The 57,671-nt window shown below is 37.6% G+C and carries 56 protein-coding genes, 1 tRNA gene, 1 other RNA gene and 1 pseudogene (2 of these 59 cut by a window edge); 44 read left to right on the forward strand and 15 right to left on the reverse strand.

The features are described 5' to 3' along the window. From NY607_RS17995 to NY607_RS18025, 7 genes are all read left to right on the forward strand, one after another. A protein-coding gene (locus NY607_RS17995; protein ID WP_131521134.1) for a tetratricopeptide repeat protein crosses the window boundary here: on the forward strand, positions 1-822 show its 3' portion. Its footprint begins 702 nt before the window's first position; the window shows 822 of its 1,524 coding nt (coding positions 703-1,524); its start codon lies beyond the left edge, outside the window; its stop codon occupies positions 820-822. 162 nt (positions 823-984) lie between these two features. Next, on the forward strand, positions 985-1,929 hold the full coding sequence (gene trxB, locus NY607_RS18000; protein WP_054549567.1) for a thioredoxin-disulfide reductase: 945 nt from the start codon (positions 985-987) through the stop codon (positions 1,927-1,929). Between the two features lie 347 nt (positions 1,930-2,276). Next, positions 2,277-2,744: an NUDIX hydrolase gene (locus NY607_RS18005; protein ID WP_259420085.1), complete on the forward strand. Its 468-nt coding sequence runs from the start codon at positions 2,277-2,279 to the stop codon at positions 2,742-2,744. 9 nt (positions 2,745-2,753) lie between these two features. Continuing rightward, complete coding sequence (gene rapZ / locus NY607_RS18010; protein WP_259420086.1) at positions 2,754-3,647, forward strand: RNase adapter RapZ; 894 nt, start codon at positions 2,754-2,756, stop codon at positions 3,645-3,647. A gap of 4 nt (positions 3,648-3,651) precedes the next feature. Next, complete coding sequence (locus NY607_RS18015) at positions 3,652-4,647, forward strand: gluconeogenesis factor YvcK family protein (RefSeq protein WP_054549565.1); 996 nt, start codon at positions 3,652-3,654, stop codon at positions 4,645-4,647. Positions 4,648-4,713: 66 nt separating this feature from the next. After that, the gene (whiA, locus tag NY607_RS18020; RefSeq protein WP_004228019.1) at positions 4,714-5,661 is read left to right on the forward strand and encodes a DNA-binding protein WhiA; all 948 of its coding nucleotides are present in this window, start codon (positions 4,714-4,716) and stop codon (positions 5,659-5,661) included. A 112-nt stretch (positions 5,662-5,773) separates the two neighbouring features. Then, entirely contained in the window at positions 5,774-6,031 is a 258-nt protein-coding gene (locus NY607_RS18025) for an HPr family phosphocarrier protein (protein WP_004228023.1), read from the forward strand. Between the two features lie 54 nt (positions 6,032-6,085). Here NY607_RS18025 and clpP read toward each other — a convergent pair whose 3' ends face one another. Continuing rightward, positions 6,086-6,676, reverse strand: a complete 591-nt coding sequence (gene clpP, locus NY607_RS18030) for an ATP-dependent Clp endopeptidase proteolytic subunit ClpP (protein WP_004228025.1) — start codon at positions 6,674-6,676, stop codon at positions 6,086-6,088. Between the two features lie 309 nt (positions 6,677-6,985). Between clpP and NY607_RS18035 the strand changes: the two genes are divergently transcribed. The 4 genes from NY607_RS18035 (at position 6,986) to NY607_RS18050 (ending at position 9,873) form a co-directional block, all read left to right on the forward strand. Further along, a tRNA-Arg gene (locus tag NY607_RS18035) sits at positions 6,986-7,060 on the forward strand. Positions 7,061-7,559: 499 nt separating this feature from the next. Then, the gene (locus NY607_RS18040; protein ID WP_259420087.1) at positions 7,560-8,357 is read left to right on the forward strand and encodes a basic amino acid ABC transporter substrate-binding protein; all 798 of its coding nucleotides are present in this window, start codon (positions 7,560-7,562) and stop codon (positions 8,355-8,357) included. Positions 8,358-8,443: 86 nt separating this feature from the next. After that, positions 8,444-9,154, forward strand: coding sequence for an amino acid ABC transporter permease (locus tag NY607_RS18045; protein WP_004228035.1), 711 nt, complete (start codon positions 8,444-8,446; stop codon positions 9,152-9,154). Further along, a complete protein-coding gene (locus NY607_RS18050) occupies positions 9,151-9,873 on the forward strand; it encodes an amino acid ABC transporter ATP-binding protein (RefSeq protein WP_131521137.1) in 723 nt (240 codons plus the stop codon). Before NY607_RS18045 ends, NY607_RS18050 begins: the two co-directional genes overlap by 4 nt. 87 nt (positions 9,874-9,960) lie before the next feature. Here the strand turns inward: NY607_RS18050 and NY607_RS18055 are convergent, their stop codons facing one another. After that, on the reverse strand, positions 9,961-10,575 hold the full coding sequence (locus tag NY607_RS18055; protein ID WP_259420088.1) for a spore coat protein: 615 nt from the start codon (positions 10,573-10,575) through the stop codon (positions 9,961-9,963). A 133-nt stretch (positions 10,576-10,708) separates the two neighbouring features. Here NY607_RS18055 and NY607_RS18060 point away from each other — a divergent pair, with 133 nt between their 5' ends. The 3 genes from NY607_RS18060 to NY607_RS18070 all read left to right on the forward strand — a co-directional run bounded on the left by NY607_RS18060 (position 10,709) and on the right by NY607_RS18070 (position 14,461). Beyond that, complete coding sequence (locus tag NY607_RS18060) at positions 10,709-11,290, forward strand: LemA family protein (protein WP_131521138.1); 582 nt, start codon at positions 10,709-10,711, stop codon at positions 11,288-11,290. After that, positions 11,290-12,039 (forward strand): TPM domain-containing protein, encoded by a 750-nt coding sequence (locus NY607_RS18065; RefSeq protein ID WP_259420089.1) that lies wholly within the window; start codon positions 11,290-11,292, stop codon positions 12,037-12,039. Before NY607_RS18060 ends, NY607_RS18065 begins: the two co-directional genes overlap by 1 nt. Before the next feature lie 148 nt (positions 12,040-12,187). Next, positions 12,188-14,461, forward strand: coding sequence for a S9 family peptidase (locus tag NY607_RS18070; protein ID WP_237898660.1), 2,274 nt, complete (start codon positions 12,188-12,190; stop codon positions 14,459-14,461). A gap of 54 nt (positions 14,462-14,515) precedes the next feature. Here NY607_RS18070 and NY607_RS18075 read toward each other — a convergent pair. Then, positions 14,516-15,885, reverse strand: a pseudogene (locus tag NY607_RS18075) (aminotransferase-like domain-containing protein). Between the two features lie 122 nt (positions 15,886-16,007). Here NY607_RS18075 and NY607_RS18080 point away from each other — a divergent pair. The 11 genes from NY607_RS18080 to NY607_RS18130 all read left to right on the forward strand — a co-directional run bounded on the left by NY607_RS18080 (position 16,008) and on the right by NY607_RS18130 (position 26,618). Then, on the forward strand, positions 16,008-16,925 hold the full coding sequence (locus NY607_RS18080; protein WP_259420090.1) for a DMT family transporter: 918 nt from the start codon (positions 16,008-16,010) through the stop codon (positions 16,923-16,925). Between the two features lie 52 nt (positions 16,926-16,977). Next, positions 16,978-17,211: a glutaredoxin family protein gene (locus NY607_RS18085; protein ID WP_054549560.1), complete on the forward strand. Its 234-nt coding sequence runs from the start codon at positions 16,978-16,980 to the stop codon at positions 17,209-17,211. 261 nt (positions 17,212-17,472) lie between these two features. Continuing rightward, positions 17,473-17,595, forward strand: coding sequence for a hypothetical protein (locus NY607_RS18090; protein ID WP_004228055.1), 123 nt, complete (start codon positions 17,473-17,475; stop codon positions 17,593-17,595). A 175-nt stretch (positions 17,596-17,770) separates the two neighbouring features. Next, a complete protein-coding gene (locus tag NY607_RS18095) occupies positions 17,771-18,823 on the forward strand; it encodes a sugar-binding transcriptional regulator (RefSeq protein ID WP_054549559.1) in 1,053 nt (350 codons plus the stop codon). A gap of 126 nt (positions 18,824-18,949) precedes the next feature. Beyond that, positions 18,950-19,966 carry a type I glyceraldehyde-3-phosphate dehydrogenase gene (gap, locus tag NY607_RS18100; protein WP_004228061.1) on the forward strand — a complete coding sequence of 339 codons (1,017 nt, stop codon included), beginning with the start codon at positions 18,950-18,952 and terminating at the stop codon, positions 19,964-19,966. Positions 19,967-20,503: 537 nt separating this feature from the next. Next, positions 20,504-21,688 (forward strand): phosphoglycerate kinase, encoded by a 1,185-nt coding sequence (locus NY607_RS18105; RefSeq protein WP_131521144.1) that lies wholly within the window; start codon positions 20,504-20,506, stop codon positions 21,686-21,688. 19 nt (positions 21,689-21,707) lie between these two features. After that, on the forward strand, positions 21,708-22,469 hold the full coding sequence (gene tpiA, locus NY607_RS18110) for a triose-phosphate isomerase (protein WP_048390882.1): 762 nt from the start codon (positions 21,708-21,710) through the stop codon (positions 22,467-22,469). Then, complete coding sequence (gene gpmI / locus NY607_RS18115) at positions 22,462-24,003, forward strand: 2,3-bisphosphoglycerate-independent phosphoglycerate mutase (RefSeq protein ID WP_131521145.1); 1,542 nt, start codon at positions 22,462-22,464, stop codon at positions 24,001-24,003. The genes tpiA and gpmI overlap by 8 nt, the downstream gene beginning before the upstream one ends. A 2-nt stretch (positions 24,004-24,005) precedes the next feature. Beyond that, positions 24,006-25,298: a phosphopyruvate hydratase gene (gene eno / locus NY607_RS18120; protein ID WP_004228070.1), complete on the forward strand. Its 1,293-nt coding sequence runs from the start codon at positions 24,006-24,008 to the stop codon at positions 25,296-25,298. Positions 25,299-25,486: 188 nt separating this feature from the next. Next, positions 25,487-25,750 (forward strand): site-specific integrase, encoded by a 264-nt coding sequence (locus NY607_RS18125; protein ID WP_227744946.1) that lies wholly within the window; start codon positions 25,487-25,489, stop codon positions 25,748-25,750. A gap of 340 nt (positions 25,751-26,090) precedes the next feature. Further along, positions 26,091-26,618 (forward strand): DUF6241 domain-containing protein, encoded by a 528-nt coding sequence (locus NY607_RS18130; protein ID WP_259420091.1) that lies wholly within the window; start codon positions 26,091-26,093, stop codon positions 26,616-26,618. Positions 26,619-26,918: 300 nt separating this feature from the next. Here the strand turns inward: NY607_RS18130 and dltD are convergent, their stop codons facing one another. The 7 genes from dltD to NY607_RS18165 form a co-directional block, all read right to left on the reverse strand. Continuing rightward, a complete protein-coding gene (gene dltD / locus NY607_RS18135) occupies positions 26,919-28,094 on the reverse strand; it encodes a D-alanyl-lipoteichoic acid biosynthesis protein DltD (RefSeq protein WP_259420092.1) in 1,176 nt (391 codons plus the stop codon). Further along, positions 28,091-28,324, reverse strand: a complete 234-nt coding sequence (gene dltC, locus NY607_RS18140) for a D-alanine--poly(phosphoribitol) ligase subunit 2 (RefSeq protein WP_016994756.1) — start codon at positions 28,322-28,324, stop codon at positions 28,091-28,093. The genes dltD and dltC overlap by 4 nt, the downstream gene beginning before the upstream one ends. A 42-nt stretch (positions 28,325-28,366) precedes the next feature. After that, entirely contained in the window at positions 28,367-29,530 is a 1,164-nt protein-coding gene (gene dltB, locus NY607_RS18145) for a D-alanyl-lipoteichoic acid biosynthesis protein DltB (RefSeq protein WP_131521148.1), read from the reverse strand. Further along, entirely contained in the window at positions 29,527-31,002 is a 1,476-nt protein-coding gene (gene dltA / locus NY607_RS18150) for a D-alanine--poly(phosphoribitol) ligase subunit DltA (RefSeq protein WP_259420093.1), read from the reverse strand. The genes dltB and dltA overlap by 4 nt, the downstream gene beginning before the upstream one ends. Before the next feature lie 17 nt (positions 31,003-31,019). Beyond that, entirely contained in the window at positions 31,020-31,157 is a 138-nt protein-coding gene (locus NY607_RS18155; protein ID WP_004228095.1) for a teichoic acid D-Ala incorporation-associated protein DltX, read from the reverse strand. A gap of 280 nt (positions 31,158-31,437) precedes the next feature. Next, positions 31,438-33,084: an alkaline phosphatase gene (locus NY607_RS18160; protein WP_131521150.1), complete on the reverse strand. Its 1,647-nt coding sequence runs from the start codon at positions 33,082-33,084 to the stop codon at positions 31,438-31,440. 148 nt (positions 33,085-33,232) lie between these two features. Next, a complete protein-coding gene (locus tag NY607_RS18165) occupies positions 33,233-34,480 on the reverse strand; it encodes a transglutaminase domain-containing protein (protein ID WP_259420094.1) in 1,248 nt (415 codons plus the stop codon). Between the two features lie 206 nt (positions 34,481-34,686). Here NY607_RS18165 and secG point away from each other — a divergent pair, with 206 nt between their 5' ends. From secG to ssrA, 17 genes are all read left to right on the forward strand, one after another. Beyond that, positions 34,687-34,914 carry a preprotein translocase subunit SecG gene (gene secG, locus NY607_RS18170; protein ID WP_004228101.1) on the forward strand — a complete coding sequence of 76 codons (228 nt, stop codon included), beginning with the start codon at positions 34,687-34,689 and terminating at the stop codon, positions 34,912-34,914. Positions 34,915-35,102: 188 nt separating this feature from the next. Continuing rightward, a complete protein-coding gene (locus tag NY607_RS18175) occupies positions 35,103-35,849 on the forward strand; it encodes an alpha/beta hydrolase (protein ID WP_004228103.1) in 747 nt (248 codons plus the stop codon). Between the two features lie 38 nt (positions 35,850-35,887). Then, positions 35,888-38,359, forward strand: coding sequence for a ribonuclease R (rnr, locus tag NY607_RS18180; protein WP_048390899.1), 2,472 nt, complete (start codon positions 35,888-35,890; stop codon positions 38,357-38,359). Between the two features lie 71 nt (positions 38,360-38,430). Beyond that, entirely contained in the window at positions 38,431-38,895 is a 465-nt protein-coding gene (smpB, locus tag NY607_RS18185) for an SsrA-binding protein SmpB (RefSeq protein WP_259420095.1), read from the forward strand. A 236-nt stretch (positions 38,896-39,131) separates the two neighbouring features. Next, positions 39,132-40,547 carry an FAD-binding oxidoreductase gene (locus NY607_RS18190; protein WP_237898644.1) on the forward strand — a complete coding sequence of 472 codons (1,416 nt, stop codon included), beginning with the start codon at positions 39,132-39,134 and terminating at the stop codon, positions 40,545-40,547. After that, positions 40,534-41,874: a (Fe-S)-binding protein gene (locus tag NY607_RS18195; protein WP_259420096.1), complete on the forward strand. Its 1,341-nt coding sequence runs from the start codon at positions 40,534-40,536 to the stop codon at positions 41,872-41,874. Before NY607_RS18190 ends, NY607_RS18195 begins: the two co-directional genes overlap by 14 nt. 45 nt (positions 41,875-41,919) lie before the next feature. Continuing rightward, positions 41,920-43,020 carry a CdaR family transcriptional regulator gene (locus tag NY607_RS18200; RefSeq protein WP_193767376.1) on the forward strand — a complete coding sequence of 367 codons (1,101 nt, stop codon included), beginning with the start codon at positions 41,920-41,922 and terminating at the stop codon, positions 43,018-43,020. Between the two features lie 164 nt (positions 43,021-43,184). After that, positions 43,185-44,210 carry a DctP family TRAP transporter solute-binding subunit gene (locus NY607_RS18205; RefSeq protein WP_131521154.1) on the forward strand — a complete coding sequence of 342 codons (1,026 nt, stop codon included), beginning with the start codon at positions 43,185-43,187 and terminating at the stop codon, positions 44,208-44,210. Between the two features lie 11 nt (positions 44,211-44,221). After that, positions 44,222-44,719, forward strand: a complete 498-nt coding sequence (locus NY607_RS18210; protein ID WP_131521155.1) for a TRAP transporter small permease — start codon at positions 44,222-44,224, stop codon at positions 44,717-44,719. Next, positions 44,716-46,041 (forward strand): TRAP transporter large permease, encoded by a 1,326-nt coding sequence (locus NY607_RS18215; RefSeq protein ID WP_259420097.1) that lies wholly within the window; start codon positions 44,716-44,718, stop codon positions 46,039-46,041. The genes NY607_RS18210 and NY607_RS18215 overlap by 4 nt, the downstream gene beginning before the upstream one ends. Positions 46,042-46,055: 14 nt before the next feature. Beyond that, positions 46,056-46,805, forward strand: a complete 750-nt coding sequence (locus NY607_RS18220) for an SDR family NAD(P)-dependent oxidoreductase (protein WP_009373217.1) — start codon at positions 46,056-46,058, stop codon at positions 46,803-46,805. After that, a complete protein-coding gene (locus NY607_RS18225) occupies positions 46,798-47,274 on the forward strand; it encodes a PCC domain-containing protein (RefSeq protein WP_054549532.1) in 477 nt (158 codons plus the stop codon). Before NY607_RS18220 ends, NY607_RS18225 begins: the two co-directional genes overlap by 8 nt. 11 nt (positions 47,275-47,285) lie before the next feature. After that, positions 47,286-48,767, forward strand: a complete 1,482-nt coding sequence (locus tag NY607_RS18230) for a class I adenylate-forming enzyme family protein (RefSeq protein WP_259420098.1) — start codon at positions 47,286-47,288, stop codon at positions 48,765-48,767. Continuing rightward, positions 48,764-49,897: a thiolase C-terminal domain-containing protein gene (locus NY607_RS18235; RefSeq protein ID WP_112116596.1), complete on the forward strand. Its 1,134-nt coding sequence runs from the start codon at positions 48,764-48,766 to the stop codon at positions 49,895-49,897. The genes NY607_RS18230 and NY607_RS18235 overlap by 4 nt, the downstream gene beginning before the upstream one ends. A gap of 3 nt (positions 49,898-49,900) precedes the next feature. Continuing rightward, complete coding sequence (locus NY607_RS18240; RefSeq protein ID WP_237898635.1) at positions 49,901-50,209, forward strand: Zn-ribbon domain-containing OB-fold protein; 309 nt, start codon at positions 49,901-49,903, stop codon at positions 50,207-50,209. A 208-nt stretch (positions 50,210-50,417) separates the two neighbouring features. Beyond that, on the forward strand, positions 50,418-51,341 hold the full coding sequence (locus tag NY607_RS18245; protein ID WP_131521159.1) for a DMT family transporter: 924 nt from the start codon (positions 50,418-50,420) through the stop codon (positions 51,339-51,341). A 194-nt stretch (positions 51,342-51,535) separates the two neighbouring features. Then, positions 51,536-51,891: a transfer-messenger RNA gene (gene ssrA / locus NY607_RS18250) on the forward strand. 131 nt (positions 51,892-52,022) lie between these two features. Here the strand turns inward: ssrA and NY607_RS18255 are convergent. Continuing rightward, positions 52,023-53,159, reverse strand: a complete 1,137-nt coding sequence (locus NY607_RS18255; protein WP_259420099.1) for a site-specific integrase — start codon at positions 53,157-53,159, stop codon at positions 52,023-52,025. Positions 53,160-53,397: 238 nt separating this feature from the next. Here NY607_RS18255 and NY607_RS18260 point away from each other — a divergent pair, with 238 nt between their 5' ends. Next, positions 53,398-53,766, forward strand: coding sequence for a cyclic-phosphate processing receiver domain-containing protein (locus tag NY607_RS18260; protein ID WP_259420100.1), 369 nt, complete (start codon positions 53,398-53,400; stop codon positions 53,764-53,766). A 171-nt stretch (positions 53,767-53,937) separates the two neighbouring features. On the opposite strand, the gene NY607_RS18265 is transcribed toward NY607_RS18260, so the two are convergent. Both NY607_RS18265 and NY607_RS18270 read right to left on the reverse strand, forming a co-directional pair. Beyond that, positions 53,938-54,606, reverse strand: coding sequence for a site-specific integrase (locus NY607_RS18265; RefSeq protein ID WP_259420101.1), 669 nt, complete (start codon positions 54,604-54,606; stop codon positions 53,938-53,940). 76 nt (positions 54,607-54,682) lie between these two features. Then, complete coding sequence (locus NY607_RS18270; RefSeq protein WP_259420102.1) at positions 54,683-54,832, reverse strand: hypothetical protein; 150 nt, start codon at positions 54,830-54,832, stop codon at positions 54,683-54,685. Positions 54,833-55,208: 376 nt separating this feature from the next. On the opposite strand from NY607_RS18270, the gene NY607_RS18275 reads away from it, so the two are divergent. After that, entirely contained in the window at positions 55,209-55,355 is a 147-nt protein-coding gene (locus NY607_RS18275) for a hypothetical protein (protein ID WP_259420103.1), read from the forward strand. A 237-nt stretch (positions 55,356-55,592) separates the two neighbouring features. Here the strand turns inward: NY607_RS18275 and NY607_RS18280 are convergent, their stop codons facing one another. Together NY607_RS18280 and NY607_RS18285 are read right to left on the reverse strand one after the other, a co-directional pair. Further along, positions 55,593-56,228: a hypothetical protein gene (locus tag NY607_RS18280; protein ID WP_259420104.1), complete on the reverse strand. Its 636-nt coding sequence runs from the start codon at positions 56,226-56,228 to the stop codon at positions 55,593-55,595. A 239-nt stretch (positions 56,229-56,467) separates the two neighbouring features. After that, on the reverse strand, positions 56,468-57,671 hold the 3' portion of the coding sequence (locus tag NY607_RS18285) for a hypothetical protein (protein ID WP_259420105.1). The gene runs 902 nt beyond the window's last position; only the last 1,204 of its 2,106 coding nucleotides appear in the window; the start codon falls outside the window, past its right edge; its stop codon occupies positions 56,468-56,470.

Genomic DNA, 57,671 nt, shown 5'->3' on the forward strand with positions numbered 1-57,671 from the left:
GATGATTTACAAGAACTGTTAAATATTCTTGTTAAAATTCAACCCTATACTTGGGAGCATCGTTATAAACTTGGTGCTACCTTAGCCTTAATCGGCCAATATGAATTAGCCTATAAATGGTTGCGCAGTATGCAAAAGAGAGGCTATGTAGGAGATGCAGGATTTTACTTTTGGCTGTCACATGCTGCCTATTTCTCCGGACATGAGGAGATTTCGAAAAGTGCGTGGGATCAGCTACTAGAGCTAGACCCAGACAAAGAAGGCTTCGAGCCTTGGCGCCAACAAGAAAATGAATTTGGACTCGATGCATTGGAGCATGATCGTGATTTTATTGTTGAAAAATTAGAGAGTACTTATACAAGTGAGCGCATTTTTGGTTTATTTTTACTGAAAGGTACAGCGCATAAGCAAGAAATTATCGCCCATCCAAAATGGATAAATATTGAACAATTCGGCTCTTTTGAAAAATTGTTTTTGGCTTATGCACTTGGACATGAATTTGATAAGAAAAATAAAGTAGAAGCAAGCTTTTTACGATCAGTACAGGTCTCAGAAATTTTATTAGAACAGTATGGAAAGCTATCAACATTAATTGTACCGATGTTTCAAATGTGGTTTGTGCTATGTGAACAAGCTTTAATAGAAAATTATCGTTTTACAAATCCAACAGCAATTGCAGGAGCAAACGATTATTTATTCAGATCTTCACAAATGCTTAAAGTGACAAAAAAGGAAATTGCGCAGCAATATGGAGTATCTGTATCTACTTTATCGAAGTATATTGACGAAATCTTAACGTTTTTGCCAAACAGTCATAATTAATGTGTGAGCAACATAGTTGAATAACTTTATACTTTCACATACGATGAACATACTAACGCTATCACCAATTTTTCCTTAGCGTCATTGATCTTCTTCTATAGATGGCGTTACATGTATTGGTTGAATGAAGATAAAAAGTATTCTGTTTAGGGGGAAGTATTTATGTCGGAAGAAAAAATTTATGATGTAGTAATTATTGGTGCAGGTCCTGCTGGGATGACTGCCGCTGTTTATACATCTCGTGCAAATTTGTCAACTCTAATGATTGAACGTGGCATTCCTGGTGGACAAATGGCAAACACAGAAGAAGTAGAAAACTACCCAGGTTTTGAGACAATTTTAGGACCAGAGCTTTCTACAAAAATGTTTGAGCACGCTAAAAAATTTGGTGCTGAATATGCCTATGGTGATGTCACAGAAATCATCGATGGAGAAGAATATAAAACAATTAAATCAGGTGCAAAAGAATATAAAACACGTGCCATTATTATTACCACTGGTGCTGAGTATAAAAAAATGGGTGTGCCTGGTGAAAAAGAACTTGGTGGCCGTGGTGTCAGCTACTGTGCAGTATGTGATGGTGCATTCTTTAAACAAAAAAATCTAGTTGTCGTAGGTGGCGGAGATTCAGCTGTTGAAGAGGGTGTTTATTTAACTCGCTTTGCTGACAAAGTGACAATTGTCCACCGTCGCGATAAATTACGTGCACAAAAAATTCTACAAGATCGTGCCTTTGCCAACGAAAAAATTGATTTCATTTGGAATGCAACTGTAAAAGAAATCAATGAAGCGAATGGTAAAGTTGGCAGTGTAACACTACAATCAACTGTTGATGGTACAGAATCTGAATTTGCTACAGATGGTGTATTCGTCTATATAGGTATGCTACCTTTAACTAAACCATTTGAGTCATTAGGTATTTTAAATGAGGCTGGCTATATTTTGACAAATGAAACAATGGAAACAAAAATTCCAGGTATCTTTGCAGCTGGAGATGTTCGTGAAAAATCACTTCGTCAAATTGTAACAGCAACTGGTGACGGTAGTATTGCCGCGCAAGCTGTTCAACATTATGTAGAAGAGCTATTAGAGAAAATTAATGCCTAATATGGCTATTTTAAGGAAAAAAATACAATTTTAATGTGGTTTTAATATTGCTGTAACTTGAATGACATATAAAAGGTGTATGATTAAAAATGTAATTAGCAATCCCCCTTTTATTTTGTTTAGTAGGTTGTTTCCGCCTCCATAGGTGGGAGCAACCTACTTTTTTTATGCGTAAAAAATCAAATAATAATATCACGAAAATGTAAATTTCGCCCAAGATGAAATGGTTATCTTTGAATAGAACTAAATTGTTAATTGTCTACGTACAAGAGTTGTAAATGAGGACAAAACTTACAAGGTCTTGTTATAATGAAGAGTAGAATGCAAAAGTGATTAGAGGTGTGCCTATGCAAAGAATTGCAAATTTAATAGCCGTAAAAGACGGTAAAGTATTATTACTTCAGAAACCAAGACGAGGCTGGTATGTAGCTCCTGGAGGGAAAATGGAGAGTGGCGAGTCAATCTTTGAGGCTGCTATTCGAGAGTTTCAAGAAGAGACAAACCTCATACCTTTACATGTTCATTTAAAGGGTGTTTATACGATGATCATTAAAGAAAACAATGACGTAGTGGATGAATGGATGCTCTATACATTTGTTGCAAAGGATGTAGATGGAGTACCGTTCGAAGAAACAAGAGAAGGCAAACTTGCATGGCACCCAGTAGAGGATTTAGCACATTTGCCAATGGCTGAAGGAGATCGAACTAATTTACAATTTGCTGTTTCGCAATCAGGCATTCAGTATGGCACGTTTGACTATACAACAGATTTTGAATTACTTCATCAGAAAATACAAATTTCAAAAGAACAATAAAGGAGTTGCATGACAGTGGTGGTTGAAGGCCAACAAAGTACACATGAATTGGTTATTATTACAGGAATGTCTGGGGCTGGGAAAACAGTAGCTATTCAAAGCTTTGAGGATTTAGGGTATTACTGTATTGATAATTTACCACCTGCGTTACTTACAACTTTTTTAACCTTATTAAGAGATTCTGGTAAAGACAGTACCCGAATTGCAGCAGTAATGGATATGCGCGGAGGTGACTTTTTTGATGCTCTAATTGGCGCATTAGACCATATACTAAAAGAAGGCGATATTGTTGCTCGTATTTTATTTTTAGATGCAGATGATGCCACATTAGTCAGACGTTATAAAGAAACAAGACGTGCACATCCATTAGCAGTGAATGGTTTACCTCTAGATGGAATTAAACAGGAACGAGTACTTTTATCTGAAGTAAAGGGTCGTGCCAATTTTGTTTATAACACATCTAACATGAAACCAAAGCAATTACGTGAAAAAATCGTCAAAGAATTTGCAAGTGAGGCAGACACTATTTTTACCGTTAACATTATGTCCTTTGGCTTTAAACATGGTATGCCGATTGATGCGGACTTAGTGTTTGATGTTCGTTTTCTTAAAAACCCATATTATGTGGAGGAGCTACGTCCAAAAACGGGTCTACAAACAGAGGTATCTTCTTATGTGTTAGCGTTGGAAGATACGCAGATCCTTATACAAAAACTGACGGATTTATTAGACTTTATGATTCCTCTCTATCGACAAGAAGGTAAATCACAGCTTGTTATTGCTTTTGGTTGTACTGGGGGCCAGCATCGCTCCGTGACATTAGCAGAATTTTTTGGTGCATACTTTGCGGGCAAGGAAAATACGGTTATTACGCATCGTGATATTAATCGTAGAAAGGAATGAGTGAATGGGGAAAAAGCAAACAAAGCTTGTGGTAATTGGTGGTGGCACAGGGCTCTCCACGTTACTTCGCGGGCTGAAGCATCACCCATTTGATATTACTGCTATTGTAACGGTAGCAGATGATGGTGGATCTTCAGGTCGTTTACGTGATGATTACGATATCCCACCGCCTGGTGATGTACGCAATGTGATTGCAGCATTATCAGATATTGAGCCCCTTGTAGAGCAAATGTTTCAATACCGTTTTTCGGCATCTGAAGACTTACGAGGTCACTCCTTAGGGAATTTAATGCTTACAGCTCTTACTGATATTACCGGTGATTTCAATCATGCTATCAGTGAGATGGGAAAGGTTTTAAAAGTTCATGGTCGAGTTATTCCAGCTGCTAATAAAAAAATCACCTTACATGCTGTGCTTGAGGACGGTTCAATTATCGAGGGAGAATCAAAAATTCCGACAGCGACAAAACGCATTAATCGCGTTTTTTTAGTACCTGAAAATGTGCAACCGTTGCCAGAAGCTATTCGTGCAATACTTCGTGCAGACTATATTTTAATAGGACCAGGAAGCTTATATACAAGTATTATTCCGAATTTGCTTGTTAAGGAAATCGGTGAAGCAGTTGTTAAGGCTAAGGGAAGAAAAATATATGTTTGTAATTTAATGACACAAAAGGGTGAAACCATTTCTTATACAGCAGGCGATCATGTAACAGCTATACATAAGCATGTTGGCCATGATTTTATCGATTCCATTTTAGTAAATGATGAAGAACTCCCTAACCCTGTAAAAGAACTGTATAAAGAAGAAAGAGCGGAACCAGTAACATTTGACGTAGCAAAGCTTGAAAGTATGGGATTAGAAGTTATCAAACGAGACATTGCTACAATTCGTCCAGATGGAACGGTTCGACATAATGCTACAAATGTTGCAGAATGGCTGGTAGATTATGCTGATATTTACCATCAAAAAGTAAGAGGACCAATAATAGAAACATAATGGCTTTATTGTATATGGTAAGATGAACATATACATAGAAATCATGAATGAAAGGGGGGGCGTGATATGTCTTTTGCTTCTGAAACAAAAAAAGAATTGACACAAATAGAAGCGGACAATCATTGTATGAAAGCAGAAGTTTCTGCCCTAATTCGTATGAATGGTTCATTATCCTTTGCAAATAAACAACTAAGCTTAGACGTGCAAACCGAAAACGCTGCAATTGCTAGAAGACTATATACGATTATGAAAAAATTGTATCCGTACAATGTTGAATTACTTGTTCGTAAGAAAATGCGATTGAAAAAAAATAATGTGTATATATGCCGTGTTAGAGAAGGAGCGCGTGAGCTATTAATTGATTTAGAAATCATCTCAGACGACTTTCAATTTAACCATACTATCTCAAGAAAGCTCATTCAAAAGAGTGGCCAAAAAAGAGCTTATTTAAGAGGAGCCTTTTTAGCAGGAGGTTCCGTCAATAATCCAGAAACATCGGCTTATCATTTAGAGGTTTATTCTTTATATAAAGAACATGGTGAGGCATTAATGGATTTGATGAATGAATTTGAACTCAATGCCAAAACAATTGAACGTAAAAAAGGCTTTGTAACTTACTTAAAGGAAGCGGAAAAAATTTCAGATTTCCTTAATATTGTTGGAGCGCATCAGGCTATGATGAAATTTGAAGATGTTCGGATTTTGCGAGATATGCGTAATAGTGTCAACCGTATTGTGAACTGTGAAACTGCCAATTTAAATAAAACCATTGGAGCAGCATTACGGCAGGTTGAGAATATTCGATTTATTGAAAATTCAATTGGTCTTGATCAACTACCAGAGAAGCTTCGTGAAATAGCACGTCTCCGTGTTGAATACCAAGATGTGACATTAAAAGAGCTTGGTGAAATGGTATCTAGTGGAACGGTTAGTAAATCTGGTGTTAACCATCGATTGAGAAAAATTGATGAGATTGCGGATGCATTAAGGCGTGGTGAAAAAATAGGTGGTTAAGTTATCATACTTTTCAGGTATGAATGTCATGCTAATCGCTTATTGTTCTTTTGCCAGTAAGTAAGGTAAGATAAAACTAATAGACGAACGGTAGTGAAGGGGAGTTTTGAGAATGATTGAGAGAAGAGTCCAGGTTAAATTAAAATTAGGACTACAAGCTAGACAAGCAGCACTATTTGTGCAAGAAGCAAATCGTTTTAGTGCTGATATCTTTCTAGAAAAAGATGAGAAAAAAGTAAATGCCAAATCCATTATGGGTGTTATGAGCTTAGCAGTTGCTAAAGGTACCGAAGTGACTTTAAGCAGTGAAGGTAACGATGCTGAGCAAGCGGTTACAGCATTGGCAACAATTATTGAAAATGAAGATTAACATTCATTAAATATAAAAGGCATCACAGAGTAATTCTGTGATGCCTTCTATTTTTTATTTATTATCGCTACGGTGCATAATATGATCGATTAAACCGTATTCTTTTGCACGTTCAGCAGTCATGAAGTTATCACGATCTGTGTCTCTTGCAATGACTTCAAGTGGTTGACCAGTGCGTTCAGATAAAATGCCATTTAATTTTTCACGTAAGAATAGAATACGTTTAGCAGCAATTTCAATTTCTGTCGCTTGACCTTGTGCACCACCTAGTGGTTGGTGAATCATGACTTCAGCATTTGGTAAGGCAAAACGTTTACCAGGTTCTCCAGCTGCAAGTAGGAAAGCTCCCATTGATGCAGCCATACCAATACAAATTGTTTGTACCTGTGGTTTAATGATTTGCATTGTGTCATAGATAGCCATACCAGCCGTAATGGATCCGCCAGGTGAGTTAATATAAAGAGAGATATCTTTATCTGGATCTTCTGCTTGTAGGAAAAGAAGCTGTGCGACAATGGAGTTAGCAACATTGTCATCAATAGCACTTCCTAAAAGGATAATACGGTCTTTAAGTAGACGTGAATAAATGTCATATGCACGCTCACCACGACTAGTTTGTTCAATAACTGTAGGAATTAAATTCATGTTAAATCCTCCTTAAAAAGCTAAATTCGAATACCTTTGCTGAAAAATTTCCTTTGTATTTCAGCTGTATCCTTATCATACACATTATAGTCAGGGAAGGTCAAATATTAACCCTGCTAAAGTGAAATTAAAAAAAATAAATTGTTTTTGCATTCTATGGTTGAATTATATAGGATAGGCTTGTATAATGATTAAGGTTATAAGGTTTAAAGTACAGGACACTATTTTGCAGGTATGCTTCAAAAATGAGGGTTATCTACATCATGCTTTTCGTAAGCCTAGAGTGAGTACTTTTTTTTTGTGTCTTTTGCCCTCGTGGTGTAATGGATAACACGTAAGATTCCGGTTCTTGCACTGGGGGTTCGATTCCCTCCGAGGGCGCCATTTTACTGATTAATTGATATACTGTTATAGCTCATCTCCTAATAAGTAGTTTAGCAGCCTGCTTACTGGAGATCGAGAGGAAGAATAAAGGGAATACTGTCCTAGTTGGCATTATTCCCCTATTTATTCCTTTCAAACCTTCAAAAAAGCAACAACTCCAAATTATTTTTTAGTGAACATACTGTACGTGAGACTAGTAATAGTCGAAAAAAAAGAATCCTATCTGAGGGGATTCTTTTTTTTTGCCTAAATTTATCGAAATTTGGCATGGTTCATATTGTATATATATTAGTTTTAGGTTAATTTTCTTGTTATTTATACATGTTTTCTCAAATTATATGAATTTCTTATAAATTTATATGAAAAAATATTTTATTTTATGCGAAAAGTTGTTGTCTAAATACTATAATGTTAATATAATTGACCTAATAGTCTAACATTTCCGAATTGCGAAAAATAATACGTAATTCGGAAAATTATCGAACTAGGGGGAAATACAATGAAAAAAACAGGTTGGATGTTATTGATGATAATTGCAGCATTAACATTAGCACTTGCAGGATGTGGTACAAAAGATGATGCATCTTCAGGTAGCTCTTCTTCAGAAGATGGTGGAGATGGCAAAAAAGTTTATAAAGTAGGTACTGAGGCCACTTTTGCACCATTTGAATCTGTTGACGATTCAGGGAAAATTGTGGGGATTGATGTCGATATTCTACAAGCTATTGCAGATGAGATGGACTTTGAGGTTGAGTGGAATAATATTGGATGGGAGCCAGTGTTCCAAACAATTAAAAACGGTGAAACAGATATCGGTGCTTCTGGAATCACAATTACGGAAGAGCGTAAAGAATCATTTGATTTTACAGAACCGTATTATGAGTCTCAGTTATTAATTGTTGTGAAAGAAGATTCAAAGATTAAATCTCTTGATGAATTAAAAGATAAAAAAGTATCTGTACAAATCAATGCTACTGGTCATATGGCGGCGAAAAAGCTACAAGGGGAAGCAAGTACAAATATTATGGCTTTTGAAAGTCAGCCAATCGCTATTCAAGAAATGTTAAATGGGAATGTTGATGCAGCTATCGGAGATAACGCAGTAGTTTATGAATATATCAAAGCTCACCCAGATCAAAAACTAAAAGTAATTGAAGATGATGCATTCGAAAAAGAATACTATGGCTTCATGGTTCAAAAAGGGAATAAAGAATTGCTAGATAAATTAAACGAAGGTCTTAAAAAGATTAAAGAAAACGGTAAATTAAAAGAAATTACAGGCATTGATTTTGAATAAAAATGAATGAAATGATGCTATTAACATAGTGATTGTGCTAACGGCTCATTTATTAATCGTAATTTAAAGGGGAATGGGGTTTTCGGATGGACATCTTTGACTTACGCTGGGACATTGTCTGGAACTACCGAGATATGTTTATACGAGGTATTGGCGTAACACTTATTTTGACACTTAGTGGTTATTTTGGCGGTATTCTATTAGGGCTATTTTTAGGCCTTGGAAAATTATCGAGTAAAAAATGGATTTATTGGCCATCTAAACTATATATCGATTTATTCCGTGGAACACCAATGCTTGTACAAATCTTGTTAATTCACTTAGCAGTTATTCCGACAATTTTTGGTCATTCTTTAGGTTATATGGTATCGGGGATTACAGCACTTATTTTAAACTGTGCTGCTTATAATGCTGAAATTTTCCGTGCAGGGATTCAAAGTATTGCAAAAGGGCAAATGGAGGCTGCTCGCTCTCTTGGATTAACGCATAACCAAGCGATGCGTAAGGTCATTTTGCCGCAAGCATTTAGACGTATGATTCCACCATTGGGGAATGAATTTATTGCATTATTAAAAGATTCTTCACTTGTAACTGTAATTGCAGCACCAGATATTTTATACGCTAGTAAGGTCGTAGCTGGTGCGAGCTTCCGCTTCTGGGAACCGTATATCGTTGCAGCATTATTATATTTAGTTTTGACATATGGTGTAACGAAGATTGTAGCATTTATCGAGAAACGATTTAGCAATAGTTATGTCCCTCGTAAAGCTAAGGTAGAAGGGCGGGAAGCAAGATGATAAAAATTGAAAACCTACACAAATACTTTGGCAAGCTTGAAGTATTAAAAGGAATCGATTATGAAATTCAAGAAAAACAAGTTGTCTGTGTTATTGGGCCGTCTGGTTCAGGAAAAAGTACATTTCTCCGTTGTATCAATATGTTAGAAGAAGTAACGGATGGTGCTATTTATATTGAAAATGTAAAAATTAATGATCCTAAAACGAATATCAATGAAATTCGCGCTGAAGTGGGTATGGTGTTCCAACAATTTAACTTATTCCCGCATATGACTGTTATCGATAATGTCACGATGGCACCTATGCAAATTCGTAAAATGAATCGTACAGACGCAGAAGCTCTAGGACATGAGCTATTAAACAAGGTTGGACTCGACAGCAAGGCCTATAATTATCCTGAGCAGCTATCAGGTGGTCAGCAACAGCGTGTGGCGATTGCTCGTGCCTTAGCAATGAAGCCAAAAGCTATTTTATTTGACGAGCCAACTTCAGCACTTGACCCTGAAATGGTAAAAGAGGTACTAGATGTTATGAAAAATCTAGCAGCTGAAGGGATGACAATGGTTGTTGTGACACATGAAATGGGCTTTGCTCGTGAAGTAGGCGATCGAGTAGTCTTCATGGATGGGGGCTATATTGTAGAAGAGGGGTCTCCAGAGGAACTATTCGGCAATCCACAAAGTGACCGTACGAAAGCGTTTTTAGGAAAAGTATTATAAAGCTGAAAAAGCGAACGATATGCTCGTTCGCTTTTTTATGTTAAAAACAGCAGTGCATGGTGAATATTCACCATGCACTGTTCTTATTTAATGAAGGGGATTAGATGTTGTGTCGAATGCATTCAGCATCGTTTGCATATCCTGTTGGGAATACTGAGGCACCTGATAATAGCCGTGTTTATTTTGATAAATAGATAATTCGTATCCCATTTCAATACAGTTAGGAATACTATCCGCAACAACGCGACGAACTACAGGGTTTGTTGTCTCCAACGCAGCAGTTGTCATACATTTTGCTGCTCCTTTTTGAGCTCCAAGTAAAAATCCAGAAATAGCCTCATCATTAATTTCATTAGCGTTTTGCATTGGTTTTTTTGGTTGACCTGGATTTAGGCCATATTTGAAATCATTTCCTGTTTCCATTTGGTAGCGTCCTGTTGGAACAGATGGATCGTGTCCTGTTTTAAAGGACTCTATGATCGTATTGTACATACCAAGAGTGAAATTATATTGGCGATCCAAAATGTTGAGTAATTCAGGATCTTTTACATGGGGACGCAAAATAATCGCTTGGTTCATACCTGCAATAATTTCGCCAATTGTTTCATGCATGTCCATCATTTCATGTCCACCATGATTTAGGCTATGTTGTTGATTTAAATTTGTTTGGTTTGATGATTCATTGTAAAACGATTGTGACAAAAAAAACGCCTCCTCAATAATTTTTTGTTGCAGTATTTAGTATGTCGTGTCAATTCAATTTCATACGGTATAAATGTAAAGGTAAAAATGTAGACTAAAGATAGAAGGAAAAGCAAGTCAAGGAGGATTAAAATTGAAAAAGTTACTTGGACCAATTGGAATAATTGTCATCATTTTTATTGTAATCGCCTTATTATTTATACCTAAATACAATAGTTTGGTGACAGCCGAGGAAAATGTTGATTCTAAATGGGCACAAGTTGAAAATCAGCTCCAACGTCGCTATGATTTGATTCCCAATCTAGTGGAATCTGTGAAAGGCTATGCGAATCATGAGCAAGAGGTGATAGCGAATATTACGGAGGCACGTGCACAAATGGGAAGTGCAAGCTCACCAGAGGAGCAAGCTGTTGCCAATGATGCTTTAACGGGCGCTCTTAGTCGTTTACTAGTAGTTGTAGAAAATTACCCAAACTTAAAGGCAGATGCAAATTTCCGCCAGTTAATGGATGAGCTAGCAGGTACCGAAAATCGTCTGGCAGTAGCACGTGAGGATTACAATAATGAGGTACAGCAATTCAATAAACATGTTAAACGTTTCCCGGGGAATTTAATGGCAGGGATGTTTGGCTTTGAACAAAAAGAATACTTTAAAGCCACAGCAGGAGCTGACAAAGCACCATCTATCGATTTTAGTCAATCAGGTACACATTAATGAAACGTTGCATTATACAGATGATCATCGTTTGTTCGGTGCTTCTTTTTTTCTCGAATCTAGCAGAAGCAACGATGCCATCACCGATGAAAAATACGTATATACATGACTTTGCCAATGTAATTTCTGCGAATGTCAAAGAAGAGATAAATCAATATTCTGAGCAGTTGGATCAAGGCACGGGTGCTGAAATCATGGTAGTCACAGTTGATAGTCTTCATGGACAAGAGCCGAAAATGTATGCGACAAAATTGATTCGGTCATGGGGCATTGGTGACAAGGAAAAAAATAACGGTGTCCTAATTTTAGCTACCTTAGGTCAAGGGGAAGGAAATAACGACGTTGTAATTGCCGTGGGTCAGGGATTAGAGGGAGCATTACCAGATGGTAAATTAGGACGCATTTTAGATAATGCATTTTATCCCTCAGCAAGTACTGGTAATTTAGATCAAGCTTTTCAAGCAATCTATTCTGAAGTTTTTCGCGCTGTTGCCCAAGAGTATAATTGGAGCGGTGATTTGCCAGCGCAAACAAAAGAAGAGGATGACATACCCACTTGGTTAATTATCCTAATCATTATCGTTGTTATTATTATCTATTCATTCTTTTCGAAGGGTGGCGGAGGTCCTCGCTCTGGAGGCTATGGCGGTTATCCAGGTAGTTTTGGTGGAGGACATTCGAGTAGAGGGGGCTTTGGCGGATTTGGTGGCGGATCTTCTGCTGGTGGGGGAGCAAGCAGGAAATTTTAATAGAGGTAATGGCGAACTATTCTATTTAGTTCGCTTTCATTTTGGCTGAATAAAAAAACTCTCAATTATTGACAATAATGCTAGAATTGCTATAATTTAAATATATCGACAATCGATATAACGTAAACTGATATAGGGAGGAATCATTTTGAAAAAAAGATTTTTATCTGCATCGTTAGCAATCATTTTAACAACCTCTGTGGTTATTCCTGCAACCATGCAAGATGTTCGTGCTGCCAATGAAACAAATAGCGGCGTAATAGCACAAGAAGAACGTGTATCAGCGCAGGAATTTTTGAATTTAGCTGTAACAACTTTAACATTCCAGCACGGCTCAGATTCAATGCGTCAACAAATTATTGATAAATGGGTAAAGGCTGGAGAATTCACAGATTTAAGTTTGACTATTAAACGTGATGAAGTGGCTCGAATTTTAGTTAGAGCTTTAAATAAAGAAGAAAAAGAGACTTCACTTGCTGAGTATTTAGAGAAGGCCAATAAGATTGGTGTATTTAATGGTTTATCATTAAATTCAGAAGCAATTTCAAAACCAGATGCAGTAAAAATTTTAAACAATGCAAAACAAATAAAAAATGGTTCTAATCATGAAGGTGTAAAGGAAATTTCAGTTGAAGACTTTATGAAAAATCCTGGAAATTTCGGTTATGAACTTTCGCCAGATGGCAATTACATTACTTTTTCTTCTGCTTGGGAGAATAGATCCAATGTTTTCGTGAAAAAGATGAATGATGATAGTGAGCCTGTTCGTGTTTCGAATTCAAAAGATCGGGACGTTGCAGGATTTTTCTGGAAGGATAATGCTTTACTCTACGTAAAGGATAAAGGTGGAGATGAAAACTTCCATATTTATTCTACAACATTTAATGGCTCTGAGGAAAAAGATCTAACGCCATATCCAAACGTCACAGTTGGGATATTAAGTGGCCTACAAGGTGTTAAAGATGAAATACTTATCATGATGAATAAGGAAGATGCAACAGTTTTTGATGTCTACAAGTTGAATGTAAAGACTGGGGAAACAACTCACGTTGCAAAAAATCCGGGTAATATTACGAGCTGGCTAGCAGATCGCAATGGAAATGTACGAATTGCTGTAGCCTCAGATGGTGTGGAAGGAACGATTCTTTATCGAGATTCTGAAAAGGATGAATTCAAGCCATTTATTGAAATGGAAGCTGGAGATGAAGTAATGCCACTAGCTTTCTCAAAAGACAATCAATACATTTACGCTACATCTAACAAAGGTAGAGACAAAGTAGAAGTTGTGAAATACGACTTAAAAGGTAATGAAGAAGTAATTATGTCTAATGATCAGGTAGATGTTTCGGGTGTCTTATATAGTGCCGAACACGATAAATTGCTATATGGTGCATATATAACAGATAAAACACATTACCAATTCTTTGACGAGAACTTTGAAAAGCTTTTCCGTAAAATTCAAAGTAAGCTGAATGTGCATGAAAGTGAGCTTGGTATCAATGATTACAATAAAGAAATGACAAAATTTATTGTGAGTGTTTCAAGTGATACTGTCTATGGAAAATATTATTATTACGATTCTACGACAGATGAATTAACCGAGTTGGCCACTTTAAGCCCTTGGTTAAATCCGAATGAACTTGCCGAAATGCATCCAATTTCATATAAGAGCCGAGATGGCTTAACGATTAATGGCTATTTAACTTTACCGAAAAATAAAGAAGCAAAAGATCTCCCTCTTATTGTCAATCCTCATGGTGGGCCTTGGGCACGTGATATGTGGGGCTTCAACCCAGAAGTACAATTATTAGCTAATCGTGGCTATGCAGTGCTACAGGTGAATTTCCGTTCATCAACTGGATATGGTAAAGAATTCCTTCAGGCTGGTAATAAGCAATGGGGTCTGAAGATTCAAGATGACATCACTGATGGTGTCCAATGGGCAATTGACCAAGGCATTGCAGACCCTGATCGCATCGGTATTTATGGGGCATCATTTGGTGGTTATGCAACATTAGCGGGTATTACGTATACACCTGATTTATATGCTGCTGCAGTTGATTATGTCGGGGTATCTAACATATTTACATTATTAAATACCATCCCTCCTTACTGGGAAACTATGCGTAACATGTTTTATGAGCGCGTAGGTCATCCAGAGAAAGACAAAGAATTGTTAACTGCTGTTTCACCAGTTTTCCATGCAGATAAAATCAAAACACCATTATTTGTCGCACAAGGAGCAAATGACCCACGTGTAAACAAAGCAGAATCCGATCAAATTGTGGAAGCCTTACGCGCTAGAGGTGTGGATGTAGAGTACATGCTAAAAGATAATGAAGGACATGGCTTTGCCAATGAAGAAAATAGAATTGAATTCTATAATGCCATGGTAAAATTCTTCGATAGTCATTTAAAATAATTTAAAACGAAAGGCATTGATGTGTAGCTTGCTCACAATCAATGCCTTTTTTTATTACAATAGGTGAATGGGCTTTGGATAGCGCATTTTACGTTCAAATGATGAAATGCACAGTGCTAGTTGCTCGATACCAGTATAAATTAATGGTTCATCTACCTGAGAAATACTTAAACGAATAAGATTATCCTTTTTAAATTCTGGTAGATACATTCTAGCAGCGTCATCCATCAATATATTTTTTTCCTTTAATAAATGAACCACCTGCCTAGCACTTACATTATCAGGAAGAAAAATGGAAAGATAAAAGCCTGATACTGGTTTCGTATAGTTAGTAGAGGTGGGAAGTAATGATTCGCAAGCCTCCTGTAAAACGCTCATTTTTCTTACATAAAGCTCTTTAATCTTTTTAATATGACTATTAAACATACCGCTTTTTAAATAAATGTCTAAGGCACCCTGCGAGAGCACAGAGCTATTGAAATCAGCACTAAATTTATAACGTAGAAAATGATTTGTCATTATAGTGGGAAGGACGACTGTCGCTACTCTTAAACCCGGTAGAATACCTTTGAAAAGCTTTTAATATAAATAACCCTGCCAGTGGGATTAAAAGAAAAAAACGGATCCGCTTTTTTATTAGGATCTAAATCTCCTAAAAAATCATCCTCCACAATATAAACATCATATTTTTCTGCTAATTCCACAATCTTTCTTTTTTCGTCATTTGTATAGCTATGACCAAGAGGATTATGGAATCTCGGCACAGTATAAAAAAACTTAATGTCATTATTGCGAAAAATATAGTCAAGACGATCTAAATCAATGCCCTCCATTGTTAAATCAATCCCAAAAGTTGTAGCTTGTTGCAGATGGACAGATTCTATAAAACCAAAATAGGTAGGCTGTTCTATTAATATATTATTTTTACCATTCGGAAAAGGCATTGCCGCTAGTAAATGTAATGCTTGCTGTGAGCCCGAGACAACAAATAATCGATCAGGTTCAGTAAAGACCTGTAAGTCCTGTAGATACTTAGCCAATTGTACACGCAGCGAGTAAAGCCCTTGCTGATCACTATAACTAAATAATTCTTCTTTATATGTGTCAATAGCTTGATTGATGCAATGCTGAAATTCAATATAGGGCATAATGCTTTTGTCTGGGCCAGCTGATAAAAAATCAATAACTTGTTGGTTTGTAGTTGGTTGCTCTATGTTATTCACAACATAATAGCCACTTTTGGGTTTGGAAAAAATAAGATGCTCCTTTTCTAATTCATTATACGCTCTTATCACTGTATTTTTACTGCAGGAAAATTGCTCAGACAGTTGTCGAACGGAAGGTAGTTTACTGCCTGCAAGGAGCACACCATTAGCAAGCTGCTCTTTAATGTCCTCTACAACCTCTAAATATTTTGCAATCATCATCTTTCCTCCTTTATCTGTACCAGGACAGTTGGTAGAAAATTCTGTTTATTTTTGAGGTAGTGCCACTTACTATGGATTATACCAGGGACAGATGGAGAGGAAAATGGAAGGATGAGAACATGCAGGATAAAAGAAAAGAAAAAATAGGTTTGCTGTTAGGATTTGTGGGCGTAATTTGCTTTAGTCTAACGTTACCCGCAACAAGTACAGCTGTACCATATTTTGGAGCGACAATTGTAGGATTGGGGAGAGCTGTCATTGCGGCGTTCATCGTCGCCATTGTTTTACTTGTAAGAAAAGAAAGACTACCGACTGCTAGACAATTTAAAAGCTTGATAATAGTATCTTTTGGGGCTGTATTAGGGTTTCCTTTACTTACATCTTGGGCAATGACAAGGTTACCCGTTTCTCACGGAGCGGTAGAATTAGCACTTTTACCTTTAGCGACTGCGGGCTTTGCTCTATTCAGAGCAGGTGAACGTCCCTCATTTAAGTTTTGGTTATCGAGTGTTATTGGGGCTATAGCCGTTATTATATATGCTAGCTTTTTAGGCTTAGGCCAATTACATATGGCAGATCTAGCATTATTAGCAGCAGTTGTAATATTAGGTCTTAGCTATGCAGAAGGAGGACAGTTAGCGAAGGAATTAGGGAGCTGGCAGGTGATTGCTTGGGCTATTTTGATGGCGGCTCCCTTTTTTATTGTCCCCGTCATTTCTAATTTTTCCTTGGAAATGCTACATGTCCCTCTTACAGCGTGGGTTAGCCTGTTATATTTAGCTGTTGTCAGTCAGTTTTTAGCATATGTTGCTTGGTATGGGGGAATGGCTTTAGGAGGTATTGCAAGAGTTAGTCAGATCCAATATTTACAGCCATTTTTAATGATTCTTTTTGCTACGCTATTTTTAAATGAATCCATCTCTTGGTTTACGATCGTCGTGGCAATGATTGTTGTGATTTCCGTCATTGTTGGCAAAAATACAACCATTACAAAGAAGGATGCTAAGACAGCTCAAATAAACATCATCAAAGAATAGTAGCCATTTCTTCATTGCCACATCGTTTATAATAAAGGAGGAGGTGCTATCTATGAAAATTAAATTTTTTAGTCGGGCGAATTGTCCTTTATGTGTAGAAGGGCTACAGACATTAAAGCTTGTTCAGGAAGATGTTCTATTTGATATTGAAATAATTGATATAGAGCAGGATGATCGTATACATGAAAAATATATGCTAATGATTCCGGTTGTTGAAAAAGAGGGTGTCGTCATTCAGTATGGTCATTTAGATTATGCCACGTTAATGGAGCGATTAGGCAGTTAATCTACTGAAAGTATAAAGAGTTATTAACGGTATAAATGACTTTATTATTAGCTGTCATTCTCACAATTCACAAATTGTTCAATGAAAGCGGTTTGAATTTGAACAGTTTGTGAAGACCTTCACATTAGACTTTCTTTTCCTAAAAATCGGAGTAGAATAGGTATCAAGTAAGAAGTTGTTATAAAACAGTTTAGCGAATGTATCACAAATTTTAGTGGTTGTTATATTACAAAAATGGATGATGTGAAGGGAGATTTTACAATGTGGGTTATTACAGTATTTGAGAAAAAGGACGTTCGTATTTTTGAATTTACAAATAAAACTGAAGCAACAAAAGCTTTAGAAGGTTTTAAAAAGAACGCAATTTTATCTTTCACTAAATAAGTTCAACAAAGTCTTGTAGCTGTTTTTAGAGCTATGAGGCTTTTTTTTATCCAGAACAATACAACTACTTGCACTTTAAAACAATGCATATTATAATAAAAGCATAAGTGGGACACAAAATAATTAAGTGGGTTAAAAATGAACCCACCACTATTAATTAGGGGAGTAGATAGATATGTTAACTGTTCCAGAGGCACAGCAAAGGCTACTTCCTGAAATGTATCCGCTTCTGCAAGCAAGATATCGAATATTGCAAGCCGTTCAACTCATGCAACCAATCGGACGACGTACACTAGCTGATTCACTGAAAATGACAGAAAGAGAAATACGCAAAGAAACTGATATTTTACGTGAACAAGGGTTATTAGATGCGCAAAAGTCGGGTATGGTATGTACAGATGATGGTGAAATAGTCATTGAAAAATTAAGAGCCATCGTTTATGAATGGTCTGGTTTAACCCAGCTTGCAAAAGTGCTTGAAAGCCACTTTGGCATCCAACGTGTAGTCGTAGTTCCTGGTGATTACAATGAGGATCATACAATCCTAAGCATGCTAGGCAAAGAAGCAGCCTTGCAATTTATGTCGGCTGCTTTTGATGAGCAAGTTGTAGCTGTCACTGGTGGAAAATCTGTTGCCTCACTTGCGCAGTTTTTACATCCTTTAGACGGACAAAAGGATATCACTTTTGTAGCTGCACGCGGGGGGATTGGACATGAAATGCAAATGCAGGCCAATACACTTGTTGCAACATTTGCCATGCAAATGGAAACACAATACCGTACTTTATTTTTACCAGAGCATTTAAGTGAGCAAGCTTATCAAGCGATGCTAACAGAGCCGATGGTAACAGAAATGATGGCCTTCTATGATCAAGCAGATTGCGTCATTCATGGGATTGGCTCTGCAGAGGAAATGGCGATTCGTCGTAACTCATCTCCTGAGGATTTGCGAATTCTTGAGGAAAAAGGCGCTGTGAGTGAGGCTTTCGGCTATTATTTCAATGCAGACGGAGAAATAGTACATCGTATACGCACAATTGGTATCCAGCTTGAGCAGGTACAAAACAGTGAGCAGGTCATTGCAGTTGCAGCAGGAAAACAGAAGGTCAATGCAATGCTTTCTTATTTCAAAGTAGCACCTAAGCAAACCATATTTGTAACAGATGAAGCAGCGGCCAAAGCAATTGCTGCTAAAATATCTTCTATAGAAAATAAGCATCTTGAATGATGGCAAAGTTGTAAACATGTCACTCGATCTCAGAAAGTGCTTAAGCATTTTTTGAATGAGCATAAAGTAAATTTTGATGTCTCTATTCATAGAGACAGACATCACACATTATTGGAGGAATTAACAATGGCATTAAAATTAGCGATTAATGGATTTGGACGTATTGGACGTTTAGTATTTCGTGAGGCAATGAAGCATGATGAATTTGAAGTAGTAGCCGTAAACGACTTAACAGATGCTGGTCAGCTTGCGCACTTATTGAAATATGATTCAGTACACGGTATCTATGATGCTGAAGTCAATGCAGATGAAGATTCTTTCGTAGTAAATGGTCAACGTGTAAAAGTATATGCTGAAAAAGATCCTGCACAATTACCATGGGGTGAATTAGGCGTAGATGTAGTGCTTGAATGTACTGGTCGATTCCGTTCAATGGAAGAAGTAGGCAAGCATATTGAAGCAGGGGCGAAAAAAGCGATTCTATCGGCACCAGCAAAAGGCGCAATGCCTACATTTGTTATGGGTGTAAACCATGAGGATTATAACCCAGCAACTGATGATGTGATCTCCAATGCTTCTTGTACAACTAACTGTCTAGCACCAGTAGCTAAAGTGCTTGATGAGAAATTTGGCATTGAACGTGGTATGATGACAACAATTCACTCTTATACAAATGACCAACGAATTCTAGACTTCCCACACTCTGACCCTCGTCGTGCACGAGCTGGAGCGGTATCTATGATTCCAACAACAACAGGTGCAGCAGTAGCTGTATCAAAAGTATTGCCACAATTAAAAGGTAAGCTAGATGGTTTCTCTATGCGTGTGCCAACACCTAACGTATCATGTGTTGACTTAGTTGTAGAGCTAAAAGCAGATGTATCGAAAGAAACGATTAATGCAGCATTAAAAGAAGCTTCTGAAAATGAATTAAAAGGCATTTTAGATTACAATGAGCTACCATTAGTATCAATTGATTATAACGGTAACCATTATTCTTCTACGGTAGATGGCCTTTCAACAATGGTGTTAGAAAACAAAATGGTGAAGGTTTTAGCTTGGTATGATAACGAAATTGGTTACTCTACTCGCTTAATGGACCTGGCTTTATACATTGCTGAACAAGGCTTAAACCATAAATAAGTATCATATTTCGACATTTTGAGTAAAAAGTGTGACATATTACTGCTTTTTATGCACAAAAAGTATAGCCTTTATAATATCGAATAGATATAATATACAAGGGTATTGGGAGTAAGGGATAACCCTTACTCCTTTTTTTCTAGATTCAGCAGAAAACGCCCACCTCTATAGGTGGTGAGATGAACACACAAATTACTCTCTTGATTCATTAGTGTCCAATCACCGACTGAAACAAGAAGATAAAAGCCTCAGCGAATGTCACAGATTTTGAAGAGGAGCAAGTTCGAAAAAAATCTGGAGGCAATTACGCAGTGGCGTAATTGATACATGTTGATGCAAGACATCGCAGTTAACTTTTGCTACTATAAAAACAAGTATTAGGGTTCATTATCAAAAGTTGGAGAATCCTACTTACACGAGATAGTGATGCTGAAAAAGTACCAAAATGACTTTTCAATTTAGTAAGCATGGTGTAGAGCCAAGATGGGTAAAACACAAGAGTGTAAGACTAAAACGAACTTTGAAGGGAGTTTCTTCATGTTAAATAAGAAAACAATGAAAGATATTGATGTTAAGAGTCAACGCGTTTTTGTACGTGTAGATTTTAATGTACCAATGGCAGACGGTGCTATTACAGATGAGACGCGTATTCGTGCAGCTATTCCTACAATTGAGTATTTAGTAGAACAGGGTGCTAAAGTTATTCTAGCTTCTCACTTAGGTCGTCCAAAAGGTGAAGTAAAAGAAGATATGCGTTTAACAGCTGTTGGCATTCGCTTAGCAGAATTAATGGGCAAGCCTGTTACGAAGCTTGATGAATCCATTGGGCAAGCAGTGGAAGAAGCCGTTGCAAACATGCAAGATGGAGACATTCTACTGCTTGAAAACGTACGCTTCCATGCTGGCGAAGAGAAAAATGATCCAACATTAGCACAGCAATTTGCTCAGCTAGCAGATATTTATGTTAATGATGCTTTTGGTGCAGCCCACAGAGCCCATGCTTCTACAGAAGGAATTGCTAAGCATATTCCAGCTGTATCTGGATTCTTAATGCAAAAGGAATTAGATGTACTTGGTAAGGCATTGTCTAACCCTGAGCATCCGTTTACAGCCATTATTGGTGGTGCCAAAGTAAAAGATAAAATTGGTGTTATTGAAAGCCTCTTAGAAAAAGTAGATCACTTAATTATCGGTGGTGGTTTATCCTTTACCTTTATTAAGGCACAAGGCCACGATATCGGTAAATCATTGCTAGAGGAAGATAAAATTGAGCTAGCAAAGTCCTTTATTGAGAAGGCAAAAGCAAAAGGTGTGCAATTACATATGCCAGTCGACGCTGTTGTGGCAAATGAATTTTCACAGGATGCTGAAACACAAATCGTTGATGTAGATGCTATTCCCGCTGATTGGATGGGCCTAGATGTTGGACCTAAAACGGCTGCAAACTATGCAGAAGTTATCAAAAACTCTAAATTAATCATTTGGAATGGACCAATGGGTGTCTTTGAAATGGACAAATTTGCAAACGGCACAAAAACAGTTGCTGATGCAATGGCAACAACAGCTGGCTACACAGTAATCGGTGGCGGTGATTCAGCTGCAGCAGTTGAAAAATTTGAGGTAGCAGATAAGATGGATCACATTTCTACAGGTGGTGGTGCTTCCTTAGAATTAATGGAAGGCAAAGAGCTTCCAGGGATTGTAGCACTAAACGATAAATAAGCTAATCGGAGGCAAAATGATGCGTAAACCAATTATTGCAGGTAACTGGAAAATGTTTAAAACATTTGAAGAGGCTATTCAGTTTGTAGATGCTGTACAAGAAAAACTTCCTTCCAATGACAAAGTAGATGCTGTTATTTGCGCACCAGCTCTTTACCTACCTACACTTGTACAAGTTGCTAGTGAGTCAGAGCTGGCAATTGGTGCACAAACTATGCACTATGAAAATGAAGGTGCTTTTACGGGTGAAATTAGTCCAGCGCAGCTAGCAAGTGTGGATGTTGACTATGTCATTTTAGGACACTCTGAACGTCGCGAATACTACAATGAAACAGATGAAGCGATTAATAAGAAGGTAGCTGCAGCACTTGCACATACTATCGTACCTATTATTTGCTGTGGCGAAACACTCGAAGAACGTGAAGCAGGCACAACAGAGCAAAAAGTGGCAGGCCAAATTAAAGCGGCACTTGCTGGGTTTGAAGCACAGCAAGTAGAGCATATGGTCATTGCGTATGAACCGATTTGGGCGATTGGTACTGGTAAAACGGCTACGGCAGACGATGCAAATCAAGTATGCGGAGCGATTCGAGCAGTAGTAGAAGAGCTATATAATGCTGAAACTGCGAATGCTGTGCGTATTCAATATGGTGGCAGTGTTAAGCCTGATAACATTCAGGAGCTTTTATCGAAAGAACATATTGATGGTGCTTTAGTTGGTGGAGCAAGCTTACAACCAGAATCTTATTTAACATTATTGGAGGCGGCAGCAAATGCCTAAAAAGCCAGTAGCATTAATTATTTTAGATGGCTTTGCATTTCGAGATGAAACATTCGGGAATGCAGTAGCACAGGCCAATAAGCCTAATTTTGATCGATATTGGCATCAATTTCCTCATGCGACATTAACAGCAGCGGGAGAAGCCGTTGGATTACCTGAAGGACAGATGGGGAATTCTGAGGTGGGGCACTTAAATATCGGTGCAGGACGTATCGTCTATCAAAGCTTAACACGCTTAAATAAATCTATTCGTGATGGAGATTTCTTCACGAATCAAGCCTTTTTAGATGCAGTAGCACATGTGAAAGCTCATCAGTCAAAGCTACATGTTATGGGCTTATTATCAGACGGTGGTGTTCATAGTCATTATGAGCATATGTTTGCACTATTAAAGCTAGCTAAACAGCAGGGATTAGAGGAAGTTTATGTACATGGCTTCTTAGATGGTCGTGATGTTGGTCCAACAACAGCATTAGACTATATCGAAGAAACGGAAAAGCAAATGGCTGAAATAGGCATAGGGCAATTTGCTTCCATACATGGACGTTACTACGCTATGGATCGTGACAAGCGTTGGGATCGTGTTGCACTTACGTATAATGTATTGGTAGATGGTGTTGGCCAAGCAGCAGAGAGTGCTAAAAGTGGTGTAGCAGCATCCTATGAGCGTGAGGTAACAGATGAATTTGTCATCCCATTTAGCATTCAAGAGCATGGTGAGCCAGTAGCAACAATTGGCGATCATGATGCAGTGATTTTCTTTAACTTCCGTCCCGATCGTGCCATTCAGCTGTCAACAGTTTTTACAAATGAAGCATTCGATGGCTTTGCTATATCTGCAAATCATCCAAAGAATTTAAAATTTGTGTCCTTCACCCACTATAGTGATGAAGTCAACGCACAGGTTGCTTATGAAAATGACAACTTGAAAAATACAATTGGTGAAGTATTAGCGACGAATGGGAAAACACAGTTGCGGATTGCGGAAACTGAAAAATATCCACATGTTACATTCTTTATGAGTGGTGGACGTGAGGAAAAATTCCCTGGTGAGGAACGTATTTTAATTGCTTCTCCAAAGGTGGCGACATACGATTTAAAACCTGAAATGTCTGCCTATGAGGTGACAGAAGCCTTACTTGCAGAAATTGCGGCTGAAAAATTTGATGGCATTATTCTTAACTTTGCCAACCCTGATATGGTTGGTCATAGTGGAATGCTGGAGCCAACAATTAAAGCCATTGAAGCAGTAGATGAATGCTTAGGGAAAGTAGTAGACGCACTCCTTGCAAAAGGTGGCGCAGCTATTATTACAGCTGACCATGGCAACTCTGATGAAGTGTTAACTTTAGCAGGTGAGCCAATGACAGCTCATACAACAAATCCTGTTCCAGTAATTGTGACAAAATCAAATATAATGTTAAGAAATGGTGGTATTTTAGCCGATTTAGCGCCAACCATGTTAGAATTATTAGAGGTGTCACAGCCTACTGAAATGACAGGACAATCATTAATTGAAAAAGAGGAGAATTAATTATGCCATTTATTACACAAGTTTATGCGCGCGAAGTTTTAGACTCACGTGGGAACCCAACAGTAGAGGTTGAAGTATTTACAGAATCAGGCGCATTTGGCCGCGCAATCGTACCATCAGGTGCATCAACAGGTGAATACGAAGCGGTAGAATTACGCGATGGTGACAAATCTCGTTACCTAGGCAAAGGTGTATTAAAAGCAGTTGAAAATGTAAACACAATTATTGCGGAAGAATTAGAAGGTAACTATTCTGTTCTTGATCAAGTAGTCATCGACAAAGCTTTAATCGAGCTAGATGGCACAGAAAACAAAGGCAAGCTTGGTGCCAACGCAATTCTAGGTGTATCCATGGCAGTTGCACATGCTGCGGCAGATTATTTAGATGTACCTCTTTATCAATATCTTGGTGGGTTCAATTCTAAGCAATTACCAGTACCAATGATGAACATCCTAAACGGTGGTGCTCACGCAGATAACAATGTTGACATTCAGGAATTCATGGTTATGCCTGTTGGTGCAGAATCATTCCGTCATGCATTACGTATTGGCGCGGAGATTTTCCATAGCCTAAAAGCTGTTCTAAAAGCAAAAGGCTACAACACAGCAGTAGGTGATGAAGGTGGTTTCGCACCAAACCTTGGCTCTAACGAAGAAGCAATTACAGTGATCTTAGAAGCGATTGAAAAAGCAGGCTACAAACCAGGTGACGAAGTGAAACTTGCAATGGACGTAGCATCCTCTGAACTATTCAATAAAGAAGATGGCAAATACCACTTAGATGGTGAAGGTGTTGTCAAAACTTCTGAAGAAATGGTGGATTGGTACGAAGAGTTAACAAATAAATACCCAATCATTTCAATTGAAGATGGCTTAGATGAAAACGACTGGGCTGGACACAAGCTATTAACAGACCGTATCGGCAAACGCGTACAATTAGTAGGTGATGACCTATTTGTAACAAATACGAAAAAGTTATCAGCAGGTATTGAGCAAGGTGTAGGCAATGCAATCCTGATCAAAGTAAACCAAATCGGTACGTTAACTGAAACATTTGAAGCAATCGAAATGGCCAAACGTGCAGGCTACACAGCGGTTATTTCTCACCGTTCTGGTGAATCAGAAGATGCGACAATTGCTGATATCGCTGTTGCAACAAATGCTGGTCAAATTAAAACAGGTGCTCCATCACGTACAGACCGTGTAGCTAAATACAACCAACTTCTTCGCATCGAAGATCAACTTGGTTCAACAGCAGAGTACCTTGGTTTAAATTCATTCTATAACTTAAAATAAGTATTTGATTGAAGAGAAAATGGTTTGAACTTAGTAAAATACAGCTTTTATCTTTGAACCATGTTGTACATTTAACAACCTCTGATTTATAAGTGTAATAAAACACTTGTAGATTGGGGGTTTTTTTCGAGCTTATTAAAGATTTGTTGAAGGAATTTACATTCGAATTACAGATTAAAAATTAGTCAATCAGAACAACAGAAACTTATAACTACAATACAACTCACTTCATTCAATATCTGGACGAGTTTCATAAGATGAATGAAATGGAAGACATTTCTACAGTTCAAGTAAAAAAATATATGCAACATCAATTAAAAATTGGTAAAAAGGCGACTTACATTAAGGCTGTAATTAAATCGTTGAGGTCGTTTTACACGTATTTGGTGGCGGAAGAATATGTCACATTAAACATCATGGCACGCGCCGAATCGTTGTGTGATGAAAGGTAGGCACATTATCGTAACATTATTCAGACCCTTGGAGGGAGTCGCAAAACAAAAACGTTATGTACCTTGCAAAATGTTAGATACCTCAGCAGAGGTACTCTCCTCTATAGAGAGCACCTGTGACGGATTAACGCATACAAAATTGTATTAGGTGTATTTAAATATAGAACGCAATTTTGCATTGGTTAACATGCTGTATACAAAGTATATACCATTATCTACGAACAGTGTTCGTACTATAGTCATTGAACACTCTGTTATTATTATCCTAATTACATAATATAAACCAATACATAATTACATAATGATATAATGATATAAATTACAATGAGGAGTTAATAACATGAAGAGAAAAACAAAATCTGCAATTGTTATCATTGCAATATTGATAATTTTTGGAGGGATTTTTGGTTACATTAAATCCACCGAACAAATGGAAAAAACTGTTGCCAAAAAAGAAAGAGCCACTATTGTTGTTGACGGAGTAGCGCTTGAAGATAAAAAAGTTACAAAAGAAGAATTGCTTTATCCTGACAATTTAATGGAAAGCAAAGTAAATGAAACTATCCATAGCATGTCTCACCAAAAAGTGAAAGCTGCTTCTCAATGGGGTCGTGAGCGAATAACACAAGAAAAAGTTGACCGATTGTTAACTGTAGTTAAAATGAACGATTATAAATATAAAGATCTTTACATTTCAATATTAGAAAGATGGTCGAAAGGTGACTTTTCAAACGCCGTTGACGACCATAACAAAATTTGGGAATTGCAAGGTGGCGATGACACAACAAATTCAGGAAGAGCAACTCGTTTATTATCGCCCGAGGAAGAAGAGCAGTATATTGAACAATTTTACACAGATGAAAAATAGGTGAATTTTTAAATTGTATGCAAATTTTTCTGTTTGTTACCATTAATATTTATTACACAAAATCCACCAATTACTAGGATACAAAAACATTATCGGTGGAGGGTTTTATTTATGAACGAAGAAAGAAGCGGCACGAGCAGGCCAATACGGTGCAGGTTTCAACATCGTAGCACAAGAGGTAAGAATGCTTTTTAGTGTGACAGCTATAGCAAGATAAGTGAACAAAAGGCGCTTTACATAAAAGGCGTCTTACGATAATAAGAAAGGACAGTCTACTATATTAGACTGTCCTGACTATTGTTATGGCTGTGCCCAATGCTGATCTAGTTCATGATCGAGATAGACCCAGCCCTTCCAGGCAAGATGAATTGTATCCATTATAAAATAAGGATCATATTCATGATCTGAAAAATCAACATAAGCAACCCTTGAATCCTGTAATACTTGCTCCATTTTATCGTAATACTTTTGACGACGATCCTCAGGATAGCCATTATAATCATACCAATAGCCATTAACTGGAATGGAGACGAATAGTGGCTTCGCACCTGCATCCTTTAAAACATCTATCACGAGTTGGAAATCCTCATATTCAGGAGAGTTTGTATAATCCTCTTTTTTTCGTATATCTTTAAACGTTGAAAATTTAGCATTTACAAGTCGTTGATAGGCGCGATCTTCAATCATATAGTCATTGGATACACGCTTCTTCCCATATGCCTCTGCATGCTGCAATTGTTGCTCAAAGCTTTGATTGGCAATGAGCTTGTCATTACTTTTTAATGCATGACCTTTACGTGGGAAAAGGGAATAATATAAGTCCTTCTTTTCTAGTAACTCCTTGTGGAAACGCCCCGCGACCATAGCCATACGTCCAGTAATTGGTTTTTCCTTGCCGTTAGACATTTGATATTGATACATGGTCTTTAAGAGGCGATCTCGTTTGACAGTATCAAATTCTAGTAGGCGCTCCATTGCTCTTTTACGAAGGTTGGCATCCATTTCCTGATTAAAGGCTAAATCATAAGCATGTAACATGGAATAATTCGGTGAAAAGTGAAATTCACCCATGCCCTTCTCTGTAAACCACTGCGGGGAGATGATAAAGACCACTTTTTTATCCTTTAAATTCTTTTCTTGTGCTGCAAAATTCAAGAAGTGGGTAATGGACTGCATGCCTCCACGCCCAATCATAAATGTCGAATACGGAGCATCAGTTGCTCGCGTATAATTGTATGGATGGAACGGATCAAAACGGTTTAATTCCGAGGAGCCATAAAGTGGCATGGAATTAGGCTCCTGCAACATTCGCTCCTGTAAATAGGTGCCCTGAAATACAAGTGGAGACATGTTCGTTTTGGCTTGCTCCACATCCTCATTGGATATCCAGGCTTTAATCCAAGCATTAGGAAAAAAGACAAAGCCAGTAAAAAGAGCACATGCAATAAATAAAGAAAGAAAGCCTTTTTTGATCATTGTCTTTCAGCTAATTTCCCTGCAATTCGATTAGGCGTATTCCATTCTTCACGATTGAAATCAGTAATAGGGACAGAAATATTAAAACGATTTTCAATTTCGACTAGTAAATTAATTGTTCCAAACGAATCTAGTAAACCTTCTTCAAATAAATCAATATCTGGGTTTTCTACAATAATTTCATCTTCACATAACTCGACTAGCATTTCTAAAACTTGTTGTTGATCCATTAATAATTCTCCTTTAGTGAACAGGCTCTTACAGCCCTTTGTTTAAAATAATGTGCCAGAAAAAATATAGAAGCCGAAGCATACAGCATGAAACGTAATAATTACGCCAATAGCATGCGTCCATTTATTTTTTGGCCAACGCTTATGCTTTTTATTCCAGCGTTCAAATTTATCAAAGCTGATAATCAATAGGGCATGATAGAGTCCATAGACCACAAAGTGCCATTCCAGACCATGCCAAATACCCATTAAAAAGAATAGTAAAAAGAAGCCTATATACGAAATAGCAAATTTATTTTTTAGCCATTTTTTCTTTGTCATCCAAAGGACAAAGCGCATATAGACATAATCCCTAAACCAGAAGGAAAGGCTCATATGCCAACGATTCCAAAAATCTTTAATATTACGGCTGGCGAATGGGCGATTAAAGTTAATTGGTGTTTGGATACCCATTAGTCTGCTCACACCAACAGCAAATGCACTATAGCCAGCAAAATCAAAGAATAAGTAAAAGCTATACATATACATATACGCTAGCTGCCCCTGAAAAGGTGTCAAATAGTTATACGTATGGTTAGGCAAATAAATAAGCGTGTAGTTGTAAATTAAATAAGCCAAAATAAACTTATATAAAAAGCCGACAAAAATATAATTAATGCCACTCAATAGCAGCTTTTGGTAATCTCCCGAGGAAGGTACGGTATGAAAATCCTTTGTAAAACGACGCCAACGATCAATAGGTCCCGATGATACGGTAGGAAAGAATAATAAGAAATAGACTAGCTCTACTACAGAAATTTTCTCTTTCATCAAGCCATCACGGGTTTCTAAAATCATTTGTACCGCTTTAAACGTAATGTAGGACACACCAAGGAAGCCAAATACATGATGTAACCCGAGAATTGGCAAAACCTTCACAAGAATCAGGGGTAATATGGATAAAAGCACTGCTATTATAAAAATGGTACCGCTATTTTGCTGAAGTCGGTAACGCTGATAAGCCACAATAAGTACAACCTGAAAGACAGTAAATAGTACGAGCGAGATCGTCCCATTTAATGAATGTCCGAAGATTAATGCTAAGACAATGACCGATACAAAAAGATTATAACGTTTCGAAGATTTGCCTCGTAACCCTAAGAGGATGGTAGGTAATAATAAAAGTCCGATGATCACAAAAAATGCTATATTTCCATAAGGCGTCATACTGTCTCCATAACCGCCAATCCTTTACGATCTACCTTACCATTTGGATTTAGTGGTAAAGCGTCCATATATTTAAATGTTTTCGGTATCATATAGGCAGGTAAGTACGCCGATAAAAGAGCCTTCAATTGCTTTGTTGTTTTAAAAGCAGCGTCTGTTAATGGCTCACGTAAAACAATATGGGCACTAAGAGAAATGATTTCCTTCTCTTTATAAACAGGTACAACAACACAGCTTGAAACAGGTGGCAGGTTACTGATTTGTTTTTCAATCTCTTCAATCTCAAGACGGTAGCCATGTAATTTCACTTGGAAATCCTTACGACCTGAAAAGAACAAATAACCATCCTGCACATAGCCTATATCACCCGTTTGATAGATGCGATCGCCATTAACGATCGGAAAAGCTTTAGCTGTTAATTTAGGCGCTCCCAAATACCCGGCACTAACGGTTGGCCCTGAAATAATAATTTCTCCATCCTCGGCTACAGATACGTTTGGCTCCGTTATAGGGGCAATCGGTAATTGTTCGAAGCGTGCTACTAGCTCTTTCGACACCTTTACATAGGATACAGCGACGGTTGTTTCCGTAGGACCATATAAATTATAAATTGTTGCCTGTGGAAAACGGAACATCAACTCGTTACATACCGCTATCGGTAAAACCTCTCCGCAAAATAAAAAAGTATCCAACCTAGGCATGAGTTTTTGATCCCATTCTTTGTTCATCAAACACATCTTGGCAAAAGAAGGTGTAGAAGTCCATACACGAGTATTTGACGTCGCTAAAGAATCAAACAAGGCTTTTGGATTAGCAATTTCTTGCTGTGTAATCGCATAAAGTGTGTGTCCACCTACAAGAGCTGGGTAGAGATCCATAACAGATAAATCAAAGGAATAAGGTGCTTGATTTAAAAATACGCCGTCTTGCTGTAAAGGGAAGTGTTCCTGCATCCACCTAACAAAGTGTGTTAGATTACTAGCTGTTATTTGTACCCCTTTTGGTTGACCTGTTGAACCAGAAGTGTAAATAATATAATGGATATCCTCATCTCGAACCCATGTTGCGGATGATAGGATCACGTCCTTTGAGGAGGCATCCAGAATATCATGCACTGCCATAACTGGCAGATTCAACGGCATCTGTAATAGCTCTGTTGTCAATACTAAACCTGCTCCAGAAGCTTCTGTAATGACCTGTAATCTTTCGGATGGTGTTGACGAATCAACAGGTACATATGGATGGCCAGCCTTTACAGCTCCGATAAACGCAACAATTTGTAGGGGGGACATATGTCCATAAATGACTATAGGTTGTTGTCTCCGCAACTTAAGCTTCATTAAATAATCGGCAAGACGATCTGATAAATGCCAAAGCTCACTATAAGTTAAGGAGGCATTGTGTGTCTGATAAGCAGTTTTTTGTGGCTGCTGGAGGGCCACACGTTCAATAGCTGCCAAAATACTTAACATATTTTAATCTCCTTTATTTAAAATTCCGTATATATAAATGGTCCAGCGTTCATATCATGGAAGCCATGTATAAGAAACAGCAGTACCAAAACAATCAAATAAAACAGCGTGAAGCCAATGAAGCGTAAATACTCATTATTCTTGATGGATTGCATTTGTCCACCTCCAATGAAAAAAAGTATAGGATTAAACTTTCAAAAAAATAGTAATTTACTAGTTAAAAATCCTTACCTTATGTTTTTAACACTGATTTGACGGAATGTGGAGAAAAATGTTGCTGAATTAAGATGAATTCAGTAAATCATAAGATTAATTTAAGGTAAATTTAAGGTTTTGGGGGAATATGTAGAGTTTACAAATTATTGGCTGGTTTACTTATGTAAAAAAAGCACGAACATAAGGGAATAATCTCAACTTATGTTCGTGCTATTATTTTTATTTCACTTCATTAATAACTTTTTTAGATACATAAAATTCAGAGCCATTGTAGACATTGATTGTATCAAATGTATGAGTCTTTGCCGTGTTTGAGGAAGTTTGTTCATACGTCATCGTGTTTTTGTTGACTGGAATTTTCACTGTGATATCTGCTTTTTGTGCAATAAATGTTGGGTTTTCTTTATCCGATAAGTCAATTTTTGTTGTAAATCCTTTTTCCGTAAATGCCTTCGTTGCAGGCACATATAAATCATTTGTTAATGTGTTTAAGTCAAAGCCCATAAAGCGTGCCATTGTATGGGCTAAATCAGTGTTTTCTACTAATCCTGTCAATTTAGAAGGACCAAATGAATATAAGAATACATCTTCCCCCGTATGACCACCTGTTGTATAACCAATGTTTGCACGATTGGCTAGCATTTTTACCATTTCATTGCCTAAGTCTTTAGCAGACTGTAATGTTTTAAGCTCGTCCTCCGTTAATGAATCTAAGCCATAAAGAGCAGCGACCTCAACTAAATTAGAGCGATCTTCTTTTAGTTGGCTTAAAGCTCCTTCAATGGTCATTGTAGCTTTTTTTAACGGGTCGATGTAGGCAGAAACTGGAATGCTGGAATAGGTACTAGTAGTGTTAGCGTTCCCCATCGTAATGCCACTATTTCCATGATCAGTTACTGCGATGACTAAAGTATTACCATCTTCCTTCGCAAAATCAACCGCTTCTTTCACTGCATCATCGAATGATAAAATATCGCTAATGATACCAATAGTATCATTGGCATGTGCAGCCCAGTCAACCTTACTACCTTCTACAAAGAGGAAGAAGCCATCCTCATCCTTTTTCAGCGTATTGATTGCTTTATTTGTCATTTCAGCAAGTGTAGGCTCAGATGCTCTTGTTTTAGCACGATCTAAATCATAAGCAAGTGCACTTGGCGCAAAGCTTCCCCAAATTTTTGAGGATTGACTGTTAAATAGCTCATCGCGCGTTTTAACGAGATCATAATTTTTTTCATTCAAAACCTTGATTAAATCCTCGCCATCTTGACGAGCATTTTTCGATGTGCCTGGTGATAGTGATTCCAGACCACCGCCTAAGACAACATCAATATTTTGATAAACCTGCTGCTCTGCTATATCCCCATATTGACTTCTATTGTTGACATGGGCAGAAAAACCAGCAGGTGTAGCATGTTGAATTTCGGAAGTAGAAATTAATCCAGTGGCCATACCTTGCTGCTTAGCTCCTTCTAGCACATTGGCTACAGGTCGGAAGGCATCTTCCTTAGCGATTTGGGCTAATCCAGGGGAGTTGATCACAGAGGGCAGCACACCTATATATTTATCGTTCGATTTATGCCCAGTTGCTAATGCTGTCGCAGCTGGTGCAGAATCAGTAATGGCAGATTCAGCAGAATATGTGCGCATAGCACCCGATAAAATTTCATCCATTGCTAGGCTTTCACCTTTATACCAGCGAGAAAGAGTGACAGCATTATTACTGCTACCATCCATCACAAGCATAATGACATTCGTCGGTTTCTTTACTTCGGCTGCATGTACCTCTTGCTGTGGGATACTAACTGCGGATAAAGTCACTGCACTTGCTAAGAACAATGAAGTCCATTTTTTTGCGTATTTCATGATTTTCCTCCTTTAGGTGAATTCAATTGTAAGTGTAAAGGAATGGTGTAAAGCTAGCGTTAAAGGTTTGTTAATGGAATATGGTAATTATGTAAATATTGGGGAAGGAAAGAATCTGTGTAAAAGTCACACAGATTCTTTTGGGGCATTATAAATTTTCCTGATGTTGTGCGCCATCAATTGTTTCATAATATAAAATGTCTTCTTCAATGTACAAGTTGAGGACTTCATCTTCAAGCAAGACTTCTTCCGAACCGTCCTGGACATTTATTTTTGTTAAATAACCAGCATTGTCATAGTCACTGCAATAAATGGAATCATCATAAGTAGCTAAATAATAGCATGCCGTTTCTGTAATTTGATTGTTTTCATTTGTGTCTAAATTATAAGAATAGACCATATTATCATTGATACTATTATAATAAATCACATCGTCCACAGTATTGGCATACCACATATCATGCATAAAATTATAATTGTTATTTGTAGCAGTAAAATAATTTTCATTTACCCATAAATGATCTTGTCTTAGTTTTTCATCACTGACTAAAAAGTATTCATAGGAAATCGCATAAGGCTCCGCTGAATCCACGTCATTCCACGTTGTATCAAGATGATACCAATTGCCATCGATACTGACTAAATTCCAAGCATGCAGCTGATCCTCACTATAGCCATATACGTATTTCGCTTCTACATCTGAAGCTAATAGTAGGCGATAAGCTAGTAGAGCATAGGCTTGACATACCGCAGTTTCCTCGTCTATCAGCTCAAAAACCGTCTGTCCCTCAGTAGAGCCTTGTTCTGTATAAGTGGCTAACTGTACGACCGTATCATTAATGATTTTAGCACGTTCAAAATCTGTCATATCTGTCGTAATATACTGGTCAGCAAAAGCCTCTACATATTGATCGACCTTTTGCTCCTTTTTGGCATCTGTTAAGTAATCAATCGACAACTCTACCAAATAGCCATTATCTATTTCCCAAGCCGTCCATTCATAAGTAAGAAAATAACCAGCTGTATAGGGATCGACGAAGGAAAGCAGGCTATTTAAGTCATTCAGCTGCACCTCAAAATCTTCGAAGTTTAGCTTCCCAGTATAAGGGACTTCAAAGTGCTGTTCAAACTTTGCTACTTGTTTTTCAACTTTTTTAGTGAATTGTAGTAAGGCAGGATCATCCTTAAATAATGAGGTTGAGAAAAGATCATTAGGTGAAAAAGAGGCAGATAGCGCTTTACTTTCTGGTTTCTTCATATCATTCTCTGTATCTTCTGCTAAGGTTGTAGTTGTTACATCCTCTTCCTCAAGAAGTAGGTCAATGGCCTTTGAGCATGCCGTAAGAAAGGGAATCATGCAGCATAGTACTAGCAGCGCTGTTATTTTTTTATTCATTTTCCCACCCTCCAAAAAAAGTTCATTTTTGCCATTATAATTTAATTTATTGGGAGTGACATCCACAAATAGTAGCATAAGTCGACAAGGGTGGAAGTATGAGGCGGAGAATTTCCAGCAAAACATAAAGCGAAGTTTGTCATCACAACCTTTTTTTGTTATAATGTAGTCTGTTGTGATGTTTCAAAGTTCGGGAGGTGCAGTGAATGCATACAGTAGTATTAGTTTCATTAGTTATCGTATCATTGGCGTTAATCGTTGTGGTATTACTTCAATCTAGTAAAAGTGCAGGCTTATCAGGTGCCATCTCGGGTGGAGCTGAGCAACTATTTGGAAAGCAAAAAGCACGTGGTATGGATTTAATCCTTCACCGTGCAACAATTGTGTTAGCTATAGTGTTCTTTTTATTAGCAATCGCTATTACAAAAATCTAATAGTTGAAGATATATCGCCTAACCGAATTGGTTGGGCGTTTTCTTTTATCATAGTTAAATGGTAATTTCTCTCTCAGTAGTAAAAAATGAATTGTAACACAATAACCAATGTCATCTGCTAGGCATCATCGAGATGACGAGAATGGGTATAGTATGTATAAGTGTTTTAGAATGAAGGAGTGCTTACAGTGAACAAATCATTATCACAGCCATTTTTCTTTCAGGCAGGACCTCGTGCTGTTTTATTATTACACGGCTTCACAGGAAGCTCTGCAGACGTACGAATGCTTGGTAGATTTTTAGAGAAAAAAGGGTATACTACATTAGCACCTCACTATAAAGGTCACGGTGTGGAACCAGAAGAACTAATCACAACAGGTCCAGCAGACTGGTGGCAGGATGTTATTGCCGCCTACAAACAGTTACAGGATGCTGGCTATCAGGAAATAGCCGTTGCTGGCCTTTCATTAGGCGGTGTTATGGCATTAAACGTTGCATTAAATAATCCTGTTAAAGGCATTGTGACAATGTGTGCCCCTATGACAATGCGTACAACCGACGTTATGTTTGAGGGTGTTTTGAAATATGCAAGGGACTATAAAAAGTTCCAAGGGAAACAGGAAGAACAAATTGAAGCTGAAGTTGCAAGCATTGCTGACAAAGGCATGCCATCTCTCCAGCAGCTACGAGAATTTATAGCTCGCACTCGTCAAGAAATTGACATGATTTACGCGCCTATTTTCGTCGTACAAGCTACAAATGATGAAGTAATAGAGACAGAATCTGCCAACATTATATATAATCAAACTGAGTCACTTGAAAAGCACATCAAGTGGTATGAAAACTCAAAACATGTTATTACATTAGATCAAGAAAAAGATCAATTACATGAGGACATTTATCGCTTTTTAGAAAGCCTAAATTGGGCACAATAAATAATAAATAGGATTTTCTCATGAAGGAGGGAATATGTATGAAAGATCAAAAGGATACACTACAAAGTCGTTTACTCGATTTTTTCAGCAAAGATGATTATAAACCACTAACCGTCGGTGAAATCGAGGATGAATTCGGCTTTGAGGATGCGGAGGAGTTCAAGGAGCTTGTGAAAACACTTGTCCGCATGGAGGGGCAAGGCTTAGTTGTACGCTCTCGCTCCAATCGCTATGGCCTACCAGAGCGTATGAATTTACTAAGAGGTAAATTTATCGGACATGCGAAGGGCTTTGGCTTCGTGACACCTGATGTCGAGGGCATGGATGATGTGTTCATTCCGCCGCATGAAATTAACGGTGCCATTAACGGAGACATCGTTCTGATTCGTGTTTTAAAGGAATCATTTGGTGATCGACGTGAGGGTACGGTAACAAAGGTTGTCGAGCGTGGTCAAACAAGCTTTGTCGGCACATTCCAAGCTAACCGTGGCTTCGGCTTTGTTGTTCTAGACGATAAAAAGCTACCAATGGATATCTTTATTGCCAAAGGAGATACATTAGGAGCTGTCGATGGACATAAAGTTGTTGTTGAGGTAGCAACATGGCCAGAGGATTTAAAATCTGCTACAGGCTATATTACAAAAATTTTAGGGCATAAAAATGATCCAGGTGTGGATATTTTATCCATTTTGTATAAGCATGACATTCCACCTGAATTCCCAGATGAAGTCATTGCTGCGGCACAGCGTGTGCCAGATGAAATTACCGAGGCCGATTTAGTAGGGCGTCGTGATTTACGTCATGAAACGATTGTGACAATTGATGGTGCAGATGCAAAGGATTTAGATGATGCCGTAACCGTAACGAAAAATGTAGATGGAACGTATAAACTTGGCGTACATATTGCAGACGTAAGTTATTATGTAACGCAAGGCTCGGTCATTGACATTGAAGCTTATGATCGTGCGACAAGTGTTTATTTAACAGACCGTGTCATTCCAATGATTCCACATCGTTTATCAAACGGCATTTGTTCATTAAATCCACAGGTTGACCGTTTAACACTCTCCTGTGAAATGATTATTGATGCGAATGGTAATGTGGTTGCACATGAAATTTTCCAAAGCGTCATTAAAACGACTGAACGTATGACATATAAGGACGTTTACAAGATTTTAGAGGAGCAGGATGAGGCATTAATTGAACGCTATGAGCCACTTGTTCCAATGTTTAAAAACATGGCTGAGCTGTCTGGTATTTTACGCCGTAAACGCGAAATGCGAGGAGCTATTGACTTTGACTTCAAAGAATCTAAGGTGATCGTAAACGAAGAAGGATGGCCAGTGGATATTGAATTACGTGAACGAACAGTAGCGGAGAAATTAATTGAAGATTTCATGCTAGCTGCCAATGAAACAGTGGCAGAGCACTTCCACTGGATGAATGTACCGTTTCTATACCGTATTCACGAAGATCCAAAGCCTGAAAAGCTTCAACGCTTCTTTGAATTTGTCACGAACTTCGGTATTTTAATTAAAGGTACTGGTAATACCGTTCATCCTAAGGCATTACAGGATGTTTTGAAGGCTATTGAAGGGATGCCAGAGGAGCCTGTTATCTCTACGATGCTCCTACGTTCAATGCAGCAGGCGAAGTACTACCCTGAAAGTCTTGGACACTTTGGCTTATCAACGGATTTCTATACACACTTCACATCACCAATTCGTCGTTATCCTGACTTAGTTGTACACCGTTTAATTCGTACGTATTTAATTAACAAGGATACATCGAGAGAAACCATTGCACAGTGGAGTATGGCGATGGATGAAATTGCTGACCACACGTCTGAGCGTGAACGTCGTGCTGTTGATGCAGAACGTGATACAGACGCACTGAAAAAAGCACAATATATGTCCGACAAAATTGGCGAAGAATTCGAAGGGATTGTTTCATCCATTACAAACTTCGGTATTTTCGTGGAGCTACCAAACACCATCGAAGGACTTGTCCATATTAGCAATATGACTGATGATTACTACCGCTTCGATGATCGTCAAATGATTATGATCGGGGAACGAACGAATCGCCAATTCCGTATTGGGGATGAAGTGACAGTTCGTGTAGCAAATGTCATTATTGAGGAGTCATCCATTGACTTTGAAATCGTTGGAATGGTAACTTCATATGGACGAACACGCAAAGCAGCACCAACTGTTATTCATGCACGTAAAAATTACAGCGATAACAAAGGTGGACGCAGTCGCCGAAGCACACGCAGTGATGAGGAAAAAGGCGGACGTGGTGGCAATCGTAGAGGCGGTCGTCAAGAGGATGACCGTGGAACTCGTAGCTCATCAAAGCAAGGTGAACGACGCGAAAGTGACCGTGATCCACGTGGACGCCGCAAAGATGACTCAAGCCCAGGTCCTAAAAAACGCGTGAAGCAAAAGCAAAAGTTCTATGAGGGCATTGCCAAAAAAGGCAAAAAGAAAAAAACAAAACGTAAATAAGCCTAAGTGAAAGTATTCATTGAAAGGGTGCTTTCGCTTAAGCTCAACCTTTTAAGTAGAGGGTGAAAGATATGGCAAAAGGTTCTGGTAAAGTATTAGCACAAAACAAAAAAGCAGGCCACGACTACTTCATCGAAGAAACAATCGAAGCAGGCATGGTCCTAACAGGTACAGAAATCAAATCCATCCGTGCAGGTAAAGTCCAACTGAAAGACTCCTTTGTCCGCGTCCGCAATGGTGAGGCATGGATCAACAATATGCACGTTAGCGCCTTTGAACAAGGCAACCGTTTCAATCACGATCCACTACGCACCCGAAAGCTGCTGCTCCACAAAAAGCAAATCGGCGAGCTAGTCGATGCCGTAAAACGTGACGGCTACACAATCGTTCCATTGAAAATGTACATCAAGGATGGCTATGCCAAGCTCCTTATCGGCATTGGTAAAGGGAAAAAAGATTACGATAAGCGTAGCGACATGCGCAAAAAAGAAGCCAAACGCGAGATGGAACGTGCCTTCAAGGAACGCCAGCGTTAAAAAGGCTGATGAGAAAGCAGGCAAGTGCCACTTTCTCATCAGCCTTTTATATTTTATGGAAGAATAGTATAAATTTTGAAGTTGATTGGAATTTGTCCGATAACTTCTATTTTTTTGGTCTTATAACACAAAAAAAATTAAAATTTATTACACTTTTTTATCTTACAAGACATATGTTTAGAAAATTCTAACAATTAAAATTGTAGTAATAAATATCTCATTTCGAGGTGAGTCTTATGAATAAAACAGTTATCGAAAAAATTACGCATATTGTTGGTGAAAAATACATTAAAAACTCAACTGCACAGCTTTTAGCATATTCCTATGATGCAACGGCAAATTTTCAGCGCTTACCTGATCTTGTCATTTCACCAGGGAATGCAGAGGAAATTGCTGAGGTAATTAAAGTATGTAATGAATATAGAATTTCAATTATTCCGCGAGGCTCTGGAACAAATCTTGCAGCAGGAACGGTGCCTTACGATGGGGGCGTAGTGATTTTATTTAATAGAATGGATCAAATTTTAAATTTCGATAAGGAAAATTTAACGATTACAGTCCAGCCTGGCATTATATCTGAGAATCTTTGTACATTCGTCGAAGCACATGGTTTATTTTACCCTCCTGATCCAAGCTCCATGAGAATTTCTACGATTGGTGGCAATGTTAGTGAAAACTCAGGTGGCTTGCGTGGCTTAAAATATGGTGTAACAAAGGATTATGTCAAAGGTCTACAAGTTGTTTTACCAAACGGGGATATTTTAGAAACAGGTGGCAAACTAGCAAAGGACGTAGCGGGCTATGACCTCACATCATTATTTGTTGGAGCAGAGGGAACATTGGGTGTCGTAACAGCGATTACTTTAAAGCTTATTCCGTTGCCCCAATATAAAATGACGAGCATCGCATACTTTGAATCCTTAGAGGATGCAGCAAGAACAGTCTCTAGTATTATTGCCAATAAAATCATTCCCGTAACGCTAGAATTTCTTGATAAAAAAACAATTAGCGCCGTCGAGCAATATATGAAAATTGGACTCTCAACAGATGTAGAAGCAATGCTATTACTTGAGCAGGATGGTGAAATGCATCAAGTAGAACAAGATGTCAAAGAAATGGTACGAATCGCTGAAGAAAATGGAGCTCTCTTTACGCAAATTGCAAAAGATGCACAGGAAGCGGAGCAAATTAAAACAGCAAGACGTGTCGCTTTATCAGCATTAGCAAAATTAAAACCGACAGTTATTTTAGAGGATGCCACAGTACCACGATCAGAGCTGGCCAAAATGGTGATGAGAATTAATGATATATCCGAAAAGTACAATGTCAATATTGCCACATTTGGTCATGCAGGGGATGGAAATTTGCATCCTACATGTTTAACAGACTTGCGAGATGAAGTGGAGATGCACCGTGTGGAAGCGGCATTTTCGGAAATTTTTGAGGCAGCACTGTCGCTAGGTGGCACGATTACAGGGGAGCACGGTGTAGGTGAAATGAAAGCACCTTATTTAGAATGGAAAATTGGTCCTATTGGTATCAATGTAATGAAAAACATTAAGCAAACTTTCGATCCTAACCATATTATGAATCCTGGCAAAGTCTTTGCTAAAGAAACGAAGAAAAGAGTGGTGGTACATGGTGGTAACTAACGTACAACAGCAAATGCAGCAATCCTTCCAGACACATGTCGATGAAAATCTATTGCTCGACTGTATGAGATGTGGCTTCTGTTTGCCAAGCTGTCCGACCTATCTTCACATGGAGCAGGATGAGGCACAATCACCACGTGGACGCATTGCCTTAATGAAGGCAGTACGTGACGGGATTGTACCTTTCGATGCATCTGTAGAACAATCATTCGATTTATGTTTAGGATGTCGCGCATGTGAGCCGGCATGTCCAGCTGGTGTACAGTATGGTGCTTTAATCGAGCAAACCCGTGAAGCCGTACAAGAAGTGAAGCAATCTTCCTTCGTAGAAAAAACAACAAGAAAAATTGTTTTCAATCATCTTTTCGTCAAGCAAAAAAATATGGAGCATGCAGTTAGTCTAGTGCATCTTTATCAAAAAACAGGTCTACAAAAAGCTGTACGGAAAATTGGCTTTTTAAATTTATTCCCAAAGCATTTAAAAACAATGGAGGCATCTTTACCACCCGTAGCTAAAAAGGTACAGCCACTAAAGAAGGTAAAAACAGCTTCGATGAAGGTGGCCTTTTTTACAGGCTGTCTAATGGATACACTTTATAAGGAAACAAATGAAAAAACGGTGTCCTTGCTACAAATGCTTGGTGTTGATGTCGTTATTCCAGATAATCAAAGTTGCTGCGGGGCTCTCCATGGGCATAGTGGGGAGCTAAAGCGTGGTAAGCAAAACTTAATTCGTAATGTAGAGCTATTTGATTCAGATGATTATACCTATATTGTTAATAACGCAGGTGGTTGTGGTGCTTTCTTAAAGGAATATGAAAAGCACTTACAGAGTGATGAACGCTATCGTGAAAAAGCAGTTCGATTTTCAACGAAGACAATTGATATTTCAAGTCTGCTTGTCAAAGCTGGGCTACTGGATTATTTAGCAACCTTGCCACAACAAGTAAACAAGACTCTTGTAACCTATCAGGACTCCTGCCATTTACGCAATGTTAATAAAATCTTCAATGAGCCAAGAATGATTTTACAGGCCCTACCGAATGTGCACTTTAAAGAGCTGCCAAATGCCAATACATGTTGTGGTTCAGCAGGAATATATAATTTATTGCAGCCTGCATCAGCAGATAATATTTTAACTACAAAAATGGCTACGATTAAGGCGCTACAGCCTACAGTGATTGTCACAGCCAATCCTGGTTGCTTGCTGCAAATTCAATCTGGTATCCATAAAGAAAATCTAGAAGCAAGCATGCAAGCCGCACATATTGTTGATTTTATCTACAAGAGCATAGAAAACTGTAGTAAAATAGCTAAAATATACTAAATTTTCGGCATAATCAGTATATTAATCTTTATGGGGGGTGGCACAATGTTTGATTTGCAAATAATTGGCACAAAAATTGTAAGAGAGCTTGGTGAGTTAATTGATCAAAATGTTGTTGTAATCGATCATAATGGATTTATTATTGCCAGCACAGACATGTCGAGGATGAATCAATTTCATGAGGGTGCTTTAATAGCCATGAAAAACAAAGAAGTCATGCATATGACGAAGGAACTGTCGGTTCAATTGAAGGGTGTGCGGGAGGGTCTTGTCATGCCATTAGTTATTGAAGATACATCAATCGGAGTAATTGGTGTTACTGGACAACCTGTGGAAATAGAAAAATACGGGAAGCTTGTTCAGAAAATTACACAGTTTTTTGTGGAAGATTTTTTAATGCACCGTAAAAAAGAACGAGAGACTAAAATGTTTGAGCTCTTCCTGCTAGATTTATTAAATGGTCAGGTAAATCAATTGTTGCTAGAGCAACGAGCAGAAATGTTAAATATTGATACAGAGCTCTACAATCGAATTATTATAATTCAATTGAATAGGAGAATCGATGAGAAGGGGGTGGATTATTTGCGTGCAATTCAAATAATCCATCCTCAATTACATATTTTTCAATGGAGCTTTGATAAGTTAGTACTGCTTGTCCCAAACATAACGCGTATTCATTTAGAGCAAACACTTCATTCATTTAACCGCAAACTTATCAAGCTTTATGATGAAGATATATTTATAGGTGTCGGCAACTCACACTCCTTCTTTGAGCTAAATGAATCCTATAATGAAGCAAATATAGCGTTAACGGTTGCTATAGAAAATAGACAAATAGTATTTGAAGAGGATTTGAAATTAGAGTTACTATTGTCCGACCTTGATGAACAAAAGGTTGGCCATTTCATCGGCAGAACAATTGGCTCTTTAATAGAGGAAGAAGAACTAATATACAATCTAGAAATGTGGCTAAAAAGTAAAGGGGGCTTACAGGAAATTGCTGATGCCCTTCATATTCATAAAAATACATTAAAATATCGCTTGAAAAAAATAGAAAAGCTTTTAAAGATCGATATTAATAATAATGAAAATAAATTGGAATTAATGATTGCTATTTTGCTGTTTCGAAAAAGAAAAAGCGTTTAATGAAATACTTAAAATGCTGTTATTTGTATGTTTTTTATTTATTAGAGACAAAAATCACTCAATTATCATGTAACTTTTTATCCCCTAGGAATATATATTTAGATTTTTCGGAATTATAAAATAATTATAGAATCTAATATAAAAAGAGTAGGGGGATATATTTTATGAGGAAATTTTTAAAAGGGAGAAATCTTCTCTTGGCTATGCTCTTGATTGTATCAGCAATACTAGCTGCCTGTGGTGGTAGCAGTAGCGGGGATGCTGATGATAAAGAAAAGTCATATAAATTAAAAATGTCTGTCACAGTATCAGATTCATCAACATGGTATGAGGCAGCAAAAAAACTGGCAGATGATATGGATAAAGAAACAGATGGTCGCATTAAAATTGAAGTATTTACGAATGAACAATTATCTGGGGGAGATTCGGGTAAGGCTGTTGAAGGCTTAGCAAAGGGTTCAATCGATTTAACATTTAACTCTACGATTATTTATTCGATTTTAGATCAACGTTTTGGTGTGACAAGTGCACCTTTTTTACTTAAGGATCATTCAGAGGTAGATAAAGTGTTTAATGGAGAAGGGGGAGAAAAGCTTAAAGAACTTTTAGCTGAAAAGGGTGTACAAGCTTTAGGCTATGGAGAAAATGGTTTCCGTCAAATAACGAATAGTAAGCGTGAAATTAAGCTACCAGAAGATTTAAATGGATTAAAGATTCGTATACCTGGTATTACCATGTACACAGATTTATACCGTTCATTAGGAACAGATCCTGCAACAATGACATTCTCAGAAGTGTTTACAGCATTGCAGCAAGGAACGATTGATGGGCAAGAAAATCCTATTGATGTTATTGCTTCGTCAAAGCTTGACGAAGTTCAGGATTACTTAACATTGTGGAACTATTCATATGATCCATTAGTGTTAGGTATGAATAAAAAGCTCTATGATTCTTTAAGTGATGCAGACCGTGAATTATTTGATCGCCTGGGTAAAGAGGCAGCTGCATATCAAGTGAAAATTGCACGTGAAAAAGAAGCGTCACAAATTGAAGATTTGAAAGCTAAAGGAATGAATGTTTATACCCCAACAGATGCAGAATTGGAAGCGTTTAAAAAAGCTGTTCAGCCTATTTATGATAAATACACAGATATTTGGGGAGAAGATTTACTGAAAGCGTTTACGCCATAAGGGGGAAACATATGAAATTCTTAGACTACTTTGAAGAGATTATATTAAGCGTTACATTTGCAGCGATTACATTTATAACATTTGTAAACATTGTTTCTCGTAATTTAGTCAACTTATCCCTTTCTTTTACAGAAGAAATCACAGTTAATTTGTTAGTATTGCTTACATTTGTTGGTACAGCATTAGGTGTGCGGAGATACGCACACCTTGGTTTTACCTTATTGTTCGATAAAGGGAACAAGCTGACAAAAAAGGCGATTGTTATTATTTCATCAGTAGCGAGTGGTGTATTGTTTGCAGTATTACTTTATTACGGCATTGATATGGTATTGTTCCAAATGCAGATTAATCAAACAACACCAGCCTTAGGGATGCCGCAGTGGATTTTATCTTCGGCATTACCACTAGGTGCATTACTGTGCTTAATTCGTACAGTTCAAGCAATGGTTGAAGAGTATAAAGCAGTGAGTAATGAAGGGAATGGAGCGAAAGGGGATGAGCTCGTATGATAGCATTATTACTTTTTGGCACCTTTATATTGCTCGTATTTTTAAGGGTACCAATCGCTGCTTCCTTAGCGGTAGCCTCAATGGTAGTCCTATTTACATCACAAGGACTATCTGGTTTTGAGGCACTAACAGATATTATGTATACGAGCGTGGCAAAGTTTACGCTATTAGCGATTCCATTCTTTATTTTAGCTGGTGTCATTATGGACCATATCGGAATTTCTAAGCGTTTAATCGACTTTGCACAAACATTAGTAGGACATCGTAAAGGTGGGATTGTACTTGTAACGGTATTAGTAGCGATTTTCTTCGCTGCTATTTCAGGGTCTGGTCCAGCCACAGTTGCTGCAATTGGAGGTATTCTCATTCCAGCAATGGTGAAAAACGGCTACCGTAAAGAAACTGCTGGTGGATTAGTGGCGAGTGCGGGTGCGATAGGTATTATTATTCCCCCATCGATTGCCTTCATTATTTTTGCAGTAGTAGCAGGAGATCAAATCCCAATTACAATTAACCGTCTTTTTATGGCAGGGGTTATACCAGGTATTTTAGTAGGTATCGGTTTATTTATTGCTGGGATGTATGTCCGCAAACGTGATATTCAAAAGGGTATTTTTAATGACTCTGTGGAAGCAACTAAGCAAAAAAGTACAGGAAAAGAACGTTGGGATGCATTTATAAAGGCACTACCAGGATTAATGATTCCTGTCATTATCTTAGGTGGTATCTATGGAGGGTTTTTCACACCAACAGAAGCGGCAGTTATTGCGGTTGTATATGGACTAATTGTCGGACTGTTCATTCATCGAAAAGGCTACATAAAAATGATGTATCGTATTTTTATTGAGTCGGCGTTACAAACAGCTGTTGTAATGATTATCGTAAGTGCCGCCTCTGTCTTTGCCTATATTGTCACAACAGAGCAAATCGCCTCTACTATTTCAAATACGGTTTTAGGTTTAACAGAGAATAAAATCATTATTTTACTACTCGTAAATATTATTTTATTAATTGCGGGTGCATTTATTGATGCCATTTCTGCGTTTTATATATTCGTCCCGATATTGCTTCCAATTATGTTAATGCTCGATGTAGACCCAGCTGTATTTGGCGTGTTTATGACAATTAACTTAGCAATCGGCTTATTTACACCACCTGTTGGCTTGAATTTATATGTTGCAGCAAGTATGTCAAAGGCTAATATCATTCAAATTTCCAAAGGGGTGGTCCCGTTTATTGTTGCTTCGGTTATCGTTTTATTACTTGTAACCTATATACCTTCTCTATCAACATTTTTACCAGATTTATTAAATATTAAATAGCAAAGGGGAAAACTATGATGACATTAAAAGATGATGTAGCGATTGTTACAGGAGCAGCAAGTGGGATTGGACAAGCAGTTGCGGTCCAGCTTTCAAAGCAAGGGGTACATGTTGTTTTAGTTGACTTAAATTCATGTGAGAAGACAATTGAAAAACTAGCACATGATAGCTATTTAGAATGCTTAGGAGATATTCGTGATGCAGAGTTTGTGAAAGCAACAGTCAATCGCACAGTTGAAAAGTATGGAGAGATTCATATTTTGGTGAACAATGCTGGGACATGTAGTCGCAAAAATATTGAAACAATGACTTTTGAGGAATGGTCGCGTGATCTTGATACGAACTTAAAAGCAACATTTATGTTTACCCAGGCATGTGTGTACCCACATATGAAGGATGCTCAATATGGTCGGATTATTAATATTAGCTCAGTTTCAGGTTTAAACGGTGGTGTTACATCTGGTGAAGATGGTACAGGTCGATCAGGTCCAGCTTATGCTGCCTCAAAAGGAGGGGTAATTGCCCTTACGAAATGGGTAGCAAAAGAGCTTGGCCCACTTAATATTACTTGTAACTCCGTGGCACCAGGCGCAACCTTAACAGGTATTACAACAGGGGTTCCATACAATTTAGATCAGCAGGTTATTAAGCGTATCGGCACACCTGATGATATTGCAAGTGCTGTCTTATACTTTGCATCGAGGGAGGCTAGCTATGCAACTGCTCAGGTGTTAAAGGTAGATGGAGGGATTAGTATTGGATAATTCTCGTTGGCAAGCTTTGTATGACCGACCTACGGATAGAATTATCGGAAGATTGAAAGCAGGAACGGATTTATTTACTGGGATGAAAGAGGTTTGCAATCACTTTGGGGTAAAGGGAGGGCAATTTCAATGCATGGGATCCCTAAAGCAGGCTACCTATGTCCAAGTTCAAAGAGGTGAAAAGCAAGGGACCATTGTTTATTCACCAAAACGGCAAACTACCTCTCCGGTCGAACTTATTTCTGGTTTAGGGTTTATTGGGATAGATATGGAGACGAATGATTTAGATATTCATTTCCATGGATCTTTTGTCGATTGTGATCAACATTTTACTGGTGGACATTTTCTTGAAGGAGAAAATGAAATCGCTATCACAGTCGAATTCATCCTCTATCCATTAAGAGAGGCGATACCGAAAAGACGGAAGGATCAACAATTTGGGGTTCTAATTTTTCATTTTGATGAATAGGGGGAAGATAAATGAGTACAATTGGCCAATTAGCACTGAAATCGGCTCGAGCGTATCCAGATAAAATAGCAGTTAAATTCAAAGATCGTGCGATTTCCTATGCCGATTTGATGGAACGTGCCTATGCACTAACAGCTTATTTTAAAAGCCTTAACTTACAAAAAGGAGAGCGCGTAGGTATTTTAATGTCAAATCGATTAGAGCATATAGAGCTTGATGTAGCTGTTTCTTTATATGGTCTTATTAAAGTCCCACTTAATTACCGCTTGCATCCGAAAGAACATGAGTATCAGGTGAAGGATTCAGGTATCAGTCTGATGATTGGTGAAAAATCATTAATTGATCCGCTACAAATTGACTTTCCAATTCTTTATTGTGGAGAACCGTATGAGCTAGTCGTGAAACAGTTTAAAGGACAGTCCCATGAAAATGAAGTGGAAGAAAATGATACGATGGCCATTATGTATACTTCAGGAACGACAGGTAATCCGAAGGGCGTTATGCTATCACATCGCAATATGGTTAGTGGAGCCCTATCCTTAGCAATAGCGTGTGAAGTTGACTATACGGATATGCTCGGTCACGTCGCACCACTGACACACGGGGCAAACTTTTTAAGTCATGTGGCATGGCTCTATGGCTTAACACAAGTTATTTACGATAAATTTGAGCCAGAGCAATTTGTTCATTTATTAGAGCAGGACCGTATTTCAATCATTTTCCTAGTCCCAACGATGGTCAACCTTATGATTCAGCACGATCAGTTCAACCCGCAGAAGCTTCGTACCATTAAGTCGATTAATATGGCAGGCTCACCGATCGCTGCCGCTAAGTTGCAAGAGGCACTAGACAAAGTAGGAACAAAATTTGTAGAAACCTATGGTCAAGTAGAGGGACCGATGTGCATTTCTATGATGCCACGCGAGGATTTACCATCTCGCCTTGATTCATGTGGTAGAATTGGACCATTTGTTGATGTGAAAATCGTGGATGCTGAGGGCAATGAATGTCCAGTAGGAGAAATAGGCGAAATTACGGCAAAGGGCCCGCTTATTATGCAAGGCTATTGGAATAACGAAAAGGCGACTGCCGAAACATTGCGTGATGGCTGGCTTCATACAGGCGATTTAGGCAAGCTAGATGAGCATGGCTACCTATCGATCGTGGACCGCAAAAAGGAGGTCATTATTTCAGGTGGTGTAAATATCTATCCGCGAGAAGTAGAGGAAGTGTTGAACAAGCATGAATTCGTCAAGGAAACATGTGTAATTGGTATTCCAGATGACAAATGGGGTGAATCCATTGTCGCCTATGTCGTGCCAAACGGCCGTGGAGAAATTGAGAAGGATGCTTTAATCGAGCTTTGTCAGCAACATTTAGCGAGCTTTAAAAAGCCAAAAGAAATTTTCGTAGTAGAAGCCCTACCAAAAAGCTCCTATGGGAAGATTTTAAAACGTGAGCTAGTAAAACAGCATATGGAGGTGACACAATGACGGTATATGTTCATAGTGTAAGCATGACGAAGTTCGGTAACAATGAAAATGCTTCATTGAAGGATTTAATGCTCACTGCTAGTCGAGAGGCGCTAGATGAGGCAAGAGACTTAAAAATCGATGCGGTTTTTGTTGGTAACTATATGGGAGGTAGCTTAGCCAATCAAGAAATTCTAGGTGCAATCGTAGCAAATGACCTAGGGCTCGGCCCCATCCCCACAGCCAAATTAGAGGGTGCCTGTGCATCAGGTGGTATTGCATTACGACAAGGTATTTTAGGTATATTAAGTGGCGAATATGAAAGCGTTTTAGTTGTTGGTGTAGAAAAAATGAAGCATGCCCCAACCGCCACTGTCACGCAATTTATTAACTCTGCAATGGATCAGACGACTAACGAACGTTATGCGGGTCTAACCTTCCCAGGATTTTTTGGTGTAGTCGCAAACCGCTATTTCCATGAGACAGGTGCAAATAAATCCCATTTAGCAAAATTAGCGTTGAAAAACCGTGAAAATGCATTGCAAAATCCATTAGCCCAATTCCAAAAACCAGCAACACTCGAAGAAATAATGAACGCACGCATGATTACCGATCCACTTGGCTTATTCGATTGTTCACCGATTACAGATGGAGCAGCAGCAGTTGTGTTATCTCGTAAGCCATCGGATATTAAAATAGTAGCATCTGCACAGGCGTCAGGACCGACAATGATGCAGGATGCCATTGATTTACTATCATTACCAGCGATTCGCATTTCAGGTCAGCAAGCCTATGAAAAAGCAGGGGTTGGTCCTGAGGATATTGATGTTGTGGAAATTCACGATTGCTTCTCCATGACAGAAATGTTGGCCATTGAAGAGCTTGGTTTTTTCCCGAAATTAGAAGGCTGGCTAGCTATTGAGCAAGGAAAAACGCGCGTGAACGGAGAAAAGCCTGTCAATACAAGCGGAGGGCTTTTATCAAGAGGACATCCTATTGGCGCAACAGGTGTGGCGCAGTTTTACCAATTAGTACTACAATTACGCGGACACGCACCAAACCAGCTAGAAAAACGACCGCGATTAGCACTTGCACAAAATTTAGGTGGCACTGGTTCTTATTCGGTAGTCCACATATTAGAAAGGGTGTAGCAGATGAAGGTTTATGAATGCTGTGGTGTAGAGTCAGTAACGAAAAAAGTGTATTGCAGCACCTGCCGCCAAGAAATTAAAAACGAACGAGAAGTCCCAGATGAGGGAACCGTGTACAGCTTTACGGTCATTCATATTGCACCAGCAGAATATGCCCATTTGGCACCGTATACTGTGGCACTAGTACAGCTAAATGATTCAACAGCCAAGCTAACAGTGCGTATTCAAGAAAGTGTCCAAATCGGTGACCTCGTACAGCTAGATGAAATGAAAGATGGAACATACATGTATCAAAAGGTGAGAACTGCTTAAGGATGGGGATGAAGTATGGTAGGCTGTTTGGAAGGCGATGTCTTTCCTGGCGGCCTACTTTCTTATGAATAGTCTACTAGACTTATTATAAATGCTACTTTATTGAGGGGAATTTCAATTTGGGTCCTGCTGCAGGTGTTAGCCTGATGTCCCATTGAACATAGAGAGGCTACTTATCTTGCGATCGAATAAAACAGGAGGTGATGACTTGGCAAATGCAAAGGTTTATTCCATTTTAGTTTTCGTTATGTTTCTTTGGGGCATGAATGTTACATGGCTAAAAGTAATTGTTTCCAATGGCGATCCATTAACGATACAAACGGCGCGTATTTTTCTTGCAGCTATTACGATTTTTATTATTTTAAAGCTAACGAAGCAGCCGCTTTATGTAAAAGGAATGCCATTTAAGTACATATTCATTGGTTGTTTTTTCGGCGTCATTTGTCACCATGTCTTTTTAGCATATGGCATCGTTCAAACAACAGCCATGAAAACAGCCATTATTAGTGGCTTAAGTCCACTTTTCACGGCACTTATTGCCGTATTATTTAAAGACACGGTTATGACAAAATCTAAATTAATTGGCTTTGCACTTGGTGGAGTTGGCGTGCTATTCGCAGTGGTGGACGACATTACCGAGCTAACGAATTTACAGCTAGGTGATTTTCTCGTCTTTATGTCATTCTTTTTGCAGGCCTTTAGCTTTATTGCAATTCGCCGTGCCACGGAAGTCATCTCTCCCATGCTGATGACAGGCTGGATGCTTCTCATAGGCTCATCACTCTTATTAATTTTCACATTCGCTACAAGCCTTCGAAGCTACGGGGCTTTTGTATCCTTCAGCCCTTTCATATGGCTCGTATTTTTCATGTCTGCTATTTTAGCCACTTCGATCGGACATACACTATATAACTTATGTATAAAACACATTGGTGCAGCGGAATCCGCAATTTTTGTGAATTTCAATACCATATTCGCACTCATTGGAGCGGCCTTATTTTTACATGAAATCATTACACTGCAGCAATTTATCGGCAGTTTAATTATTATTTCAGGCGTTATAATCGGCACAAGCAATTTAGAGGAAAGACTTCTTCAAAGGAAAAAAAATCGCGATAAACTAGAATGTTAGAAAAGTAGAGATGCTCAACTTTTCCAAGGCTTCTATAAGAACGCTGATCCAACTTATAAAGTGTCTCTACTTGATGTTTTAAGCTATTTATTTTATAATAGTAACACATGCCAGTGAGCATCTACTCATACGATGTTCATTTACAACCTGCCTTGTGCAGCGTTGTCCGAACGGTTTATAACCGGATTATATCCGGGGACGTTACGGATTCGACAGGGATGGTTCAAGCTTTGGTCGCGCGTCGGAGGGCTCGGCTCCGTCATCAACGACAGTTATATAATAACTGGCAAACAACAAAACTTAGCTTTCGCAGCGTAAGCTCGTAAGCGCTCTGCCTCTCTATCGCCCATGTAGAGAACGTGGGGCCCAACTTTAGTGGGATACGGTCGATGGTGCCACCTGAGTCATCGGCAAGAGATTTCCAGGTTAGCGTACAGGACGCCTGTTTGTCGGCATAATGTTACGTGAATCGTAAATAGGCAAACTACACGCGTAGAAGCTGAAGTATTGGAGTTTCTGGACGCGGGTTCGACTCCCGCCGTCTCCATACATATATTTTCTAGAGTTGTCTAGAGTGGTCAAAACCCTTGTATATCAAGGGTTTTTTCTTTTTAGTTGTACTGAGTTTTCTGGGCTTTTTATCGAAAACTGGTCAAAAATCTGGTCACTTTTGGGTCAAATTTATGAGTTCAAGTACGTAACAAATTTATTAATTGTTTCGTTTTTTGCACGCTTTGATAGGTGCGTATAAATGTTGAGCGTTGTTTGCACATCTGTGTGACCTAATCGTTCTTGTACTTCTTTGACACTTGCACCCGCTTCGAAAAGCAAAGAGCAGTGCACATGTCGAAAAGAATGGACATGTGTGTAAGGTAAGTTGTATTTATCGATAATTTTCATAAGCCATCTTCTAGGAATTGTTTGCTGCAAGAACTTATTTTGTTCGTTAGCAAACATTAACTGATTTTTGTCACTAACTTTTGGAAACTTTTGTAGTTGAAGTTGCTTCCATTCAGATAAGATGTGACATGTTTCATCATCGATTAAAAGCTGGCGTATCGTATCGGTTTTCGTTGATTTGATATAAAGCTTGTTTTTTTTACCTCTTGAAAGAGCTTTTGTAATGAGCAGTTCCTTTGTATCGAAATTTATATCTGCCCAGGTTAATGCAAGAGCCTCTCCTTTACGAATACCTGAAAAAGCAAGCAGGTAGTAAAATGCGGTTATTTGAGCGTTACCATATTGCTTTAAGCATTGAAGAAAGTTAATTAGCTGCTCTTTTGAATAATAGTTGACCTCGGTATCTAATACAGCAGAGGTTTTGATTTTTGGAAGATCCACTAGCTTGAATGGATTAGAACTGATGTACTCACGCTTAATAGCAAAATCAATTACTTTAGAAGCGTAAGTTTTAACCATTCGAAATCTTTTTAGTTTCAAGGAACAGTCATCAACGAAGCCTTGGCAGATTGCTATACTCAATTTCTCAATTCGGTAGTGACCTAATGCAGGTAGAATATGATTCCTGAAAATTCCTATTGTTTTGACAAAGGTACTTTCTTCAACCGTTCTTTCGTAGTGCTGAATCCAGACATTATATAGATCCTCGTATGTTTCAGTTATAGGCTTCTTATATTCCCCTTTACTAACTTCGACTCTTAATTGAGCTAAAGTGAGACTAGCCTCTTTTTTTGTTTGAAAGCCGCGTCTAGTAACGTGAATTTGTTTGCCTGTTAGGCTATCTATTCCTAAATAAAGCTTAAACATGTAGTAGGTCTTGCCATCTTTTTTTGTATATGATTTAATAGGGTCTTTCATTAATATGCCTCCTAGAACCATACAGGGAAACTAGGGTACAGTTAATGCTGCGATTAACTATATTGTAAGTATAGCTTATAAAAAATGGTTTCCCAATGAATAAACTTCCTTTATTTTGGGAGCCTTTAAGGGAGAAATAATGGTGGTAGCAAAAAGGCTATTCGTAATTAGTGGTTGAATGTTTGCAAAATCTTTTATTACACTACACAATTGAAACAAACGATGCATTAAGGGTGTGATGATTTTGGGTACACAAAAGATAAATCTTTATGTTGATGATTTAAGAGATTGTCCGAGTGGTTTTGTCGTGGCAAGAACGTTTCAAGAAGCAATTCACTTACTTGAAAATCACGAAGTAGATATCCTTTCTCTTGACCATGATTTAGGAGAGGATCTAAAAGGTAATTTATTGCCAACAGGTTATGACTTAGTTAAATATATTTGTGAAAAAGGGTTACGGGCAAATAAAATATATCTTCATACGGATAACCCAGTTGGTAGAGAGAATATGTATCAAACATTGCAGGGGGCAAGGCGAAGAGGCTTCATTGATTCAGATATTGAAATTTACCACTATCCGATTACTAAAAATAAGTACTCTGGTTAGTTATTTGCAAAACATTATTAGCACATTCCATCAAAATTATTGAGTGCTCAATGGCAATCAAATAAAGTATTCCATTACTTATTGTGAAACCCTGTAAAAATAGAGAAAGAACAAGTGCCAAAATACAATTAAATGTACTTTAGCACGGATTGAGATTCAATTAACAATCATTTATACAGTTTGATTAAATGACTTTACTAATATATTGCCTAATTCAGGGATGCAATGAATATACAAATCTATTGTTGTTTTTATATTTGTGTGACCTAAGAGGTGTTGGATAAATTCAACATCTTTTGTTTGGTAATACATGCGAGCAGCACAAGTGTGACGTAAACCGTGAACTGGAACAAGTTTTAGTCCGTGTTGAGTTTGGAACTTTTTTAACCAAGTGATTAATTTGTAGTTATTGTAAAAGGTATTTTTACTGTTTGTGAAGATAAGCTGCTTTTCGCCTTGATGCTCAAGATTTTGCAACTTTAATTGCTCTGCTTGTAGTTCCTGCCATTTAAATAATGCTTGCAAAGTTTCTTCATCAATATCAAGCGTTCTTTCATACGAGTTCTTCTTACTTTTAATATTAGGCTTATTCCATTCGTCCGTACCAACTGCTTGATGAATACGGATTTTTTTGTTTTGAAAATCAATGTCTTGCCATTGCAGTGCAAGAAGTTCCCCTTTGCGTAAACCTAAATTTACAAACACTAGAAAAATTGCGATTTTTGAAATATCATCTGTAGCTTTCAACTTTTGAATGAACTCGTCCGATTCATCTGGTGTATAGAATAATTTTTCAATTTGATTTTTTGTACCTTTAACAGCTTTGTTCATTGTTGTCATTAAAATGATCTCCTTTTGTGTTTTCTATTATTTTTTTATTCTTGTATATTGGTTAAAAAGTGATTAACTTTCGTTTTTAGGAATCGCTCGCTTCGACAAAGTTAACTATCGTTACACCTCTAATCAATAAGCATTTTTCAAAGATTTGTTCAAAGTTATTATCAAGAGTAAATTCAAGCTCTGTTACAATGTGCTTTTCAAGGTTTTGTGTAGTTAAGTTTTCCATTTGTTTGTTCCTCCGTAATAGATAGTAAGTGTTATTAAGCAATGAAGGTTGCTAAAGTGTTAATATCCTACTCTATAAATTTGCAGATAAGATAATAACAAAAAAAGTGTGGGACACATCAAATCAGCTATTTATCAGCTTTTTAAGTCGGACAGAATTTAGAATTTAGATAATTAAAATTGTTTACTTCTGAACATTTGAATTAGGTAGCAATGTTGTTTAATTGAAAACTTAGGATTCGAAGAGAGGGGATTATGGAGAATTGTTCGTTATGTAATTTAGAGTTCTAACAGACAAAAATATTATCTTAAGTAATAGGAATTGTATATTTCTGTAATTAGATCTTGCACGCATAAATTCTAAAAAGGGTGTTTAGTTGGAAGGAGTATGCATCACAGTACCAAAAATACATAGTGAGAAAGCATTTGATTTATCGGCAGAAGAATATAATGCAACCTATACACTTCTCTTGTTGACTTGGAATAAAGATTTATTAAACGCAGCCATAAATGATGACTTTTAACGTTAAGGAATCGGCTGTATATGCAAGATTTTATTCAAAATATGTTCCGGTGTAATTTCTTTCGAATAGCATTGAAAGCTTTATTGTATCTAAGTTCAAACGATCCTGCATAAAAAGGTGTATTTGATTGGAATATTAAAAAACACTTAAAACATTGATGTAACAACATTTTAAGTGTTCCTTTGTATCCCCAAACTTTGATTTGGGAACGTTTTTTTGTATAGATTGATTTTCGTGCTATTTATTGTTTAATTCCATTACAGCGATGGCTGCCTTTAATCGTCTATCTGGATCATCGCTATTTATTTCATCTTTAATTATTTTCATTGCATCAATTACTAATGAATTTAATTCATCTTCGATTAAAGAAATTTCATTAAATTCATCCGACAAATCATTTATCCCGATACCTTGCTTTTGATTTAAATATTTAATAAATATTGATCTATGTTTAGCCATATCTATTAACCCTAATTGCGATTTTATAGATACTTGGATTGCTTCAGGAAGCTCATTACGATTAAATGGTTCTCCGTCAAATAGCCATTCTACTTTACGTTGATGCTCGAACTTTTGAGAATTCGGATCGAAATAATAATCACTTTTTATAATACCTGTGTAAAATACATCATTGTATGGAACGATGCAATAATCACCTATTTTCATTTGATTAACAAAGCGATCTAATAATCCTACTTTTAAACTTGCATCTCTAGGCATTAAATTTGCCTGGGCTACTACATTTTCAACATCTTTTTTAGTTGAACATCCTGTTAAATCTCCAATGCCCCAATGTACAGCAATAATATTATCCTCTAAGAACTCTGTCATACGGTCTGTTTGATCTGGAAAAGCTCTAACCATCCATAACATAAATCATCATCCCTTTCATTTAACTTAATTAAATACTAACTCTTTAATGTGAAATAATCAAGTTTTTTTTTACATTCATAAAAAAAGACTAACTTATTAACTTAGTAATATCCATAAAAAAAGCGATAATTACTGTTAAATCAGTATTTATCGCTTTCAACGTGTTCCCAAATTGAGATTTGAGAACGTTATTTTGTATGAAGTTGTATGATTTATAAATCTTTTTTCAGCAAACGATTCTAAATATAACGTACATACATATCTGTGACGAATTTTATAGCATCATTTAAAGATTTATTAAAGGCTTCAATATATTCATCTTTAAATAATAAAGGTAATTCAACTCTTAATTGTGTATTTTTAAGGAATTCATTGTAAATTTGGCTGTAACCAAATTTATTGGCTCTTGCTTGTTGTAATGCTTTGTCATAAAGGAGTACAGCAGTAAATTTATTTTTTGAATAATATAAGTAGCGTTGTTTGATAAGCTTTAGAATTTCGGCATTATCTTCTTCAGAGAATTTTCCACCTTTGAATGAGATATATTCCGAACTAATAAGAAAATCTAAAAGTTCATCTGTTAATATATTTTTAAAAAGCCCTGGAAATTCAACATATATATTTTTAATCCCACTACTATATGCGTAGTAACTTTCATCTTTTATATTTGAACTGTAACCATAGCCTTCTTTTAAACGTAACACCAACGCTTCATAACTCTTTCCGTGGATAACTTTCCCCATTTCTTTTGCAATATTAGCAAGTACTTTTAAAAATACGTTTTCTACAACAACTGGATTTTCTAACTGTAATGAGAATACATTATTTGATTTATGTTCATTAAATTCCCAATATATATCTAAGTCTCCATCAATATTGAATTCAAACCTACTATAATTACTTCTTAACTCTAATGAATTAATTAGTAATTTAAATATGTTTTTAATTGCATTACCTGCATTATAATCTTCCCAAAGTTCATCAGGTAAGTCATTCACTAACGCACAAGGAATTGTATATAGAATATCTGACTTAATTTTAGCATTCTCTAATATATCTAATCGTAAGCTTTCTGATTTTTCATCTACTGCCAAAATTATCTGATCTTTAGATAACTGTTTTTTAACTGAAGGCTGTGAAAATCTACCTTTATTCAATGAAGGTTTATTTAATTGTTCAATGAATAAATCAACCTTGTTTTGTAGTAAAACAATAGGAATATTTTTTTTGTAATTTTTCAAACCTTGCTTATAAACTTCACGTAATTTATAAGTGTTAGTATCAGATTCTAAAGGGGCCAACAGTACAGACAGGTCGAATTTTTGGTCATACAAGAGATTTTGGAAGTATTGAGTTTGATCACTATCTATATCATGGAATAATCCTCTTGAGTCGAGCAAGCATACAGTTATATCACCATTTTTGTTAAGTAATCGTTCATTC

This window comes from Lysinibacillus sp. A4 (assembly GCF_024919535.1).
GTDB lineage: Bacteria > Bacillota > Bacilli > Bacillales_A > Planococcaceae > Lysinibacillus > Lysinibacillus capsici.

Coding starts and splice junctions, on each gene's coding strand:
- trxB (WP_054549567.1), top strand. CDS start 985: ATGTCGGAAGAAAAAATTTATGATGTAGTAATTATTGGTGCAGGTCCT.
- NY607_RS18005 (WP_259420085.1), top strand. CDS start 2,277: ATGCAAAGAATTGCAAATTTAATAGCCGTAAAAGACGGTAAAGTATTA.
- rapZ (WP_259420086.1), top strand. CDS start 2,754: ATGACAGTGGTGGTTGAAGGCCAACAAAGTACACATGAATTGGTTATT.
- NY607_RS18015 (WP_054549565.1), top strand. CDS start 3,652: ATGGGGAAAAAGCAAACAAAGCTTGTGGTAATTGGTGGTGGCACAGGG.
- whiA (WP_004228019.1), top strand. CDS start 4,714: ATGTCTTTTGCTTCTGAAACAAAAAAAGAATTGACACAAATAGAAGCG.
- NY607_RS18025 (WP_004228023.1), top strand. CDS start 5,774: ATGATTGAGAGAAGAGTCCAGGTTAAATTAAAATTAGGACTACAAGCT.
- clpP (WP_004228025.1), bottom strand. CDS start 6,676: ATGAATTTAATTCCTACAGTTATTGAACAAACTAGTCGTGGTGAGCGT.
- NY607_RS18040 (WP_259420087.1), top strand. CDS start 7,560: ATGAAAAAAACAGGTTGGATGTTATTGATGATAATTGCAGCATTAACA.
- NY607_RS18045 (WP_004228035.1), top strand. CDS start 8,444: ATGGACATCTTTGACTTACGCTGGGACATTGTCTGGAACTACCGAGAT.
- NY607_RS18050 (WP_131521137.1), top strand. CDS start 9,151: ATGATAAAAATTGAAAACCTACACAAATACTTTGGCAAGCTTGAAGTA.
- NY607_RS18065 (WP_259420089.1), top strand. CDS start 11,290: ATGAAACGTTGCATTATACAGATGATCATCGTTTGTTCGGTGCTTCTT.
- NY607_RS18080 (WP_259420090.1), top strand. CDS start 16,008: ATGCAGGATAAAAGAAAAGAAAAAATAGGTTTGCTGTTAGGATTTGTG.
- NY607_RS18085 (WP_054549560.1), top strand. CDS start 16,978: ATGAAAATTAAATTTTTTAGTCGGGCGAATTGTCCTTTATGTGTAGAA.
- NY607_RS18090 (WP_004228055.1), top strand. CDS start 17,473: ATGTGGGTTATTACAGTATTTGAGAAAAAGGACGTTCGTATTTTTGAA.
- NY607_RS18095 (WP_054549559.1), top strand. CDS start 17,771: ATGTTAACTGTTCCAGAGGCACAGCAAAGGCTACTTCCTGAAATGTAT.
- gap (WP_004228061.1), top strand. CDS start 18,950: ATGGCATTAAAATTAGCGATTAATGGATTTGGACGTATTGGACGTTTA.
- NY607_RS18105 (WP_131521144.1), top strand. CDS start 20,504: ATGTTAAATAAGAAAACAATGAAAGATATTGATGTTAAGAGTCAACGC.
- tpiA (WP_048390882.1), top strand. CDS start 21,708: ATGCGTAAACCAATTATTGCAGGTAACTGGAAAATGTTTAAAACATTT.
- gpmI (WP_131521145.1), top strand. CDS start 22,462: ATGCCTAAAAAGCCAGTAGCATTAATTATTTTAGATGGCTTTGCATTT.
- eno (WP_004228070.1), top strand. CDS start 24,006: ATGCCATTTATTACACAAGTTTATGCGCGCGAAGTTTTAGACTCACGT.
- NY607_RS18130 (WP_259420091.1), top strand. CDS start 26,091: ATGAAGAGAAAAACAAAATCTGCAATTGTTATCATTGCAATATTGATA.
- dltD (WP_259420092.1), bottom strand. CDS start 28,094: ATGATCAAAAAAGGCTTTCTTTCTTTATTTATTGCATGTGCTCTTTTT.
- dltC (WP_016994756.1), bottom strand. CDS start 28,324: ATGGATCAACAACAAGTTTTAGAAATGCTAGTCGAGTTATGTGAAGAT.
- dltB (WP_131521148.1), bottom strand. CDS start 29,530: ATGACGCCTTATGGAAATATAGCATTTTTTGTGATCATCGGACTTTTA.
- dltA (WP_259420093.1), bottom strand. CDS start 31,002: ATGTTAAGTATTTTGGCAGCTATTGAACGTGTGGCCCTCCAGCAGCCA.
- NY607_RS18155 (WP_004228095.1), bottom strand. CDS start 31,157: ATGCAATCCATCAAGAATAATGAGTATTTACGCTTCATTGGCTTCACG.
- NY607_RS18160 (WP_131521150.1), bottom strand. CDS start 33,084: ATGAAATACGCAAAAAAATGGACTTCATTGTTCTTAGCAAGTGCAGTG.
- NY607_RS18165 (WP_259420094.1), bottom strand. CDS start 34,480: ATGAATAAAAAAATAACAGCGCTGCTAGTACTATGCTGCATGATTCCC.
- secG (WP_004228101.1), top strand. CDS start 34,687: ATGCATACAGTAGTATTAGTTTCATTAGTTATCGTATCATTGGCGTTA.
- rnr (WP_048390899.1), top strand. CDS start 35,888: ATGAAAGATCAAAAGGATACACTACAAAGTCGTTTACTCGATTTTTTC.
- smpB (WP_259420095.1), top strand. CDS start 38,431: ATGGCAAAAGGTTCTGGTAAAGTATTAGCACAAAACAAAAAAGCAGGC.
- NY607_RS18190 (WP_237898644.1), top strand. CDS start 39,132: ATGAATAAAACAGTTATCGAAAAAATTACGCATATTGTTGGTGAAAAA.
- NY607_RS18195 (WP_259420096.1), top strand. CDS start 40,534: ATGGTGGTAACTAACGTACAACAGCAAATGCAGCAATCCTTCCAGACA.
- NY607_RS18200 (WP_193767376.1), top strand. CDS start 41,920: ATGTTTGATTTGCAAATAATTGGCACAAAAATTGTAAGAGAGCTTGGT.
- NY607_RS18205 (WP_131521154.1), top strand. CDS start 43,185: ATGAGGAAATTTTTAAAAGGGAGAAATCTTCTCTTGGCTATGCTCTTG.
- NY607_RS18210 (WP_131521155.1), top strand. CDS start 44,222: ATGAAATTCTTAGACTACTTTGAAGAGATTATATTAAGCGTTACATTT.
- NY607_RS18215 (WP_259420097.1), top strand. CDS start 44,716: ATGATAGCATTATTACTTTTTGGCACCTTTATATTGCTCGTATTTTTA.
- NY607_RS18220 (WP_009373217.1), top strand. CDS start 46,056: ATGATGACATTAAAAGATGATGTAGCGATTGTTACAGGAGCAGCAAGT.
- NY607_RS18230 (WP_259420098.1), top strand. CDS start 47,286: ATGAGTACAATTGGCCAATTAGCACTGAAATCGGCTCGAGCGTATCCA.
- NY607_RS18235 (WP_112116596.1), top strand. CDS start 48,764: ATGACGGTATATGTTCATAGTGTAAGCATGACGAAGTTCGGTAACAAT.
- NY607_RS18240 (WP_237898635.1), top strand. CDS start 49,901: ATGAAGGTTTATGAATGCTGTGGTGTAGAGTCAGTAACGAAAAAAGTG.
- NY607_RS18255 (WP_259420099.1), bottom strand. CDS start 53,159: ATGAAAGACCCTATTAAATCATATACAAAAAAAGATGGCAAGACCTAC.
- NY607_RS18260 (WP_259420100.1), top strand. CDS start 53,398: ATGATTTTGGGTACACAAAAGATAAATCTTTATGTTGATGATTTAAGA.
- NY607_RS18265 (WP_259420101.1), bottom strand. CDS start 54,606: ATGACAACAATGAACAAAGCTGTTAAAGGTACAAAAAATCAAATTGAA.
- NY607_RS18270 (WP_259420102.1), bottom strand. CDS start 54,832: ATGGAAAACTTAACTACACAAAACCTTGAAAAGCACATTGTAACAGAG.
- NY607_RS18280 (WP_259420104.1), bottom strand. CDS start 56,228: ATGTTATGGATGGTTAGAGCTTTTCCAGATCAAACAGACCGTATGACA.